The sequence below is a fragment of the Salmonella sp. A1325 genome (assembly GCF_056991255.1).
Window position 1 is genome coordinate 57,672 of record NZ_JAMLWO010000002.1, and the last position, 47,996, is coordinate 105,667.

General features: G+C 51.7%; 45 protein-coding genes (1 of these 45 only partly in view). 30 read left to right on the plus strand and 15 right to left on the minus strand.

Annotated features, from left to right (window positions below; genetic code table 11):
- Positions 1-491, plus strand: the 3' end of a protein-coding gene (locus tag NAZ64_RS04185; protein ID WP_220569683.1) for an alpha/beta hydrolase-fold protein. The gene continues 754 nt to the left of window position 1, outside the view; 491 of the gene's 1,245 nt are visible here — the last part of the coding sequence; the start codon falls outside the window, past its left edge; the stop codon is at positions 489-491.
- Between the two features lie 31 nt (positions 492-522).
- Positions 523-1,452, plus strand: a complete 930-nt coding sequence (locus tag NAZ64_RS04190) for an alpha/beta hydrolase (protein WP_183057825.1) — start codon at positions 523-525, stop codon at positions 1,450-1,452.
- 41 nt (positions 1,453-1,493) lie between these two features.
- On the opposite strand, the gene NAZ64_RS04195 is transcribed toward NAZ64_RS04190, so the two are convergent.
- Both NAZ64_RS04195 and pipB2 read right to left on the minus strand, forming a co-directional pair.
- The gene (locus NAZ64_RS04195) at positions 1,494-3,668 is read right to left on the minus strand and encodes a TonB-dependent siderophore receptor (protein ID WP_302476602.1); all 2,175 of its coding nucleotides are present in this window, start codon (positions 3,666-3,668) and stop codon (positions 1,494-1,496) included.
- 1,085 nt (positions 3,669-4,753) lie between these two features.
- Complete coding sequence (pipB2, locus tag NAZ64_RS04200; RefSeq protein WP_220569681.1) at positions 4,754-5,806, minus strand: type III secretion system effector PipB2; 1,053 nt, start codon at positions 5,804-5,806, stop codon at positions 4,754-4,756.
- Positions 5,807-6,323: 517 nt separating this feature from the next.
- On the opposite strand from pipB2, the gene NAZ64_RS04205 reads away from it, so the two are divergent.
- Together NAZ64_RS04205 and NAZ64_RS04210 are read left to right on the plus strand one after the other, a co-directional pair.
- Positions 6,324-7,253 (plus strand): VirK family antimicrobial peptide resistance protein, encoded by a 930-nt coding sequence (locus tag NAZ64_RS04205; RefSeq protein ID WP_023206563.1) that lies wholly within the window; start codon positions 6,324-6,326, stop codon positions 7,251-7,253.
- A 293-nt stretch (positions 7,254-7,546) separates the two neighbouring features.
- Complete coding sequence (locus NAZ64_RS04210) at positions 7,547-8,443, plus strand: antimicrobial resistance protein Mig-14 (protein ID WP_076935558.1); 897 nt, start codon at positions 7,547-7,549, stop codon at positions 8,441-8,443.
- A 714-nt stretch (positions 8,444-9,157) separates the two neighbouring features.
- Here NAZ64_RS04210 and NAZ64_RS04215 read toward each other — a convergent pair.
- From NAZ64_RS04215 to tctD, 3 genes are all read right to left on the minus strand, one after another.
- The gene (locus NAZ64_RS04215; protein ID WP_001059351.1) at positions 9,158-10,171 is read right to left on the minus strand and encodes a HoxN/HupN/NixA family nickel/cobalt transporter; all 1,014 of its coding nucleotides are present in this window, start codon (positions 10,169-10,171) and stop codon (positions 9,158-9,160) included.
- Positions 10,172-10,303: 132 nt separating this feature from the next.
- Positions 10,304-11,719: a sensor histidine kinase gene (locus NAZ64_RS04220; RefSeq protein ID WP_000872338.1), complete on the minus strand. Its 1,416-nt coding sequence runs from the start codon at positions 11,717-11,719 to the stop codon at positions 10,304-10,306.
- Complete coding sequence (gene tctD, locus NAZ64_RS04225) at positions 11,706-12,380, minus strand: transcriptional regulator TctD (RefSeq protein ID WP_001237934.1); 675 nt, start codon at positions 12,378-12,380, stop codon at positions 11,706-11,708. The genes NAZ64_RS04220 and tctD overlap by 14 nt, the downstream gene beginning before the upstream one ends.
- Before the next feature lie 154 nt (positions 12,381-12,534).
- Between tctD and NAZ64_RS04230 the strand changes: the two genes are divergently transcribed.
- From NAZ64_RS04230 to csiR, 9 genes are all read left to right on the plus strand, one after another.
- A complete protein-coding gene (locus NAZ64_RS04230) occupies positions 12,535-13,512 on the plus strand; it encodes a Bug family tripartite tricarboxylate transporter substrate binding protein (protein WP_000744413.1) in 978 nt (325 codons plus the stop codon).
- An 11-nt stretch (positions 13,513-13,523) separates the two neighbouring features.
- Positions 13,524-13,958: a tripartite tricarboxylate transporter TctB family protein gene (locus NAZ64_RS04235; protein WP_001574835.1), complete on the plus strand. Its 435-nt coding sequence runs from the start codon at positions 13,524-13,526 to the stop codon at positions 13,956-13,958.
- Positions 13,959-13,968: 10 nt separating this feature from the next.
- Positions 13,969-15,483 carry a tripartite tricarboxylate transporter permease gene (locus NAZ64_RS04240; protein WP_000382034.1) on the plus strand — a complete coding sequence of 505 codons (1,515 nt, stop codon included), beginning with the start codon at positions 13,969-13,971 and terminating at the stop codon, positions 15,481-15,483.
- 302 nt (positions 15,484-15,785) lie between these two features.
- Complete coding sequence (gene glaH / locus NAZ64_RS04245) at positions 15,786-16,763, plus strand: glutarate dioxygenase GlaH (protein WP_000993100.1); 978 nt, start codon at positions 15,786-15,788, stop codon at positions 16,761-16,763.
- 25 nt (positions 16,764-16,788) lie between these two features.
- Positions 16,789-18,057, plus strand: a complete 1,269-nt coding sequence (lhgO, locus tag NAZ64_RS04250; protein WP_023212485.1) for an L-2-hydroxyglutarate oxidase — start codon at positions 16,789-16,791, stop codon at positions 18,055-18,057.
- Positions 18,058-18,078: 21 nt separating this feature from the next.
- Positions 18,079-19,527, plus strand: a complete 1,449-nt coding sequence (gabD, locus tag NAZ64_RS04255) for an NADP-dependent succinate-semialdehyde dehydrogenase (protein ID WP_001176532.1) — start codon at positions 18,079-18,081, stop codon at positions 19,525-19,527.
- A gap of 14 nt (positions 19,528-19,541) precedes the next feature.
- Positions 19,542-20,825: a 4-aminobutyrate--2-oxoglutarate transaminase gene (gene gabT / locus NAZ64_RS04260; protein ID WP_001650446.1), complete on the plus strand. Its 1,284-nt coding sequence runs from the start codon at positions 19,542-19,544 to the stop codon at positions 20,823-20,825.
- Between the two features lie 133 nt (positions 20,826-20,958).
- Positions 20,959-22,359 (plus strand): GABA permease, encoded by a 1,401-nt coding sequence (gene gabP, locus NAZ64_RS04265; protein WP_020899122.1) that lies wholly within the window; start codon positions 20,959-20,961, stop codon positions 22,357-22,359.
- Between the two features lie 41 nt (positions 22,360-22,400).
- On the plus strand, positions 22,401-23,078 hold the full coding sequence (csiR, locus tag NAZ64_RS04270; protein WP_000126152.1) for a DNA-binding transcriptional regulator CsiR: 678 nt from the start codon (positions 22,401-22,403) through the stop codon (positions 23,076-23,078).
- A gap of 21 nt (positions 23,079-23,099) precedes the next feature.
- On the opposite strand, the gene lysM is transcribed toward csiR, so the two are convergent.
- Positions 23,100-23,549 (minus strand): peptidoglycan-binding protein LysM, encoded by a 450-nt coding sequence (gene lysM, locus NAZ64_RS04275; protein ID WP_000522406.1) that lies wholly within the window; start codon positions 23,547-23,549, stop codon positions 23,100-23,102.
- 99 nt (positions 23,550-23,648) lie between these two features.
- A complete protein-coding gene (locus NAZ64_RS04280) occupies positions 23,649-23,807 on the minus strand; it encodes a YqaE/Pmp3 family membrane protein (protein WP_000508175.1) in 159 nt (52 codons plus the stop codon).
- Between the two features lie 182 nt (positions 23,808-23,989).
- Here NAZ64_RS04280 and NAZ64_RS04285 point away from each other — a divergent pair, with 182 nt between their 5' ends.
- The 3 genes from NAZ64_RS04285 to NAZ64_RS04295 all read left to right on the plus strand — a co-directional run bounded on the left by NAZ64_RS04285 (position 23,990) and on the right by NAZ64_RS04295 (position 25,139).
- Positions 23,990-24,289 (plus strand): ArsR/SmtB family transcription factor, encoded by a 300-nt coding sequence (locus tag NAZ64_RS04285; RefSeq protein ID WP_001749413.1) that lies wholly within the window; start codon positions 23,990-23,992, stop codon positions 24,287-24,289.
- Between the two features lie 9 nt (positions 24,290-24,298).
- The gene (locus NAZ64_RS04290) at positions 24,299-24,826 is read left to right on the plus strand and encodes a rhodanese family protein (RefSeq protein ID WP_024155004.1); all 528 of its coding nucleotides are present in this window, start codon (positions 24,299-24,301) and stop codon (positions 24,824-24,826) included.
- 133 nt (positions 24,827-24,959) lie between these two features.
- A complete protein-coding gene (locus tag NAZ64_RS04295) occupies positions 24,960-25,139 on the plus strand; it encodes a YodC family protein (RefSeq protein ID WP_316970094.1) in 180 nt (59 codons plus the stop codon).
- 89 nt (positions 25,140-25,228) lie between these two features.
- Here NAZ64_RS04295 and stpA read toward each other — a convergent pair whose 3' ends face one another.
- A complete protein-coding gene (gene stpA, locus NAZ64_RS04300) occupies positions 25,229-25,630 on the minus strand; it encodes a DNA-binding protein StpA (RefSeq protein ID WP_001051100.1) in 402 nt (133 codons plus the stop codon).
- A gap of 899 nt (positions 25,631-26,529) precedes the next feature.
- On the opposite strand from stpA, the gene alaE reads away from it, so the two are divergent.
- Positions 26,530-26,979, plus strand: a complete 450-nt coding sequence (gene alaE, locus NAZ64_RS04305) for an L-alanine exporter AlaE (RefSeq protein WP_483640875.1) — start codon at positions 26,530-26,532, stop codon at positions 26,977-26,979.
- A 34-nt stretch (positions 26,980-27,013) separates the two neighbouring features.
- On the opposite strand, the gene NAZ64_RS04310 is transcribed toward alaE, so the two are convergent.
- A complete protein-coding gene (locus NAZ64_RS04310) occupies positions 27,014-27,364 on the minus strand; it encodes a DUF2002 family protein (RefSeq protein WP_220569680.1) in 351 nt (116 codons plus the stop codon).
- A gap of 161 nt (positions 27,365-27,525) precedes the next feature.
- Between NAZ64_RS04310 and NAZ64_RS04315 the strand changes: the two genes are divergently transcribed.
- A complete protein-coding gene (locus NAZ64_RS04315; RefSeq protein ID WP_001650455.1) occupies positions 27,526-27,852 on the plus strand; it encodes an ElaB/YgaM/YqjD family protein in 327 nt (108 codons plus the stop codon).
- 83 nt (positions 27,853-27,935) lie between these two features.
- On the opposite strand, the gene pdxR is transcribed toward NAZ64_RS04315, so the two are convergent.
- Entirely contained in the window at positions 27,936-29,270 is a 1,335-nt protein-coding gene (gene pdxR, locus NAZ64_RS04320; RefSeq protein WP_001138466.1) for a MocR-like pyridoxine biosynthesis transcription factor PdxR, read from the minus strand.
- Positions 29,271-29,358: 88 nt separating this feature from the next.
- On the opposite strand from pdxR, the gene NAZ64_RS04325 reads away from it, so the two are divergent.
- The 12 genes from NAZ64_RS04325 to emrB all read left to right on the plus strand — a co-directional run bounded on the left by NAZ64_RS04325 (position 29,359) and on the right by emrB (position 42,710).
- Positions 29,359-29,790 (plus strand): carboxymuconolactone decarboxylase family protein, encoded by a 432-nt coding sequence (locus NAZ64_RS04325; RefSeq protein WP_000209807.1) that lies wholly within the window; start codon positions 29,359-29,361, stop codon positions 29,788-29,790.
- A gap of 271 nt (positions 29,791-30,061) precedes the next feature.
- Positions 30,062-30,307, plus strand: coding sequence for a glutaredoxin-like protein NrdH (gene nrdH / locus NAZ64_RS04330; protein ID WP_000028870.1), 246 nt, complete (start codon positions 30,062-30,064; stop codon positions 30,305-30,307).
- Positions 30,304-30,714 (plus strand): class Ib ribonucleoside-diphosphate reductase assembly flavoprotein NrdI, encoded by a 411-nt coding sequence (gene nrdI / locus NAZ64_RS04335; protein WP_483640876.1) that lies wholly within the window; start codon positions 30,304-30,306, stop codon positions 30,712-30,714. The genes nrdH and nrdI overlap by 4 nt, the downstream gene beginning before the upstream one ends.
- Positions 30,687-32,831, plus strand: a complete 2,145-nt coding sequence (gene nrdE, locus NAZ64_RS04340) for a class 1b ribonucleoside-diphosphate reductase subunit alpha (RefSeq protein ID WP_183057822.1) — start codon at positions 30,687-30,689, stop codon at positions 32,829-32,831. Before nrdI ends, nrdE begins: the two co-directional genes overlap by 28 nt.
- 10 nt (positions 32,832-32,841) lie before the next feature.
- Positions 32,842-33,801 carry a class 1b ribonucleoside-diphosphate reductase subunit beta gene (gene nrdF, locus NAZ64_RS04345; RefSeq protein ID WP_483640877.1) on the plus strand — a complete coding sequence of 320 codons (960 nt, stop codon included), beginning with the start codon at positions 32,842-32,844 and terminating at the stop codon, positions 33,799-33,801.
- Between the two features lie 354 nt (positions 33,802-34,155).
- Positions 34,156-35,358 (plus strand): glycine betaine/L-proline ABC transporter ATP-binding protein ProV, encoded by a 1,203-nt coding sequence (gene proV, locus NAZ64_RS04350; RefSeq protein ID WP_000985529.1) that lies wholly within the window; start codon positions 34,156-34,158, stop codon positions 35,356-35,358.
- Positions 35,351-36,415, plus strand: coding sequence for a glycine betaine/L-proline ABC transporter permease ProW (proW, locus tag NAZ64_RS04355; RefSeq protein WP_220569679.1), 1,065 nt, complete (start codon positions 35,351-35,353; stop codon positions 36,413-36,415). Before proV ends, proW begins: the two co-directional genes overlap by 8 nt.
- 69 nt (positions 36,416-36,484) lie before the next feature.
- The gene (gene proX / locus NAZ64_RS04360) at positions 36,485-37,480 is read left to right on the plus strand and encodes a glycine betaine/L-proline ABC transporter substrate-binding protein ProX (protein WP_001216618.1); all 996 of its coding nucleotides are present in this window, start codon (positions 36,485-36,487) and stop codon (positions 37,478-37,480) included.
- Positions 37,481-37,644: 164 nt separating this feature from the next.
- A complete protein-coding gene (locus NAZ64_RS04365; protein ID WP_000165772.1) occupies positions 37,645-38,829 on the plus strand; it encodes an MFS transporter in 1,185 nt (394 codons plus the stop codon).
- Between the two features lie 496 nt (positions 38,830-39,325).
- On the plus strand, positions 39,326-39,856 hold the full coding sequence (gene mprA / locus NAZ64_RS04370) for a transcriptional repressor MprA (protein ID WP_000378431.1): 531 nt from the start codon (positions 39,326-39,328) through the stop codon (positions 39,854-39,856).
- 126 nt (positions 39,857-39,982) lie between these two features.
- A complete protein-coding gene (emrA, locus tag NAZ64_RS04375; RefSeq protein WP_017441159.1) occupies positions 39,983-41,155 on the plus strand; it encodes a multidrug efflux MFS transporter periplasmic adaptor subunit EmrA in 1,173 nt (390 codons plus the stop codon).
- A 16-nt stretch (positions 41,156-41,171) separates the two neighbouring features.
- The gene (gene emrB / locus NAZ64_RS04380) at positions 41,172-42,710 is read left to right on the plus strand and encodes a multidrug efflux MFS transporter permease subunit EmrB (RefSeq protein ID WP_001187297.1); all 1,539 of its coding nucleotides are present in this window, start codon (positions 41,172-41,174) and stop codon (positions 42,708-42,710) included.
- A gap of 48 nt (positions 42,711-42,758) precedes the next feature.
- Here the strand turns inward: emrB and NAZ64_RS04385 are convergent, their stop codons facing one another.
- The 5 genes from NAZ64_RS04385 to yqaB all read right to left on the minus strand — a co-directional run bounded on the left by NAZ64_RS04385 (position 42,759) and on the right by yqaB (position 47,761).
- Positions 42,759-44,129: a carbohydrate porin gene (locus NAZ64_RS04385; RefSeq protein WP_483640878.1), complete on the minus strand. Its 1,371-nt coding sequence runs from the start codon at positions 44,127-44,129 to the stop codon at positions 42,759-42,761.
- A 345-nt stretch (positions 44,130-44,474) separates the two neighbouring features.
- Positions 44,475-44,990 carry an S-ribosylhomocysteine lyase gene (gene luxS / locus NAZ64_RS04390; protein WP_001130194.1) on the minus strand — a complete coding sequence of 172 codons (516 nt, stop codon included), beginning with the start codon at positions 44,988-44,990 and terminating at the stop codon, positions 44,475-44,477.
- Between the two features lie 149 nt (positions 44,991-45,139).
- Entirely contained in the window at positions 45,140-46,696 is a 1,557-nt protein-coding gene (gene gshA, locus NAZ64_RS04395) for a glutamate--cysteine ligase (protein ID WP_000611821.1), read from the minus strand.
- 76 nt (positions 46,697-46,772) lie between these two features.
- The gene (locus NAZ64_RS04400; RefSeq protein WP_001279499.1) at positions 46,773-47,198 is read right to left on the minus strand and encodes a YqaA family protein; all 426 of its coding nucleotides are present in this window, start codon (positions 47,196-47,198) and stop codon (positions 46,773-46,775) included.
- On the minus strand, positions 47,195-47,761 hold the full coding sequence (yqaB, locus tag NAZ64_RS04405) for a fructose-1-phosphate/6-phosphogluconate phosphatase (RefSeq protein WP_000271296.1): 567 nt from the start codon (positions 47,759-47,761) through the stop codon (positions 47,195-47,197). The genes NAZ64_RS04400 and yqaB overlap by 4 nt, the downstream gene beginning before the upstream one ends.
- Positions 47,762-47,996: the final 235 nt, after the last annotated feature.

Sequence of the window (47,996 nt, forward strand, 5' to 3'; positions counted from 1 at the left end):
AACGCGTCGCAATCCTCGGCGGTCGCCGCGAGCTGGTGCTCGACATTGCCGAACGCCTGCTGCCAACCCTTCGCGCCAAATACCCGGAACGGCGGTGGGCGGACCGTACACAAACGGTGCTGGCAGGGCAAAGCCTCGGCGGCGTGACCGCGCTGATGGCGGCCCGCCACGCGCCAGAGAGCTTCGGCCTGGTGCTGAGCCACTCCCCCTCAATGTGGTGGACGCCGGACAACCGCAATCGCCCGCCCCATTTCAGCGCAGAAGAGCGCTCATGGGTCAGCGAACATGTGTTATCCGCGCCCTCGCCAGCCGTACGTACGCATCTGTGCGTGGGATCGCTGGAAGGTTCGACGGTCCCGCAGGTCAAACAGTTGCATGAAAAATTGCGCGCCGCCGGCGTTGAAAGCCATTGCAGCGTGTACACCGGCGGTCACGATTATGCCTGGTGGCGCGGCGCGCTGATTGACGGATTACGTCTACTACCCCGATAAAACTTCACCTGCCAAAAAGGAATCACATCCGATGTATGGTCGCCAGTACCACAACAAGTGCTATCGCATGGCGCTATTTTTAGTGAGTTTTTGTTCTAGCGCGCTGAGTTATGCGCAGCCGGATATGCAGCCATTAGGACCGAATATCGCTGATAAAGGTTCGGGATATTACCATTTTAGGGTCAATGACTTTCAATCTGCCGATGGCGCAAGACATTACCGGGTATGGACCGCTATTCCCAATAAAGCCGCCCCGCCGTCGGGTTATCCTGTTTTATATATGCTGGACGGCAACGCAGTGATGGACAGACTGCCGGAGACGCTGCTCAAACAGCTGGCAGACCACTCGCCGCCGGTGATTGTGGCGATTGGCTATCAGACTAACCTGCCGTTTGATCTTAACGGCAGAGCTTATGACTATACGCCGGCGCCGGGAATCGAAGGCAGTGAAAATAACCCGCGTTTTCATCGTAAAACCGGCGGCGGGCCAGCGTTCCGCCAGCTACTGGAGAGACATATCGCGCCGCAGGTGGAACAAGGAATAACCATCAACTCCGAACGGCGCGGGGTATGGGGACATTCTTATGGCGGCCTGTTCGTTTTAGACTCCTGGCTGTCGTCATCCTTCTTTCATATCTATTACAGCGCCAGCCCGTCACTCAGTAGGGATAACTTTGTCCTGTTGAATCGCCTTACGACAGTGAAGCCGTCGCTGTTCTGCCATAAAAAACTCATCATAATGGAAGGTTCAGCGTCGAATGGGGATAGCAGGCAACGCCAGATGGCCGAGCTCCTGCAAAAAGTTCAGGAGACCGTGAGAACGCTTGAGAACAACGGCGTTAACGCGGCCCTGCAGCATTACCCGGGCCTGGGCCACGGGCCCATGTTTAACGCCTCTTTTCGCAGTGCATTGCTGGATATCAGTCGCGAACCGGCAAGCCAAAAACCACGCTGCCATTAACCCGCCGCCAGAATATGCCCGCCAGCGGCGGGCATAATCCATCAAAACGAGGCCGTCACACCGGCATAATAAGCCCGCCCCGGTTCGTTATAGGTATTTGCCCCTTCGGCGGAGCGATAGATCTGTTTATCGAAGATATTGCTGATACCGACATTAAGACGCAGGTTCTTATTGATATCGTAGTTAACGTTAGCGCCGACCAGTGAGTAAGCCCCCAGCGCTTTCCCGGACAATCCTTTGGTCTCTTCACTACGCGACTCCGCATGTGTTCGCGGTTTTTGCTTGCCGTATAACGTCCAGTTGACGTTAGCGGAGAGCGCGCTGGTGATAGTCCAGTCGAGGAAGGTATTCACCGTATATTTCGGGATTATCGATAAGGGATTGCCGGTATCTTTTTGCTCAGAAGCAATCATATAAGTCGCATTGGTATTCCAGTTCAGACGGTCCGGCATCAGCGGAACAGTCATGCTGGCTTCAATACCTTCAATCAGCGCTTTACCGCCGTTCTGCCATTGCAATACATAAGCGCCAGATGCGCTTCTGCCAATAATTTTATCACCTGCGACAATCTTATTCTGATAATCGTTACGGAAATACGTGACGCTTGCGTGGTAATCGTCTACGGTAAATTCCAGCCCAATCTCTTTATTGATGCTAATTTCAGGATCGAGGTTCTTATTACCGACCAGGTAACAGCCGCCCGACGTAATATCTTTTGGACAACCGTTGCCTTTCGAATAGAGTAAATACCCCTCACTGGTTTGATACAAGTTCGGTGCCTTAAAGGCCCGGGCAATACCGGCTTTCACCTTGACGTATTCACCTAACTCCTGGGAAAGGTTAAGACTGGGACTAAAATTACTCCCGGATTCGCTCAAATAGTCAAAACGCAGCCCCGGAATAATATTGGTACCGGCCATGGGTTCGATATTATCTTCAACGTACAGCGCACTGATTTCCGATTTATTTTTGCTGCTACGGTTAGCCGCCGAACCGGGAATCCCGGCGATATTGCTATCCTTAACCGTCAGACTGGTAGAGGAAGGATCGTTCAGCTCATCGCGGTTCCACTCCGCGCCGACGGTGAGCGTTTGCTCAAATAGCCATATCACCGGGACATTCACCTCGCCGCTGGTGCGATACGAGGTCAGGCGGTTAGTGGTGAACGTCTGGTCGTTGGTAATACGCCCCTCGCCGCCGCCGGAGAGCCCCTCATTCATACGGGTGTTATCGGTTTTTTCATAGTAGAACCCCAGGCGGCTTTGCCCCCAGTCCCAGATGCCGTTATGAGTTAGACCGTAATTCTGCCGGTACAGGCGATTGGTCTCCCGCCCGGACTGCGCGAGACTTTTGGTAACCGCGTTTGAAGTACTGTTTTGCGTATCGCCGGCATAGATATTCCCCTGCCGACTGTATCCCGCTTCAAAATCAAGGATTTGCTGCGGGGTCATTTTCCATGAGAAGACGCTATTAATATCTTTATTGGTGACCCCCTCCCGTCCGGCGGCATTTTTGGTACCGGCGGAGGAGTTAATATCCCAGCTATCGGCATCGGTTCTGTTGAGATTACCGTACAGGCGCATCGTCAACGTATCACCAGCCAACGGGCCGCTAAGGCTAAAGTTACCCCGCCGGGTGTCACCCTCTTTGCTGCTTTCCGGCTGGTTGGTATAGAGCGACAGCGAACCATGCCAGTCGTTAGTGGGGCGTTTGGTGATGATATTCACCACCCCGCCTGCGGCACCGGAGCCATAGCGAGCGGCGGCGGGCCCACGGATCACTTCAATACGTTCTACCATCTCCGGCGGTACCCAGTTTGTATCGCCACGGGTGTCGCGTTCTCCGCGCCAGCTATAGCGAACCGAATTTCGCGACGTCACCGGCACGCCGTCAATCAGCACTAAGGTATTTTCCGGCCCCATACCACGAATATCAATTTGTCGGTTATTTCCGCGCGTCCCCGAGGCGCTATTGCCGGTAAGATTAACCCCAGGCATCTTACGAATAATATCGGCAAGATCGTTAACGGGAGGATTCTTCTGAATATCGTCACGAGTAATAATCGAAACGCCCGGCTGTTGCTTTAATACTTGCTCGGCGGTGGATTCAACCACCATCGTTTCGCCGTTGTCGTCAGTAGATTCTGCTGCTGATAATGGACTATTAACCCCTGTAGAAACCACGGTTATTAACCAGAGGAACTTCTTAACTCTCATACCCATTCCCTAAATAATGTCTAAAGTAGCGCTGTTGCCCTCAAGCTCACATCCTTGCCAGGTTACGGCTATATAGTAATTATTATCATATGCTAATGATAATAATTATCATTCAATTAAGAAAAAGGCAATCTTTCGACCGCAAAAATCTGGTAATAAGAAAACGGAAACGGGATTTTGCAATATGACTCTCTGTCCGGGCTCCGCTTTGCCAGTAAATCCGGGAAGGGGGGCAGAATGCGCCTACTGAACGGAGGTTTTACAAAACAGGAGTAGAGAAATAAAACTATTTTTCAAAGCGTTAATGACAAGAAACACCCAGGTAAGATGGTATAGTGCGGCTCAGAGTCCACCGGCGCTTCCCTGCCGACGGCGAACCGTTCTTACAGTTTGCCAGCGACTTTCCGTCTGGGTAATGGTGGGATCGGATACGATTGTAGTCATTCGATATTTGATGATGAAAGTGATGTTGGTGCCAAAATACAAAGCGCCTGGTAATATTTATCAGGCGCTTTGCAGACTGAAAACCGTCAGACATCGGTTTCTCGTTCTCCATGATCTACCGGGAAAAATGGCAACCCACAGTTAGTGGGTTTTACTGTCGTGTCTTGAGAAGTACCTTCTTGTATTCCCAAGTCGTCCAGGAGACGCCGCAACCAATAAAGTTCAATCGCCTGTATTTTTCTCTGTCGTCTGTCTTCCCTTTCAGAAGGCGGGCGAATATCAGACTCATGAGTACATGTAACACAATAACCTTTTAACTCTATCCACTTAGGCTTAGGGGGGCCCTTAGGCTCGGGAGGCGTTGGACTGGCAACGCACGAACAGGCACTTATACATCCAGGCATAGCGTTTTCCTTTTCAAACAATTCGCTTTAGTTGGAAGTTCTACTTGAGAAAATAGAAATGGTTATTCAGATATTTTTACCGTCGCATGCTCCTGTAATAATAAAAGATACTGTAAATAATTTACTCTCAGCTACTATTCAGAAAAGAAACTGGTTTGTGACTCTTGCAATTATCTCCCGCTTGACGCAGATAGTTACTCTTACATTTCTTTTATTTCAGATTTACGTCAAAAAGGGCTAAATATTTTCACTATAAAATTCGTTAAAGAGTGTTTGTGTACTTGTAGACATTCTGGCGTCTTCAGTACGCAAATCGGTTAGTGTACAATCTTTAAAACAGGTATTGTTTAAATTGGCCTCAGCCAAATCAGCCTCGCCCAGGTTCGTAGAAATGAAACTAGCCTTTTGCAGGTTTGCCCGAGTTAAGATAGCGCCTTCCATAATAGCAGCCATTATAGTAGCACCCTGTAATGTCGCACCGCTCATATCAGCACGTATAAGGGTTGCGCCTGAAAGATTAGTGTGATCCATATTTGCACCGGAGCAATTACATTCTATCATGCTACAGCCTAACAGACTCGCGTGTTGTAAATTGGCGCCAGTAAGATTAGCGTGATCGAGGGTTGCGCCACACATAATACTATCTTCCAGACAGGCGTTCTTGAAATTACTGTCGCCTAATGATGCTCCCGATAGATTTGCGCCCTTAAAATTTGCACCTTCACAATCCGCCATAAACAGCACTGCCCCCTCTAAATTTGCGCCGCTTAAGTCTGCGTCACATAAATTTTCTGCCGTCAGATTTGCTCCGGTAAGGACAGCGCCTTTAAGATTCATGCCTCCCTGGGCAGTTAATATTACGGAATCCTGAGGGAGAGAAAATTCGCATCTGAATAGTAAAGCTCGACATATTTTTTCAAAAGAGGCAAGCGGAATTTCTCTTGTCTCAGAATTGTCGCCTTTACTGACTCGTACAATAACTTGTCCAGCTTCGTTATTCTCACCAGGAAGATTAAATTCGACACGAAACCCGCCCATATCCTCCAGTATGATGTTTTCTGGCAACGGAGCACCTCTGTCAGACATTGAACTTTTCAATGTATCAGCCATAGTGTCTATCAATTCCTGATATTGTGCTTCATTTTTCCGACGCACCCCACCACAGGTAAAAAAGTTAATGATATGTTCCAGAATAGTTTTGGGAGAGGTGGCTTGCCGCATAGCAGCAGAAGTCCCCGCGCCAAAAGCAGATGTAGCCATACCGGCCAGACTACCGAGTGAACGCTGCATATATTTTCTCCCAGAGAGAGCAACACAGTACATGATAAAATTTATCATATAGATTTGCATTTAGAGATAAGGTGAATACCCCCTTTGCGTCTGGTTACATAATCACGCATCACGACGCGTTGCTGTCTGACTTACACAATACCAGCCAAATAAATATATTGGCTTATACTCGTCATACTTCAAGTTGCATGTGCTGCGGCTGCGTTCCCTCACCCCAGTCACTTACTTTAGTAAGCTCCTGGGGATTCGCTCGCTTGCCGCCTTCCTGCAACTCGAATTATTTAGAGTATAAACATTATTTAAAATAATAAACACGGCATTCGTTTTAATACTACGTTCAGGACTCATCCCACTCATTAGCAGAAAATCTATTAAAAAGCGTGTTCAGGCGTTTTATTGCTGCCATTGATAAACTGTTTAACAACGTCGTCTGTACAGGCCTTCTTCGTTGCCTTTACGTTTAACTCAATCAGGCTACCGTCTCGGTTATAAGTCTATCGAGTAGTAGGGACGTAGTATGACGATGCAGCAAAGTGATATGGAAAGATATAATCCATTATTAATGTTAAAAGAAGTCATGGCGCAGACGCCTTATCGCCATAAACGCTGGGGAGAGCGTAAGTTTCGCTATAAATTTGTATTACGTTGCCTTATTAACCCTGTAACGACAATTAAATACTTCAATGAATTATGCCATCTGTCTCAGCCCAGAACGCTGATTATTCATCGTCCACTGTTGCCGGCAAAAATCCAGCGGCCCTATTTGTATACCGGACTTAGCATACGTTGCCGGGCAAGGGCTATTCTGGAACACTACCAGTTCGTTCAGTCCTTTCCGGAAAGTAAAATTAAAAAGATCCTTCTGTCCGAGGAACAAATCTTACTCGCTCACCTGGAAGGAAAAAACGGTGCTCTGGTAGATATCTACTGCGGTCCCTGTGGCTATGACAGAGAAGGTGAACTGACATTAACGCTGTGCTTCAATGATACGCCGTTGGCACGTTTATCATTTTCCTTTATACGCCATGAAGGGAAGCAAATAGCGCTGGTTGCCGGGTTACAAGGGCCCAGTAAACATGTCGGCCCACAAGTCATACGTAACGCCACCAAAGATTGTTACGGTCTCTTTCCTAAACGGATGCTGTATGAAGCATTTGCGACATTGATGCTGGCCTGTAATGTCGACGAGATTTATGCGGTAAGTGAAAACAACCATGTTTATCGTCAACTCAGGTACTTATTCCAGAAGAAAAAAACTTTTGTAGCCAGCTATAGTGAATTCTGGGAGTCGCTAAACGGCGTTAAGAAAGGTGCCTTATATCATCTGCCATCACAGGTGATGCGTAAAGCGCCTGAAAGTATCCCCAGCAAAAAACGCGCAGAGTATCGGAAGCGCTATCATATTCTGGATACAATAATACAAGAGGTTAACAGCCTCTCCCGGTAGAACTATTTCATACGCGGATGTGCAGATCCTGCTACCGTTCAGCGGATCTCTTTGAAATCTGTATCGCTACTGAATGGTTAAATACGGAATGGCTTGCGAGTGAAAAGCGCGGCATTAAACCGTCGCTTTCACTCATGCTATGCTCAACATCTTAATCTTATTCCCTTCACCATAACGTCATCGATTAGCATGTTAACCATTAAATACAAGCTAAACATTTTTCACATTTTTATTTGGTTGAGCGAAAAAATAATACAAAATAGAATTTTCAGTAAGCTAAGTCAGGAGTTTTGGTGAAAATACAAGAAGTTAAGCGTATATTAACCCGCTGGCAACCGTCTTCCTTTACCCTATACCGGGAGGTGTTTACGCAATACGGCGGTAGTATCAATATGCACCCAGATATTGTTGATTATTTTATGAAGCGCCATAACTGGCATTTTAAATTCTTCCACTATAAAGAAGATGATAAGATTAAAGGCGCCTACTTTATCTGTAATGATCAGAATATTGGCATCCTGACGCGCAGAACCTTCCCGCTATCTTCAGATGAGATACTTATTCCGATGGCACCAGATTTACGCTGCTTCTTGCCCGATCGTACTAACCGACTTTCGGCGTTGCATCAGCCACAAATACGCAATGCCATATGGAAACTCACCAGAAAGAAACAAAATTGTCTGGTCAAAGAAACGTTCTCTTCTAAGTTTGAAAAAAGACGCCGTAATGAATATCAGCAATTTCTTAAAAAAGGCGGGAGTGTAAAAAGCGTTGCTGATTGTTCTTCTGATGAACTGACTCATATTTTTATCGAGTTATTTCAGTCTCGTTTCGGCAATACGTTATCCTGCTATCCCGCTGATAACCTTGCCAACTTTTTTAGTCAACTGCATCACCTTCTGTTTGGGCATATTCTTTATATTGAAGGGATACCCTGTGCATTTGATATCGTGCTGAAATCTGAAAGCCAGATGAACGTCTACTTTGACGTATCTAATGGTGCAATTAAAAATGAGTTCAGGCCACTCAGTCCCGGCAGCATATTAATGTGGCTAAATATTAACCGTGCCAGACATTACTGCCAGGAAAGACAAAAAAAATTACTTTTTTCCATCGGCATACTAAGGCCTGAATGGGAATATAAGCGCATGTGGTCTACCCCCTATTTTACCGGAAAATCGATTTGCTAAAAAGAAAGCCTGGACGTAAATATGTTTTTTACGTCCAGATTTTTCATAAGTCCTGATGAACTGATAAAAAACGAAAGTTTAATCATAATTTGAAAAATAAGTTAACCACCATATAATCATAATGACAATTACTCGAAATTCACTTACACTATACTCGGTTTTACGGAATTGATTAACACGGTATGTTACAGATAACGTGCTAAAAAGCGTGCAGCGGTTATACATTTTCATATGTATGTGTCATTAACCTGGCGTCAGGCACAGATGATGGTGACAACCACCATTTTATCTCTTCTGGCCTGGCATATCGTCGGTAGATTAAAGGTGCAGCCTTGCTTTATGGCATTACAAAAATGCGGGTGAGGTCTATGCTCAATGTATACGTAACAACGCTCTTGTGCATAAACAATACGTTATTGCCAACAGCACTGAACGGGTACAGTGGTTCCTGCTGACAACAGGCTTAAAGATCGCCTTAACACGGGATACCTGATAACTGGATTATATTATGACACATGCAGACTGGCTGATTCTTGGGTATACAACTGTTATTATTATTTTTGGTATTGTATGTTATATCGGATTGCTTAAATTGATAACGAAAGGCAAGCATGAAAAATAACGCACTTACCGAGAAGGATATACTCTCAGGAGATAAAATGCTTCGGCAATGATGTGATACCACTGCCGAAATGCTATTTTTACAGAAATCAATCAGGTATTGAGTGTGATTTTATCATAGCCGCGCCAGCGATAATTCAACAACGAGAGCAGCCAGAATAGCACAAAAGCGCCCACTACCCAGAAGCCCACATTCCCCATATGATCGTTAAGCGTGCTTACGGTCTGCCAAAATGTTCCGCTTAACTGTAACGCATCATCAATCAACCCCAGCGCCTCAAGCCCGCCAATCGCCAGCGCGACAATGACAGATGCGGCGGTAATGGTCATATTATAATAAAGCTTACGTAATGGATGCGAGAAAGCCCAACCGTAAGCACCGACCATGACAAAGTTATCCAGGGAATCCACCAGCGCCATCCCGGCGGTAAACAGCACAGGAAAAATCATCATCGACCAGAGAGATAGCCCCTGGTTGGCTGCTGAAGCGGAAATGCCCAGCAACCCAACCTCGGTTGCGGTATCAAATCCCAGACCAAACAGAAAACCGACAAAATACATATGCCAACTGGAAGTGACCAAACGAAACGTACGCTGAAATATACGCGTCATCAGCCCGCCAGGTATCGCCTCGTCATGCGCCCTCACTGACTCGCCGCGGGTAACCGAGCGAAATTGCCGCCAGACGTTGAACAAAATAAACAGGTTAAGCAGGGCCATCGCCAGCAGAAAAAAAGCGGAAACAGCCGTACCGATCAACGAACCATATTGATGCAAAACATCAATACGATCGCGAAATGCCATCGACGTCACAACAATCGCCAGACATGCCAGAACGACAATGGTCGAATGACCCAATGAAAAAAACGCCCCCACGCCTAAAGGCGTTTTACCCTGCTGCATCAGTTTACGGGTGACGGTATCGATGGCTGCGATATGATCGGCATCAACCGCATGACGCAGCCCAAAGCTATACGCCAGTATGGCTGCGCTTAGCATGACGGCATGGTGATGAAAAACACAGAACGCCCAAATCCAGGCCAGGATGTTAACCCCGACAAGAAAGACGGTTAATGCTATTCCCCGTCGTTTAGTATGATTATTCATGCCCCTGCACCCACTATATTTTTAATTAACGCTACGGTTTGTAGGGGGAATGTATGATCATTTGATTAAAACGTCACACCTCAAGATGCGACTTTTTGTAAACGTGCTTTACCGCTGACACATTTGTGCGCATTACTGCGGAACAAGGCTTAAAAAGCGTATCCGAACGTATAGCCCTCCCAACGCTTCGCTACGGGAAAAATGGGGATGAGTACGGTGCAGGCGTGCGATATCATTGACCAAAGCCAGACCAATGCCCGCCCCGGCCACATTTCCTACGTTATCGAGCCGGTGGAACGGCTGTAGCGCCAGATGGATGTGTTCATCATCAATGCCGGGGCCGCTATCTTCGACAACCAGCGTCACGGCATCGCCATCCCGTTCAAGCCGCGCGGTGACGATGCCTTGCTCAGGCGTGTATTTCAGCGCATTATCCAGCAAGTTTCCGCACAGCTCGCTAAGCAGTACCTCATCCCCCTCGATCCACATCGCTTCCTGTTCGCCTTCGTAGCCCAGGTCGATATGTTTACTGCGCGCCTGCGCCAGGCGGGTAAAGCAGCCGCTCTGTACGATATCGTACAGATTCACCGGGGAAAAACGCCGCTCGCCCTGCTCTTTATGCTTTACCGCAGAAAGTTGCAACAATCTTTCCGTGAGCTGAATGGTGCTATCCAGCGTTACGCTCATCGCCTGCAGACTTTCGTACCAGTGATGAGGGTGCTGGCTGGCTAACGCCACCGCCGCCTGCGTTTTTAACACCGCCAGCGGCGTTTTTAACTGGTGAGAAGCATCGGCGCTAAAGCGTTCCTGCCGGGAAAGGATGCCGCGGAGCCTGTCAATGTAGCGATTAAACGCCACGATTAACAAGCGTGTTTCCGACCACGGCAGCAGTTCCGGCAGCGGCGTTAACAGACCCGGTTCGCGGCGTACCATTAATGACGAAAGTTGACGCATAGGGCGCAGGATCCGGCGTAATAACCAGCCAACCAGCACCAGGGTCAGCAACACCAGCAGCCCCTGTGAGATCCAGGAAGAGAACAGCAGTTGGCCCGCCAGATAACGACGGGACTGCAGCGTCTCTGCGACATAAATCTCCGCCATGCCGATAATGCCGCCTTCGTTGACCGGCTGTAGCAAACGCGCCACGCGGATCGCCTCGCCGCGATACTCGGTATGATAGAACCACGCCAGCGCCGGATAAAGCCGGGTACGAGGCGTAGCGGGCGGCATGGCGGGCAGATCGTCATAACCGGAAATAACCTTTCCGGAAGGGTCGACGACTTTGTAATAGAGTCGATCATTCATATTAAGCTCGAAGCTATCCAGCACTACCCAGGGCACGTTAACTTCCAGATGGTTATTGCGCACCACCAGCCGTTCCGATACCGTTCGCGCCGAGGAGAGCAACGTACGATCATAAGCCTGAGTGGCGGCCTGTAGCGCATTGACATAGCTGTTAAACGCCGACAGCCCCCATAGCAGAATCAGCGGCAACCCCAGGAACAGCAAGAGTTGCAGGTACAACGATTGCGGCTTAACCCACTTCATCGCCGCGCTCCAGCACATAACCCAGGCCGCGCAGCGTCGTAATTCGTACATCGCTTCCCTGGAGTTTTTTACGCAGTCGATGAATATAAAGTTCGATGCTTTCAGGGCTTACCTCATCGTTCAGGCTGAACACCTGTTCAAAAAGCTGCTGACGCGAGACCGGCCGCGTTCGTCTGTACATCAATACGGTTAAGAGCGCCTGCTCACGCGGCGTCAGCGCTAACGGCTGTCCCTGTAACAGAAAATACCCTTCATCATGAAAGATCAATTCCCCCAGTTGCTGAACTTCATGAACCTGCCCAGCGCTGCGTCGGAGCAAGGCCCGTAAACGGGCATCCAGCTCCTCCAGTTCAAAGGGTTTCGGCAGATAGTCATCGGCGCCGACGTTGAGACCTTTTACGCGATCCGCCACCGCGCTGCGCGCCGTGAGCAGCAAAACGGGCAAGGTCTGACCGCGTTTACGCAGCCGTTGCACCACCTCCAGTCCATCCATTCCCGGCATATTGATATCCAGCACCGCCAGCGCGTACATTTCACTGTGCAGAAGATGGTCAGCCGCCAGGCCGTCAAATACGCAGTCCACGGCAAAGCCGTTTTGCACCAGCGCTTTCTCCAGCCAGTGAGCCAGCTCACGGTTATCTTCCGCCAATAAGAGACGCATATCACATCCTGTAAAGTTTCTGCCGCATTGAAAGGGAATTGAAAGGTTATTGTTTTAACAATCACGCAACCGAACTGCTACATGTCGGCTCACATAATCACAAAAATCTTCTTCCGAACCTGAAAAATCCGGACGTCCGGCGTGAGGATAAAAAATGAAAAAACAATTACTTCGTACCCTTACTGCAAGCATTTTATTAATGAGTACCTCTGTTCTGGCGCAGGAGGCGCCGTCGCGAACGGAATGTATCGCGCCAGCCAAACCTGGCGGCGGTTTCGACCTTACCTGTAAGCTGATTCAGGTGAGTTTGCTGGAGACTGGCGCTATCGAGAAACCCATGCGGGTAACGTATATGCCCGGCGGCGTCGGCGCTGTGGCCTATAACGCGATAGTCGCCCAACGCCCTGGCGAACCCGGGACTGTGGTCGCCTTTTCCGGCGGTTCGCTGCTCAACCTGTCGCAGGGGAAATTTGGTCGCTACGGCGTGGATGATGTGCGCTGGCTGGCAAGCGTGGGCACTGATTACGGCATGATCGCCGTGCGTGCGGATTCCCCGTGGAAAACGCTGAAAGATCTGATGACGGCGATGGAAAAAGATCCCAACAGCGTGGTCATTGGCGCTGGCGCCTCTATTGGCAGCCAGGACTGGATGAAGTCGGCGTTGCTGGCGCAAAAGGCGAACGTCGACCCGCACAAGATGCGCTACGTTGCCTTTGAGGGCGGCGGCGAGCCGGTGACGGCATTAATGGGCAACCATGTTCAGGTTGTCTCCGGCGATCTCAGTGAAATGGTGCCTTATCTGGGCGGCGACAAAATCCGCGTGCTTGCCGTCTTTTCAGAAAATCGTCTGCCGGGCCAGCTTGCCAATATCCCTACCGCTAAAGAACAGGGCTACGACCTGGTGTGGCCGATTATTCGCGGCTTCTACGTCGGGCCCAAAGTCAGCGATGCCGATTACCAGTGGTGGGTGGATACCTTCAAGAAGCTCCAGCAAACCGACGAGTTTAAAAAACAGCGCGATCTGCGCGGCCTGTTTGAGTTCGACATGACCGGCCAGCAGCTCGATGACTACGTGAAAAAACAGGTTACTGATTACCGTGAACAGGCGAAAGCCTTCGGACTCGCGAAATAATCGCGGAGGCAATGATGAGCGATCGTATCTTTGCGGGTATCTGGCTGTTGCTCTGTATCGCCGGGCTATTCATCGCCTGGCAGATCCAAAGCGAATACAGCTATGAACCCGTCGGCCCCCGCCCTTTTCCGCTGGGGATTATCGGCCTGATGGCGCTCTGCGCGCTGGCGCTGTTATTGCGCCATCCCGACACGGTTAGCTGGCCGCGCCGCCATGTGCTGCAAAAGCTAATTACCATGATCATCATCCTGTTGATGTATGCCTGGGGATTCGAATGGCTGGGTTTTCCCATCGCCACCGCGCTTCTCACCATGGTTATCGGGATGCTGTTCGGCGCCACGATTCCGGCGGCGGGTATCTCCGGCGCGGTATTAGGCATTCTGCTGTGGTATGCCTTTGACCGGCTGCTTGATGTCACCTTACCTCTCGGCGCCTGGCTGAGTTAACGGAGCAACGATGGATACCTGGATATATCTTTCTCAGGGCTTTGCGGTGGCGATGACGCCGGAAAACTTGGTTATCGCGTTGATTGGCTGCTTCGTGGGCACGATCGTCGGTCTGCTGCCGGGTCTGGGACCGATCAACGGCGTGGCAATCTTACTGCCGCTGGCCTTTGCGTTGCATCTGCCTGCTGAGTCGGCGCTAATTCTGCTGGCGACGGTGTACATTGGGTGTGAGTATGGCGGCAGGATCTCCTCCATATTGCTCAACGTCCCCGGCGATGCGGCGGCGATCATGACGGCGCTGGACGGTTACCCGATGGCGCAGCAAGGGAAAGGCGGCGTAGCGCTGTCGATTTCCGCAGTCAGCTCATTTTTCGGTTCATTAATCGCTATCGGCGGCATCATTCTGTTCGCCCCTTTACTGGCGCAATGGTCGCTGGCCTTTGGTCCGGCGGAATATTTCGCCTTAATGGTTTTTGCCATCGCCTGTCTTGGCAGCATGATGGCGCAAAACCCGCTTAAATCATTTCTGGCAGCGCTGATCGGTCTTGGCCTTGCGACCGTCGGCGTGGACGCCAACACCGGGGTTTATCGCTTTACCTTTGACAGCGTTCATCTTTCCGACGGCGTACAGTTTATCGTCGTGGTGATCGGCCTGTTCTCGGTATCAGAAATACTTTTAATGCTGGAACATACCAGCAGCGGGCAAACAATGGTCCGCAAAACGGGTCGAATGTTGTTCAACCTGAAAGAAGGCGCGCAGTGTATCGGCACCACCCTGCGTTCTTCGGTAATCGGCTTTTTTGTCGGCGTATTGCCCGGCGCCGGGGCGACCATCGCCAGCGCCATTACCTATATGACCGAGAAAAAACTCAGCGGCAACAGCGATAGCTTCGGCAAAGGGGATATTCGCGGCGTCGCGGCGCCGGAGGCGGCAAACAACGCCTCTGCCTGCGGCTCCTTCATCCCGATGCTGACGCTGGGCGTTCCCGGTTCCGGCACTACGGCAGTGATGATGGGGGCGCTGACGCTGTACAACATCACGCCAGGCCCGGCGATGTTCACCGAACAGCCGGATATCGTCTGGGGACTCATCGCTGCGCTGCTGATTGCGAACGTGATGCTGCTGATCATGAATATCCCGTTGATCGGTCTGTTCACCCGTATGCTCACCATTCCGCTGTGGTTCCTGGTACCCGCCATCGCTGCCGTATCGGCGGTAGGGGTGTATGCGGTACACAGCACCACCTTCGATCTGGTGCTGATGGTCGCGCTCGGCGTGTTAGGGTACATTTTACGTAAAATGCACTTCCCCATGTCGCCGCTGATCCTGGGATTCGTATTGGGGGAAATGCTGGAGCAGAATCTGCGTCGCGCACTCTCCATCAGTAACGGCAATATGGCGATTTTGTGGCAAAGCGGCGTTGCCAAAGCCCTGCTGATCATGGCGATCATGGTCATTGTCGTACCGCCAGTGTTACGTCTGATCCGTAAACACAGCCGTAAACCGCAGGTTGACGCCGGTTAATTGACTGCTGAAATACGTTGTACTTGTCCGGCCTACGCGCTTATGTGCCAGGCCGGGCAACCCCGCCAGCATCACTTTCCCCATAACTTGCTCATTTTACACCCCTTCTTGCCGTTGTCAGGCTCGTGGCGCCGTTAACCTCACCCTTCGCATTGTTAAATATTTGTTGTTTTTGATCACAATAATTAAACAAAAGCGGTTATTTCATACGCGTTCCTGGAAAATGTCGATATTTTTAATTTATGGCTACGAAATGAGCATCGCCATGTCTCCCTGACCATCTACCGAGAGGAATGATTCTGATGAATGCACTGACTGCCGTAAAAGCGAACACAGATGATTTAGCCCAACGCCATACTGGTTTCACCCTTGCCCCTTCGGCGCAGTCGCCGCGCCTGCTGGCGTTAACGTTTACGGCGGATACCACAAGACAATTTCTCCATCAGGTTGCGCAGTGGCCGGTGCAGGCGCTGGAATACAAATCTTTCTTACGTTTTAAAATCGGCAAGATCCTCGACGATCTGTGCGGCAATCAGCTACAACCGCTGTTGATCAAAACGCTCCTCAACCGTGCACAAGGCGCGCTGTTGATCAGCGCCGAAGGGATCGATGATGTCGCACAGGCAGAAGAGATGGTCAAACTGGCGACGGCGGTGGCGCATCTTATTGGTCGCTCCAACTACGATGCGATGAGCGGCCAGTATTACGCGCGTTTCGTGGTCAAAAACGTCGACAACTCCGACAGTTATCTGCGCCAGCCCCACCGCGTAATGGAACTGCACAATGACGGCACCTATGTTGAGGAGGTGACCGACTACGTGCTGATGATGAAAATCGACGAACAAAATATGGAAGGCGGTAATTCGCTGCTGCTGCACCTTGATGACTGGGAACATCTGGAGTCGTTTTTTACCCATCCGCTGGCGCGTCGCGTCATGCGCTGGGCGGCGCCGCCAAGCAAAAATGTTAGCCATGACGTCTGGCACCCGGTGTTTGATGTCGACCAACAAGGCCGCCCGGTCATGCGTTATATCGACCAGTTCGTCCAGCCAAAAGACTTTGAAGAAGGCGTCTGGCTCAGCGAGCTTTCAGACGCGCTGGAAACCAGTCAAAACATCCTCTCCGTACCGGTACCGGTCGGCAAATTCCTGTTGATTAACAATCTGTTCTGGCTACATGGACGCGATCGTTTTACGCCGCATCCTGACTTGCGTCGCGAACTGATGCGCCAGCGCGGTTACTTCGCCTACGCCGCCAGCCATTATCAAACTCACCAATAAGCGCCACGGCGAAGGAATTACGCGGATGTATGATTTTGTGATTATCGGCGGCGGCATTATCGGCATGTCGACCGCCATGCAACTTATTGATGTCTACCCAGATGCGCGCATCGCATTGCTGGAAAAAGAGTCCGCGCCAGCCTGCCACCAGACCGGGCATAACAGCGGCGTGATCCATGCCGGGGTGTACTACACGCCCGGCAGCCTCAAAGCGCGGTTTTGTCTGGCAGGCAATCAGGCGACTAAAACCTTTTGCGATCAAAACAACATCCGCTACGACACCTGCGGCAAAATGTTGGTCGCCACCTCGGAGCTGGAAATGGCGCGGATGCGCGCGCTATGGGAGCGGACGGCGGCCAACGGCTTAGAGCGCGAGTGGTTAAGCGCGGCGGAGCTGCGTGAACGCGAACCCAATATCATTGGCCTGGGCGGGATTTTTGTCCCTTCCAGCGGGATTGTCAGCTATCGCGATGTCGCGACGGCCATGGCGAACCGCTTTCAGGCCAAAGGCGGCGAGATCATCTACCATGCCGAGGTCAGCGCGCTAACAGAACATGCCGCTGGCGTTGTCATTCGCACCTCGCAAGGTCGGGAAATCGAAACCGCTACGCTTATCGGCTGTGCAGGACTGATGGCGGATCGGCTGGTCAAAATGCTGGGCGTGGAGCCCGGTTTTATTATCTGCCCTTTCCGCGGCGAGTACTTTCGTCTGGCCCCGCGGCACAACCGGATCGTTAACCATTTGATCTACCCGATCCCCGATCCGGCAATGCCGTTTCTCGGCGTCCATCTTACCCGCATGATTGACGGCAGCGTTACGGTCGGGCCGAATGCGGTGCTGGCGCTTAAACGCGAAGGCTACCGTAAGCGCGACGTTTCCTTCACCGACACTCTGGAGATTTTCCGCTCCGCCGGTATTCGTCGCGTACTGCAAAATCATCTGCTTTCCGGACTGGGCGAGATGAAAAACTCGCTGTGCAAAAGCGGCTATTTGCGGCGAGTACAAAAGTATTGCCCCAGCCTGACTGTCAACGATCTCCAGCCCTGGCCGGCAGGCGTGCGGGCGCAGGCGGTTTCGCCGGACGGCAAACTGATTGATGATTTTCTGTTTGTCACGACGCCGCGTTCCATTCACACCTGTAACGCCCCCTCCCCGGCGGCGACATCAGCGATACCTATCGGCGCGCATATCGTCAGCAAAGTTCAGGCGCTACGCGAAAGCCAGAGCAACCCCGGACGTACGCTGCGTGCGGCACGCAGCGTGGACGCACTACACGCCGCATTTACCCGTTAACCCTTCAGACAGGAAGCAATTATGCAACTTAACGACTCTACCCTGTTCCGCCAGCAGGCCTTTATCGATGGCGACTGGCGCGACGCGCGCGGCGGCGATGTCATCCCCGTTAGCAACCCCGCCAACGGGAAACCGCTTGGCAATGTGCCCAAAATGGGGGCGGAAGAGACGCGCGACGCCATCAACGCCGCCAATCGCGCCCTGCCCGCCTGGCGCGCGCTCACCGCCAAAGAGCGAGCCAATATCCTGCGTCGCTGGTTCAATCTGATGATGGAACATCAGGACGATTTGGCGCGTCTGATGACGCTGGAACAGGGTAAACCGCTGGCGGAAGCGAAAGGCGAAATTAGCTACGCCGCCTCGTTTATTGAATGGTTCGCCGAAGAGGGGAAGCGTATCTATGGAGACACGATTCCAGGTCATCAGGCCGATAAACGGCTGCTGGTGATTAAACAGCCCATCGGCGTCACCGCCGCGATTACCCCGTGGAACTTTCCCTCGGCAATGATCACCCGTAAAGCCGGCCCCGCGCTGGCCGCAGGCTGCACAATGGTACTCAAACCCGCCAGCCAGACGCCGTTTTCCGCGCTGGCGCTGGCGGAACTGGCCCGGCGCGCCGGAATTCCCGCAGGCGTATTTAACGTCGTTACCGGTTCGGCAGGCGATATCGGCGGCGAGCTGACCAGCAACCCGCTGGTACGCAAACTGTCGTTTACCGGCTCGACGGAGATTGGCCGCCAGCTAATGGAACAATGCGCCAAAGACATTAAAAAAGTGTCGCTGGAGTTGGGCGGCAATGCGCCGTTTATCGTCTTTGACGATGCCGATCTGGATAAAGCCGTCGAAGGCGCGCTGGCTTCGAAGTTTCGCAACGCCGGGCAGACCTGTGTCTGCGCCAATAGATTGTATGTTCAGGACGGCGTTTACGATCGTTTTGCGGAAAAACTCAACCAGGCGGTAAATAAGCTCGCGGTCGGCGACGGCCTGCAAGCCGACGTCGCTATCGGGCCGCTGATTGATGAAAAAGCCGTGGCGAAAGTCCAGGAGCATATCGCCGACGCGCTGGAAAAAGGCGCCCGCGTCATTACGGGCGGTGAAGCGCACAAATTGGGCGGCAACTTCTTTCAACCGACCATTCTGGCGGATGTTCCTGATAACGCGAAAGTCGCCAAAGAAGAGACATTCGGGCCGCTCGCGCCTCTGTTCCGCTTCAGCGACGAGGCGGATGTCATCAGGCAGGCTAACGATACCGAGTTCGGCCTGGCAGCCTATTTTTATGCACGCGATTTAAGCCGCGTTTTCCGCGTCGGCGAAGCGCTGGAATACGGCATCGTCGGTATTAATACCGGCATTATCTCCAACGAAGTCGCGCCTTTCGGCGGTATTAAGGCCTCCGGATTAGGCCGTGAAGGTTCCAAATACGGCATCGAAGATTATTTAGAAATCAAATATATGTGCATCGGCCTTTAACAGGAGAGTCGCTAATGAATACCAATAACGCTTTAATGCAGCGCCGTCATAACGCCGTTCCTCGCGGCGTGGGCCAGATTCACCCGATTTTCGCCGAGCGGGCGGAAAATTGTCGGGTCTGGGATGTCGAAGGCCGTGAGTATCTCGATTTCGCGGGCGGCATTGCCGTCCTGAACACCGGTCATTTACATCCGGGCATTGTTTCAGCGGTGGAAGCGCAGCTGAAGAAATTGTCGCATACCTGTTTTCAGGTGCTGGCCTATGAACCGTACCTGGCGTTGTGCGAACGCATGAACCAGAAGGTACCGGGCGATTTCGCCAAAAAAACGTTGCTGGTCACGACCGGTTCAGAAGCGGTTGAAAACGCGGTGAAAATAGCCCGCGCGGCGACAAAACGCAGCGGCGCTATCGCGTTTAGCGGCGCTTACCACGGTCGTACCCACTACACGCTCTCTCTGACCGGGAAAGTACACCCGTACTCTGCTGGTATGGGATTGATGCCAGGCCATGTCTACCGCGCGCTTTATCCTTGCCCGCTACACAACATCAGCGACGACGACGCGATCGCCAGCATTGAACGCATCTTTAAAAATGATGCCGCGCCGGAAGATATCGCCGCCATTATTATTGAGCCGGTACAGGGCGAAGGCGGATTTTACGCCGCCTCTCCCGCGTTTATGCAGCGACTGCGCGCGCTATGCGACCAACACGGCATTATGTTGATTGCCGACGAAGTGCAAAGCGGCGCGGGCCGGACCGGTACGCTGTTCGCCATGGAACAGATGGGCGTTGCGGCAGATATTACCACGTTTGCGAAATCGATCGCCGGCGGCTTTCCGCTGGCAGGCGTTACCGGTCGGGCAGACGTGATGGACGCTATCGCGCCGGGCGGTCTGGGCGGCACCTATGCCGGAAACCCGATTGCCTGCGCCGCCGCGCTGGCGGTACTGGACATTTTCGAGCAGGAAAATCTACTGCAAAAGGCGAATACGCTTGGCAACACGCTGCGCGATGGCCTGATGGAGATAGCGGAAACGCACCGTGAGATTGGCGACGTGCGCGGACTGGGCGCCATGATCGCCATTGAGTTGTTCGAAAATGGCGACCCCGGCAAACCGAACGCGGCTCTGACCGCCGACATTGTGGCCCGCGCCCGCGAGAAAGGGTTAATTCTGCTCTCCTGCGGTCCTTACTACAACATCTTGCGCATCCTCGTTCCACTCACTATTGAGGCCTCGCAGATTCGGCAAGGCCTGGAGATTATCGCCCAGTGCTTTGATGAGGCGAAACAAGCGTAATGTCCAATAAGCAGCGTCGGATGGCGACGTAACTGTCTTATTCGGCCTACAAAAACCGTTTCGATTGTAGGCCGAATAATTAAGCCAGGCGCCATCCGGTAAACGAGCGCAATAACAATAAAGAGGTTTTAGGATGGGGCAATTGTCAGAATCACATGCATTAGGGGGCGGGCTGAAATCACGCCACGTCACCATGTTATCGATCGCTGGCGTCATCGGCGCCAGCCTGTTTGTCGGTTCCAGCGTGGCGATTGCGGAGGCCGGCCCTGCGGTACTGCTGGCCTATCTGTTCGCAGGACTTTTAGTCGTCATGATTATGCGAATGCTGGCTGAAATGGCCGTCGCCACGCCAGATACCGGTTCTTTTTCCACCTATGCGGATAAAGCGATCGGCCCCTGGGCCGGGTATACCATCGGCTGGTTATACTGGTGGTTTTGGGTGCTGGTTATTCCGCTGGAGGCCAATATTGCCGCCATTATTCTGAATTCATGGATACCAGGTATTCCGGTGTGGCTATTTTCATTAGTGATTACGCTTGCCTTAACCGGAAGCAATTTATTGAGCGTCAAAAATTACGGCGAATTCGAATTCTGGCTGGCGCTATGTAAAGTAATTGCCATTCTGGCGTTTATCGCGCTGGGCGCGGCGGCGATTAGTGGTTTTTATCCGTATGCCGAGGTAAGCGGTATCTCCCGGCTATGGGATCACGGCGGTTTTATGCCTAACGGCTTCGGCGCGGTGTTAAGCGCCATGTTGATCACCATGTTCTCTTTTATGGGCGCGGAAATCGTCACTATTGCTGCCGCGGAATCCGATACGCCGGATAAACATATCGTACGCGCCACCAATTCTGTTATCTGGCGAATTTCCATCTTTTACTTGTGTTCCATTTTTGTGGTGGTGGCGCTGATCCCGTGGAATATGCCGGGCCTGAAAAGCGTAGGTTCGTACCGCTCGGTACTGGAGCTGCTTCATATTCCGCACGCAAAATTCATTATGGACTGCGTGATTTTGTTGTCGGTGACCAGTTGTCTGAACTCCGCATTATATACCGCCTCCCGGATGCTCTATTCCCTTAGCCGCCGCGGCGATGCGCCTGCGATAATGGGAAAAACTAACCGTAGCAAAACGCCCTGGGTGGCGGTTCTCCTCTCTACCGGCGCGGCCTTTTTAACCGTTATCGTCAATTATTATGCCCCGGCAAAAGTGTTTAAATTTCTTATCGACAGTTCCGGCGCCATCGCGCTGCTGGTCTATCTGGTGATTGCGATTTCGCAATTGCGGATGCGTAAAATTCTGCTGGCGCAGGGCGGAGAAATTAAGCTGAAAATGTGGCTTTATCCGTGGCTCACCTGGCTGGTTATCGGCTTTATCTGCTTTGTCCTGGTGGTGATGCTGTTTCGACCGGCACAGCAACTAGAAGTCATTTCGACCGGGCTGTTAGGGCTGGGCATAATAGGTACTGTCCCCATTATGTCTCGCTGGAAAAAACTGATAAGGTGGCAAAAAGCCCCCCTGCAAAACCTACGTTAGTTATTCCCGGCGTCAGCCGGGAAGCTTCTCAGGAGTAAAAGATGACCGCCCTTTCCCAACCGACGGCCATAGATGGCTATCGCTGGCTTAAAAATGACATTATTCGCGGCACTTATCAGCCGGATGAGAAACTGCGGATGAGTTTATTAACCGCCCGCTATGCGCTTGGCGTAGGGCCGCTGCGCGAGGCGCTGTCACAACTGGTGGCGGAACGGCTGGTCACCGTGGTGAATCAAAAAGGCTATCGCGTGGCGTCCATGTCAGAGGCGGAACTCCTCGATATTTTTGACGCGCGCGCCAATATGGAAGCGATGCTGGTACGCCTGGCGATTGAACGCGGCGATGATGCGTGGGAGGCGGAGATCCTGGCGCGAGCGCATATGCTCAGCAAACTGGAAGCCAGCGATGCCAGTGAACATATGCTCGATGAATGGGATCAGCGCCACCAGGCGTTCCATTCCGCCATTGTCGCCGGGTGCGGCTCCCACTATCTGCTACAGATGCGCGAACGCTTATTTGACCTGGCGGCCCGCTACCGCTTTATTTGGTTACGTGAAACCGTTCTGTCCGTCGAGATGCTGGAAGATAAACATATCCAGCATCACACGCTAACCGAAGCGATACTGGCGCGCGAGGCGGCACGCGCCAGCGAATTAATGCGTCAGCATTTGCTGACGCCGATTCCCATTATTCGCCAGGCGATGGCAGGGAAAATGTAGCCTGGCGCGACCTGATAGCCATTATTCTTCAGGAATACGCAACACTTGTCCCGGATATATTTTTTCCGGGCTTTTCAGCATCGGTTTATTTGCCTCGAAGATTTTATTATACAGATTGGCGTTACCATACACTTGCTTTGAAATAGCGCTCAGGGTGTCGCCTGATTTTACGGTATAAAACTGACTTTCAGCCGCCGGCGTCGTGGTTTTAACCTGATCGTCAACGCTGCTAATCCCGGCGATATTCCCCACGGCAACCAGAATTTTTTCTTTTGCCTCCTGACTCAGCCCATCACCCGTCACTGTCGCTTTTCCATCAGCTATTTGCACATTCACTTTGTCAGCGTCGGGTATTCCCGTTTTATTTAAATGTTCCTGGACTTTTTTCGCCTGATCGTCCTTATCATGATTAGCGGTTACCGCGTCCCAGAGTTTTTCACCTGCATCTTTTACAAAATTGAAAAGTCCCATATTCACCTCGCTTGTCAAAAATACACACAAAGAAAAGTGTAGCAGAGGGAATGAGGTTATCCTGATAAGCGGCGCTTATGCGCCGCCGGTGGCCGGTAATTAATGACGCATCTGAACCCAAAATGCGTGGATAAGCCCCGGAATATATCCGAGTAATGTCAGCAGGATATTAAGGATAAATGCCCAACCGAACCCTTTTCCTAAAAGTACGCCGAGCGGAGGCAAAATAATCGTAAATACAATTCTCCAGAAACCCATATACACTCCATACAAGCAAAATTAGTCATTGTTTAAAAAGAGATTTTATCTCTAAGCATAGTCAGTTTACCTGAGCCTGCCAGTCACGCGCCGCGCTTTTACCCTCCTTTACGCTCTTTACGCTGGCATTAGGTTGACGTTTATTTTAGAATTAACTAAATTTAGAAAATTCTTAAATAACTATGACAGAGCTTGAACAACTTCAGTCCAGCGCAGAACAGGCGGCGGCCCTGCTCAAAGCGATGAGCCACCCAAAAAGATTACTGATTTTATGTATGCTTTGCGGTTCGCCAAAAACCAGCGCAGGCGAACTGGCGCGCATTACCGGGCTAAGCCCCTCCGCGACGTCGCAACATCTGGCGCGGATGCGGGAAGAAGGACTGATTGATAGTCAACGCGATGCCCAGCGCATTCACTATTTCATTAAAAATGAGGCGGTTAATACGATTATCGCCACGTTAAAGAATCTCTATTGTCCATAAGGAGGCACGATGTCCATTGGGATAGTTTCCCCCCGTGAGGCGCAAGCGCTGATAGCGCAAGGCGCGAAACTGATTGATGTGCGCGACGCCGACGAATATCTGCGCGAGCATATTCCACATGCGCAACTGGCGCCGCTTTCCCGGCTTGAACAGGGCGATTTGCCCGCCAACCTGCGAGCGGAACAGATTATTTTTCACTGTCAGTCCGGTAAACGAACCAGCAGCAATGCAGCAAAACTACAGGCCATTGCCGCCCCTGCTCAGGTCAGTTTACTGGAAGGCGGTATCGACGGATGGAAAGCGGCAGGATTGCCCGTCACAGAAGACAAATCGCAACCGTTGCCGCTGATGCGTCAGGTGCAAATCGCCGCCGGCGGGTTGACGTTGCTTGGGGTGATTCTGGGCTATACGATCCACAGCGTTTTTTTCCTCATTAGCGGGTTTGTCGGCGTCGGGTTAATGCTGGCAGGTATGACCGGCTTCTGCGGAATGGCGCGACTACTGGAAAAAATGCCCTGGAATAGCCGTACTCATTAAGCGGTACCTTCACCGCGCGTCGGTAAGTGTGTAGTAGACTGAATCAGAGTTTATGGCTTTCGTTTAGCTGTGCTTTAGCTAGTTTATAATAGAGTGAATCCGTGTTTATAACTTCATTCTACAGGAGGATGTTATGTTCGCACCCGGTGATATAGTACAGCCCCGAATGGGGGGGCCGAAACTGAAAGTGATTGAAGTCAACGAGGATCATATTGTCGCGGTACAGGCCAGCAATGAGCAGGGCGAAAAATTGATCCTCAAAGCGGAAGATGTCACCCCCTATTGCGAAGAGGGCGATTTTGGCGTGTGCTGATTTATCAGAATGAGCATGGCGCAACGTTCCCGGAGTCCTGGTTAATAGAGACAGGAAACGAAGCGCCATCCGTTAAAGGTTATCCGTGATTAGATTAAGAAATCATCCAGAGATTTCCCCGCCGCCAGCGCCTGGGCAATCGGTTTAGGCGTACGACCTTGTCCGGTCCAGGTTTTTTCTTCGCCATTGAAATCAGTAAAACGATATTTTGCCGGACGCGGCTGGCGCTTTTTAGCAGAACGCGGCATTGCTGAATCCATGGCAAATAACTCTTCCGGGTTAATACCGTCTGCTTTCATCAGCTCCAGAAAGGCATTAATTTTCTCCTGCTTCTCGGCAAGCTGGCGTTGCTGCAATTCTTCTTCTTCGCGTCTTTCTTTAGTGACAACCCTGAATTTTTCGAGCATTTCTTCAAGAACGTCAATGGAGAATTCGCGAGCCATAGCACGCAGCGTGCGGATATTATTTAAGTTCTGTAACATCAAATTCATATCAATAAAAACCTTTTAACGCAGAAAACAAAAAACTATTACAGGCGGTATTGTATGCGATTATTGATTATATTTCCAGATCCTAAAGTTCATACAGATATACTCAGTATAACTCGATTAATTATATTAATCTGTTAACCAGAAGGTTATATTCATTACCCCCTGTGTGTTTCAGGTTATTCTGCCTACGGTATATCTGTAGGTTTCCCGTTCAGCTGTTTATACCCTTCATACTTCAAGTTGCTTATGTGTTGGCTACGGATTACCCGGCCCATCCATGGGCCTCGCCCTGACGGGCCGTCGCACGCGACGTTCAAATCTGCTCCCGGCAGATTTGTCGCTCACCCCAGTCACATCGTTATCTATGCTCCTGGGGACTCACTCCCTTGCCGCCTTTAAGCAACTCGACATCCATAGCGTATATAGCGTATTGCGTATCTCAGTAACCACGGTGACCCTCACGGTGGCTGACCTTATACAGAAGTGAATATTTCAGCACAATAATAGATTAACCATTCAAAAATCATCATCAGAGCTTTATGCTAAAAATCAGCCTGCAATAGCTATAATTATGCTGAGAAAAGTAGAGCGCGTGCCGTTAGCCGAGAATACATCGCATCTGACAACATTTGGAATGTGGCTGAAAATCGCCAGAAAAACAATGCATTATAATGCATTGATTTAAAAGTAATTAATAACTAACAACAACGAAAATCTCGCCGCGAGCAAAAAACACACAACCACAGAGTATTTTATCGACAAAAAGTCTATAAATAAAAATATTGCACTAGTTGATAGTTATTATATAGGGATATACTCTATGCAAAGACAAAAGTGCTTTATGATTTCACTACCAACCATCACCTCATTCTGATTGATACGCTACAAGGAGCATTAACATGTTCTCTCCACAGTCACGCTTGCGTCATGCCGTAGCAGACACGTTTGCGATGGTTGTTTACTGTTCTGTTGTGAACATGTTGATCGAGATATTCCTCTCCGGAATGAGCTTTGAGCAGTCGCTTTCTTCCAGGCTGGTGGCGATACCTGTCAACATTTTTATTGCATGGCCATACGGCGTTTACCGCGATCTGATTATGCGCGTCGCGCGTAAGGCAAGCCCGGCGGGATGGGCCAAAAACCTGGCGGATGTATTGGCTTATGTCACCTTTCAGTCACCCGTTTATATTATCATCTTGCTGACCGTCGGTGCCGGCTGGCATCAGATAGTGGCCGCCGTGAGTTCAAACATTGTTGTTTCAATGTTAATGGGCGCGGTTTATGGCTACTTCCTGGATTATTGTCGCCGCCTGTTTAAAGTGAGCAGCTATCATCAGGCTAAGGCGTAAGTTAGCGTCGCGACTGGCATTGCCAGTCGCGCTTTTAGTCGCTTTTTTCGTCGACAAAAAGCCCGTTCAGATAACGTTCTAACGCTATTCGGGAGCTAAAGCCGTGGGGAATACCGTAATGTTCGTGGGTCTCGCCGCCTAAATAGAGCGGAAAATTTTGGTAATGATCGCAGGTTTTAATATCCGAAGCCGGGTCAGCCAGTGATGAGCTACGGTCTTTTAATCTGGGGTGAATGATCAGCGCGGTACGCCCCATACGCGCCTCGCGGTTAACATAAACATAATTCTCGCCGCGTCGATAACCATACGTCTTATTCGTCACCACATCGACGGTAAACCCTGCCTTTTCCAGTACCCGCGCCACCTCGTCAGGTCGTAAATACATATTTTATCCTCATTCTCTTTTACTGCGGGCTTACCTTACCCGATAGCGCGTTATCAACGCTTTCAGAAAAGTCCAGAAACGCATGATATCGCCATAACAAGCCTCAGCAGGTAAAAATATGAACTACACTGAAAGCTACATCGAAATCAATGGAGGATCATATGCTTAACAAACCGAACCGAAACGACGTCGATGATGGTGTTCAGGATATTCAGAATGATGTCAATCGATTAGCCGACAGTTTGGAAGATGTCCTTAAATCCTGGGGAAGCGATGCGAAAGACGAAGCCGAGGCTGCGCGACGTAAAGCACAGGCGTTGCTGAAAGAGACCCGGGCGCGGATGCATGGACGTACTCGCGTAAAACAAGCCGCCTGTGATGCGATGGGGTGCGCGGATACGTTTGTGCGTGAAAAACCCTGGTGTAGCGTAGGAACCGCCGCAGCGGTGGGGATTTTTATCGGGGCGCTGCTTAGCCTGCGTCGCTAACGACGTGCCCTGCCGGATGGTGACATACTTTATTGGGCCTGCATCATTGCCGCAGGCCCAGGTCCCGCCATTCGGCGAAACGGTTACTGTATCGCCTGCCGAAGCTGCCATGCGACCTGTTTCGCCATGCCAGCGGAAGTAATATTGGTAAACGACAGTAAAATGCCCCCCTTTCCTGACGAAACCACTCGCCAACGGCTTAGCGCCTGTACCGCCAGTCCGGCCTGATTCGCTTTCGCTACCTGCGCTTTATCATCGCCTTCAACCTCAATAACCAATTGAATACCGCCTTTCTGTAATGTCACGACAAATCCCTGTTCTGCCAGCGCCTCTTCAATCCATAACCGTCGCTGAGCATAATGTTGACGCATCTTTTTCAGATGCCGCCAGAAATGGCCATCACGGATAAAATCAGCCAGCGTGTGCTGCCATAACAACGGTACGCTACAGGGCATCAGCGACGCCTGCTGGCGGAAATGCTCAATCTGCTTTATCGGCACCACCAGCCAGGCGGTACGTAATGCCGGAAAGAGCGACTTACTGAACGTTCCGGCGTAAATCACTCGCTGCGGGGCATCCAGACTCTTGAGCGGCGGAAGCGGTTTACCGTGATAACGAAATTCGCTGTCGTAGTCATCTTCAATAATCCAGGCCTGCACATTCGCCGCCCATGCCAGAAGTTGCCGTCGGCGAGTTAACGACAGCGCCACCCCCAAAGGACTTTGATGGGCGGGCGTCACCAATGCAAAGCGCCCCTGCGGGCAGTCCCGCATCCCCGCCGCGACATTCAGCCCATCGGCATCGACCGGAATCGGCGCCAGCGTAATCCCCTCCTGCGTTATCACCGGGCGAATTAACGGAAAACCGGGATCTTCCACCCACATGCTGTCTCCCGGCACAGACAATGTACGCAGGATTAGCCGCATAGAATCCGCATATCCGGAGGTAATAAATACCTGTTCCGGCAGGCATTCAATGCTACGCGAAACCCGCAGGTAATCGACTATCGCCTGGCGCAAAATCGCCTCGCCGCAGACGTCGCCTAATGCCAGATCGAAGCGCGTCTGCGTGCGCAACCGACGCCCCATCACTCGCGCCCACTTCTCGCGTGGAAAGAGATCCAGCGCCGGTAACCCCATCTGAAAGGGTTTCGGTTCCGGACTTTCTCCGGCAAAAACAGCGGGTATCGGCGGCGCCGTCTCAAACCGTAGAGCGTTGCTCACAAACGTGCCTGCCTGGCCACGTCGCTCCAGCCAGCCCTGCGCCACCAGCTCGCCATAGGCATTTTCCACCGTGGCGCGAGAAACGCCCAGTTCCTGCGCCCACGTCCGGCTGGAAGGCAAACGCGTTCCGGGCGCGAGTTCTCCTTGCTCAATGGCCGTTTTTAACTGACGAGCGATGTGCTGATAGCGCGGCATATGGTCTGCTTTTTCTGTAAAAATATGGCTCTCTTTTACAGACCATTATAGTGCTACAGTGCTCGTCATCAACACGAGGAGAAACATGATGACGACGTTACGCCAACCCTATTATGAACTGAGCCCGGAGGTTTACAGCGCTCTGGTGCAGGCGAAAAACGCGCTGGAAAAGAGCACGCTTGACCTCACTCTGATGGAGCTGATTTACCTGCGTGTTTCGCAAATAAATGGTTGTGCATTTTGCCTGGAGATGCACAGCAAAGCGCTGCGTAAGGCTGGCGTAAATCAAGCTAAATTAGATGCGCTGGCAGGATGGCGGGTAAGCCACCATTTCAGCGAGCAAGAGTGCGCGGCGTTAGCCTGGGCGGAATCGGTGACGCACATTGCTGAAACCCACGCCGAAGATAATGTTTACCTGCCGCTGCTCGATCATTTCAGCGCGCGTGAAATCAGCGATCTGACCTTCGCCATCGGTTTAATGAACTGCTTTAACCGTCTGGCGATTGGTATGCGAATGTGACGCATTGTTGCCGGATGGCGCGGATGTCAGCCAACTCTGTTATGCGTGAACCTGCAGGCCGGATCGGGCATTCACGCCGCCATCCGGCAAAAATTAGCCATGCCGCCCCTACCCCGCTGCGTTCATCAGCGACGTTAAAATCAATCGAAAATTCCCATATCTTGTATGGTTGAATCTTAATTCAACTACATCTAGTATTTCCTGTATCAACACACGACAATCCGACGCGTTTCATCGCGCCGTTTTCTCATTTTAAATGGAAATACGAATCATGAGCATTACTATTTACACTCGCAATAACTGTGTTCAGTGCCACGCCACAAAGCGGGCGATGGAAAGCCGTGGATTTGAATTTGAGATGGTGAACGTCGATCTGGTGCCGGATGCAGCGGATACGCTCCGGGCGCAAGGATTTCGTCAATTACCGGTGGTGATGGCGGGCGATTTGAGCTGGTCTGGCTTCCGCCCGGACATGATTAACCGTCTGCACCCGACACCCCACGCGGCAAACGCATGAGCGCGCTCGTCTACTTCTCCAGCAGCTCTGAAAATACGCACCGTTTTATGCAGCGTCTGGGGCTGCCTGCCACGCGTATTCCGCTCAATGAACGGGAGCGAATTCAGGTAGACGCACCGTACATTCTGGTTGTGCCGTCATACGGCGGCGGCGGGATGGCCGGTGCGGTGCCGCGACAGGTGATCCGCTTTTTAAATGATGAACACAACCGGGCGCGCATTCGCGGCGTCATTGCCTCCGGTAACCGCAATTTCGGCGATGCCTGGGGATGCGCTGGCGATGTGATAGCACAAAAATGCGGCGTTCCCTGGCTGTACCGCTTTGAGCTCATGGGCACACAACGCGACATCGATAACGTCCGAAGAGGAGTAAATGAATTTTGGCAACAACTACCCCGGAGCGCGTAATGCAGGAAACCATGGATTACCACGCCCTGAACGCGATGCTGAATCTTTATGATAAAGCAGGCCATATTCAGTTCGACAAGGACCAGCAGGCGATCGACGCCTTCTTTGCCGCCCACGTCCGCCCGCATTCCGTGACGTTTGCCAGCCAGCATGAACGTCTGGAGACGCTGGTTCGGGAAGGGTATTACGATGACGCCGTCCTCGCGCGTTACGACCGCGCCTTCGTCCTTCGCCTGTTCGAGCACGCCCATGCCAGCGGCTTTCGCTTCCAGACGTTTCTTGGCGCCTGGAAGTTCTATACCAGTTACACGCTGAAAACCTTCGACGGCAAACGTTATCTGGAACACTTTGAAGATCGGATGACAATGGTGGCGTTGACGCTGGCGCAGGGTGACGAAACGCTGGCCACCCAACTGACCAATGAAATGCTTTCTGGTCGCTTTCAGCCCGCCACCCCGACTTTTTTAAATTGCGGTAAACAGCAGCGTGGGGAACTGGTCTCCTGCTTCCTGCTCCGTATCGAAGACAATATGGAGTCGATCGGGCGGGCGGTGAATTCGGCGCTACAACTCTCCAAACGCGGCGGCGGCGTCGCGTTTTTACTCTCCAATCTGCGCGAGGCGGGCGCGCCGATCAAACGCATTGAGAATCAGTCTTCCGGCGTGATCCCGGTGATGAAAATGCTGGAAGACGCGTTTTCGTATGCCAACCAGCTTGGCGCGCGCCAGGGGGCCGGCGCGGTTTATCTCCATGCGCACCATCCGGATATTCTGCGTTTTCTGGATACCAAACGGGAAAATGCTGACGAAAAAATCCGGATCAAAACGCTCTCTCTCGGCGTGGTGATCCCGGATATCACCTTCCGGCTGGCGAAAGAAAACGCGCAAATGGCGCTCTTTTCGCCCTATGACGTACAACGACGCTACGGCAAACCGTTTGGCGATATCGCCATTAGCGAACGGTACGATGAATTAATTGCCGATCCGCACGTGCGTAAAACCTATATTAACGCCCGTGACTTTTTTCAAACACTGGCGGAGATTCAGTTCGAATCCGGGTATCCCTACATCATGTTTGAAGATACGGTAAACCGCGCGAATCCCATTGCTGGGCGCATTAATATGAGTAATCTGTGCTCGGAAATTTTACAGGTCAATAGCGCCTCCCGTTACGACGATAACCTTGACTATACCCACATCGGGCATGACATCTCCTGCAATCTCGGCTCGCTGAATATCGCTCACGTCATGGATTCACCGGACATTGGCCGTACCGTAGAAACCGCTATTCGCGGCCTGACGGCGGTGTCGGACATGAGCCATATACGCAGCGTGCCCTCAATAGCCGCCGGTAATGCCGCCTCTCATGCCATCGGTCTGGGCCAGATGAATCTGCATGGCTATCTGGCGAGAGAAGGCATTGCCTACGGTTCGCCGGAGGCGTTGGATTTCACCAATCTCTATTTTTACACCATTACCTGGCATGCCGTGCATACTTCAATGCGGCTGGCCCGCGAACGCGGCAAAACCTTCGCCGGATTTGCACAGTCGCGCTATGCCAGCGGCGACTATTTTACGCAGTATTTACAGGACGACTGGCAACCGAAAACAGCGAAAGTCAGGGCGCTATTTGCCCGCAGCGGCATTACGCTGCCCACACGAGAAATGTGGCTAAAGCTGCGCGACGATGTGATGCGCTATGGCATCTATAACCAAAATTTGCAGGCGGTGCCGCCGACCGGTTCGATTTCTTACATTAATCATGCGACTTCCAGCATTCATCCGATTGTGGCCAAAATTGAGATTCGCAAAGAGGGCAAAACCGGGCGTGTGTATTACCCCGCGCCGTTTATGACCAATGAAAATTTGGACATGTATCAGGATGCTTACGATATCGGTCCGAAAAAAATTATTGATACCTATGCCGAGGCCACGCGCCACGTCGATCAAGGGCTGTCGCTCACCCTGTTTTTCCCCGATACCGCCACGACCCGCGATATCAACAAAGCGCAGATCTATGCCTGGCGAAAAGGTATTAAGTCACTGTATTACATCCGGCTTCGCCAGTTGGCGCTGGAAGGTACTGAAATTGAAGGCTGCGTATCCTGCGCGCTATAAGGAAAGCCATATGAAATTATCTCGTATTAGCGCCATCAACTGGAACAAGATCCAGGACGACAAAGATCTGGAGGTGTGGAACCGGCTGACCAGTAACTTCTGGCTGCCGGAAAAAGTGCCGTTATCGAATGATATTCCGGCCTGGCAGACGCTAAGCGCCGCCGAACAGCAGCTCACCATTCGCATGTTTACGGGTCTTACGCTGCTCGACACTATCCAGAACATCGCAGGCGCGCCGTCGTTAATGGCAGATGCCATCACGCCGCATGAAGAGGCAGTACTGTCGAACATCAGCTTTATGGAAGCGGTACACGCCCGCTCTTACAGTTCTATTTTTTCCACGCTGTGCCAGACAAAAGAGGTTGATGCCGCCTACGCCTGGAGCGAAGAAAACCCGCCGCTACAGCGTAAGGCGCAGATTATTTTGGCTCATTACGTCAGCGATGAACCGCTAAAGAAAAAGATTGCCAGCGTCTTTTTAGAGTCTTTTCTGTTCTATTCCGGCTTCTGGCTGCCGATGTATTTCTCCAGCCGCGGTAAGCTCACGAACACTGCCGACCTGATTCGTTTAATCATTCGCGATGAAGCGGTTCACGGTTATTATATTGGCTATAAGTATCAGATAGCGCTACAAAAACTATCGGCAATCGAGCGTGAAGAGTTAAAGCTTTTCGCGCTGGATTTGTTGATGGAACTGTACGACAACGAAATCTGCTACACAGAAGCGTTATATGCGGAAACCGGCTGGGTTAACGACGTCAAAGCCTTCTTGTGCTACAACGCCAATAAAGCCTTAATGAACCTGGGTTATGAGGCGTTATTTCCGCCGGAGATGGCAGACGTGAATCCCGCAATCCTTGCCGCGCTCTCGCCGAATGCCGACGAAAACCATGATTTCTTTTCCGGCTCAGGTTCATCTTATGTGATGGGGAAAACAGTCGAAACCGAAGACGAAGACTGGAATTTTTAACCTTACGGGCATGGGAAATAACGTTACATTTTCCATGCCTTTATTTCAAGCAATACCAGGTTAAATCGCGCAAATATTACAACATGTCCTACACTCAATACGAGTGAGATTATTCACCTGGATTCACCCAATTCAGGTGGATTTTTGCTGGTTGTCCCAAAAAATATCTCTCTCTCCTCATTCGCGTTCAGCCCTTATATCATGGGAAATCACAGCCGATAGCACCTCGCAATATTCATGCCAGAAGCAAATTCAGGGTTGTCTCAGATTCTGAGTATGTTAGGGTAGAAAAAGGTAACTATTTCTATCAGGTAACATATCGACATAAGTAAATAACAGGAATCATTCTATTGCATGGCAATTAAATTAGAAGTAAAGAATCTGTATAAAATATTTGGAGAACATCCGCAGCGTGCCTTCAAATATATTGAAAAGGGACTATCGAAAGAGCAAATACTGGAAAAAACGGGGCTATCGCTTGGCGTTAAAGACGCCAGTCTGGCCATTGAAGAAGGCGAGATATTTGTCATCATGGGATTATCCGGCTCGGGTAAATCCACAATGGTACGCCTTCTCAATCGCCTGATTGAACCCACCCGCGGACAGGTACTGATTGACGGCGTTGATATTGCCAAAATATCAGACGCTGAGCTTCGCGAGGTGCGCAGGAAAAAGATTGCGATGGTCTTCCAGTCATTTGCGCTCATGCCGCATATGACCGTGCTGGATAATACGGCATTCGGTATGGAATTAGCGGGCATCGCGGCGCAAGAGCGTCGCGAAAAAGCGCTGGACGCCTTGCGTCAGGTAGGGCTTGAGAATTACGCTCACGCCTATCCGGATGAACTTTCCGGTGGGATGCGTCAGCGTGTTGGACTTGCCCGCGCGCTGGCAATCAACCCTGATATCTTATTAATGGATGAAGCGTTTTCCGCCCTCGATCCATTAATTCGTACCGAAATGCAGGATGAGCTGGTGAAATTACAGGCGAAACATCAGCGCACCATTGTCTTTATTTCCCACGATCTTGATGAGGCTATGCGTATTGGCGACAGGATTGCCATTATGCAAAATGGCGAGGTCGTACAGGTTGGTACGCCGGATGAGATCCTGAATAATCCGGCAAATGATTATGTCCGCACGTTCTTCCGTGGCGTGGATATTAGTCAGGTCTTTAGCGCCAAAGATATTGCCCGTCGCAGTCCGGTCGGCTTAATTCGTAAAACGCCAGGTTTCGGTCCCCGTTCGGCACTGAAATTATTACAGGATGAAGACCGTGAATATGGTTACGTCATTGAGCGTGGCAATAAATTCGTGGGCGTCGTGTCCATCGACTCATTAAAAGCGGCATTAAGCCAGGCGCAAGGGATTGAAGCGGCGCTTATCGACGACCCTTTAGTCGTTGATGCGCAAACCCCACTCAGCGAGTTGCTCTCTCACGTCGGTCAGGCGCCCTGCGCGGTGCCGGTTGTCGATGAAGAACACCAGTATGTTGGCATTATTTCAAAACGTATGTTGCTACAGGCTTTAGATCGCGAGGGGGGTAACAATGGCTGATCAAACGAATCCGTGGGATACCGCACAGGTGGCCGATACTACGACGCAAACGGCTGATGCCTGGGGAACACCGGCAGGCGTAGCCACGGACGGCGGCAATACCGACTGGTTGAACAGCGCGCCCGCGCCAGCCCCTGAACACTTTTCTCTTCTGGACCCGTTCCATAAGACGCTGATCCCGCTGGATAGCTGGGTCACAGAGGGAATCGACTGGGTCGTCACCCATTTCCGTCCCCTTTTTCAGGGGATTCGTGTGCCGGTGGATTACATCCTTAACGGCTTTCAGCAACTGCTGCTGGGAATGCCCGCCCCTGTGGCGATTATTCTCTTTGCGCTGATTGCCTGGCAGGTTTCCGGCGTGGGCATGGGGATCGCAACGCTGATATCGCTGATCGCTATCGGCGCGATCGGCGCCTGGTCGCAGGCGATGATTACCCTGGCGCTGGTGCTGACCGCCCTGTTGTTCTGCGTCGTGATCGGATTACCGATGGGAATCTGGCTGGCGCGCAGCCCGCGTGCGGCCAAAATAGTTCGTCCGCTGCTGGATGCGATGCAGACCACGCCCGCGTTTGTCTATCTGGTGCCGATTGTCATGTTATTCGGCATCGGTAACGTGCCGGGCGTGGTGGTGACGATTATTTTTGCTCTACCGCCGATTATACGCCTGACGATCCTGGGCATTAACCAGGTGCCTGCCGACTTAATTGAAGCGTCGCGCTCGTTCGGCGCCAGCCCGCGCCAAATGTTGTTCAAAGTGCAGCTACCGCTGGCGATGCCCACCATTATGGCAGGTGTTAATCAGACGCTGATGCTGGCTCTCTCGATGGTCGTCATCGCCTCGATGATTGCGGTCGGTGGGCTTGGCCAGATGGTACTACGCGGCATTGGTCGTCTTGATATGGGGCTGGCAACCGTGGGCGGCGTCGGCATTGTGATTCTCGCCATTATTCTGGACCGTCTGACGCAGGCCGTCGGGCGCGACTCGCGTAGCCGCGGTAACCGTCGCTGGTATACCACCGGTCCTGTTGGGCTAATCACCCGCCCTTTCGTTAAGTAACTCTCCTGACGCCCGGTGACGCTGCGCTTACCGGGCTTACAACTCCCTACCATAATTAAAGGAACAACGATGCGACATACTGTGATATTTGCCTCAGCGTTTGCCACCCTTGTCACCGCCAGCGCTTTCGCTGCCGACCTGCCTGGCAAAGGCATTACCGTCCAACCTATCCAAAGCACGATTTCTGAAGAGTCCTTCCAGACGTTACTGGTCAGCCGGGCGCTGGAAAAGTTGGGTTATACCGTAAATAAGCCGAGTGAAGTCGATTACAACGTAGGCTATACCTCCATCGCCTCTGGCGATGCGACGTTTACCGCCGTGAACTGGCAGCCGCTGCATGATGATATGTATGCCGCAGCAGGCGGAGACAACAAGTTTTACCGCGAGGGTGTCTTCGTCTCCGGCGCTGCGCAGGGCTATCTGATCGATAAAAAAACCGCCGAGCAGTACAACATCACCAATATCGCTCAGCTAAAAGATCCGAAAATCGCCAAAATCTTCGACACCAATGGCGACGGAAAAGCGGACATGATGGGCTGCTCGCCGGGCTGGGGCTGCGAAGCCGTGATCAATCACCAGAATAAAGCGTTTGATCTGCAAAAAACCGTTGAGGTCAGCCACGGTAACTATGCGGCGATGATGGCTGATACCATTACCCGTTTTAAAGAAGGCAAGCCGGTGCTGTATTACACCTGGACCCCGTACTGGGTGAGCGACGTAATGAAGCCGGGTAAAGATGTCGTCTGGCTACAGGTGCCGTTCTCCTCCCTGCCGGGCGAACAGAAAAATATTGATACTAAACTGCCGAACGGCGCGAACTATGGGTTCCCGGTTAATACCATGCATATTGTCGCCAATAAGGCATGGGCGGAGAAAAACCCGGCGGCGGCGAAACTGTTCGCCATCATGAAGCTGCCGCTGGCGGATATCAACGCGCAGAACGCCATGATGCATGCCGGTAAATCGTCTGAAGCCGATGTTCAGGGCCATGTGGACGGCTGGATCAACGCCCACCAGCAGCAGTTTGACGGCTGGGTGAAAGAAGCGCTGGCCGCGCAGAAATAAGATCGTTTTTTATGCCGGATAAGGCGCAGTTCATGCGCTGCTATCCGGCCAACGCAATCTCTCCTCAAAGCGCACGATTCATCACGTCACCGTTCCCCTTTATTCATCAACATCCGCTATGATTGTTTTCCCAGGAAATAATTATCTGAATCACGATTACCATCATGACGAAACCCACTCATGGGCTTAGCCCGGCGCTGATCGTTTTAATGTCTGTGGCCACGGGTCTGGCGGTCGCCAGCAACTACTACGCCCAGCCGCTGCTTGATACCATCGCGCATCACTTTTCGCTTTCCGCCAGCTCCGCAGGGTTTATCGTTACCGCCGCGCAGTTGGGCTATGCCGCTGGCCTATTGTTTCTGGTGCCGCTTGGCGACATGTTTGAACGCCGAACGCTGATTGTCTCCATGACGTTGCTGGCGGCTGGCGGAATGCTAATCACCGCCAGCAGTCAGTCGCTTAGCATGATGATACTCGGAACGGCCTTAACCGGACTGTTCTCCGTGGTGGCGCAGATTCTGGTTCCGCTGGCCGCCACGCTTGCGACGCCCGCCACCCGCGGTAAAGTGGTCGGCACCATTATGAGCGGCCTGTTGCTGGGGATCCTGCTGGCGCGAACGGTCGCCGGACTGCTGGCAAACCTCGGCGGTTGGCGCACCGTATTTTGGGTAGCGTCGGCGCTGATGGCGCTGATGGCCGTCGCGTTGTGGCGCGGACTGCCAAAGCTCAAATCCGACACCCATCTTAACTACCCGCAACTGTTGGGTTCTGTATTCAGCCTGTTTATTCACGATAAGCTGCTACGTACCCGCGCAATGCTGGGCTGCCTGACCTTTGCTAATTTCAGCATCCTCTGGACGTCAATGGCCTTTTTGCTCGCCGCGCCGCCGTTTAGCTATTCCGAGGGGATGATTGGCCTGTTTGGCCTGGCGGGGGCCGCCGGCGCTTTAGGCGCGCGTCCGGCTGGCGGATTTGCCGATAAAGGTAAATCTCACCTCACCACCACGTTCGGCTTACTGCTGCTGTTACTCTCCTGGCTGGCTATCTGGCTTGGGCACACCTCGGTACTGGCGCTGATTATTGGCATTCTGGTACTGGACCTCACCGTTCAGGGGGTACATATCACCAATCAGACGGTCATCTATCGTTTGCATCCGGATGCGCGTAACCGGCTCACCGCCGGCTATATGACCAGCTACTTTATCGGTGGCGCTGCAGGGTCGCTGATTTCCGCCTCCGCCTGGCAACATGCCGGCTGGGCCGGCGTTTGTCTGGCGGGTGTCACGGTAGCCTTACTTAATTTACTGGTCTGGTGGCGAGGTTTTCACCGACAGGAAGCCGTAAATTAAGCGGATAGTGAGCGTTTACCTTTGTTTAAGCTCCTTAGGGTGTTAAGGAGCTCCCCAGTCTGTTAAGGTTATGCTATTCATTTATCATGGTTATTTTTATACCGGTGAAGAATAATATAATTCTATGGAAAGCCCTGCATCCCCATCTGCTCCCAGGCCAATAGCGCCCGTTCAAGGATTCGAAGGTCGTTCACCGATAGCTATCCGTGATATTCCGGTGGCTTTTGCATCGGGTTGTAAGGCCGTTTACCCGGCTTTCGCCCCTCCCGCTTATCGTTCTCTCCTGATTTTTTCATGCAGGCACTCACGCTTTTCTCGTCATTCCTGGATTTGCCGCAGGCGGCGCTTTACCGGGCCCAATGTTCCCGCTGGCGTCTCAGTCTGCGTATCATTGGTTGCTTTATAGCCTGAAAGAATGATTTTGTATTAATAATACATTTACTTTATTTGTCACTGTCGTTACTATATCGGCTGAAATTAATGAGGTCATGCCCAAATGGATAGTTCGTTTACGCCCATTGAACAAATGCTAAAATTTCGCGCCAGCCGTCACGAAGACTTTCCTTACCAGGAAATTCTTTTGACTCGTCTTTGTATGCACATGCAAGGCAAGCTCCTGGAAAACCGCAATAAAATGCTGAAGGCTCAAGGGATTAACGAGACGTTGTTTATGGCGTTGATTACGCTGGAGTCTCAGGAAAACCACAGTATTCAGCCGTCTGAATTAAGCTGCGCGCTGGGTTCATCTCGCACCAATGCGACACGCATTGCAGATGAGCTGGAAAAACGCGGCTGGATTGAGCGTCGTGAGAGCGATAACGACCGCCGTTGCCTGCATCTGCAATTAACGGAGAAAGGCCAGGCATTTTTGCAAGAAGTGCTTCCACCTCAGCATCATTGTCTGCATCAACTCTGGTCATCACTTAGCACAGCCGAAAAAGATCAACTTGAGCACATCACTCGTAAACTCCTGACGCGTCTTGATCAAATGGAGCAGGAAGGCACTGTTCTTGAGGCGCTGCGCTAAAGCGCCGACCCGCTCAAAAATCCAGATTAATAACAGGAAAGCGGACAGGCCGGCACGCATTACTGCTGGCCTTTCTGACAACAGGTCGGCTCAGCCGATGTGAATAATAAGATCGTGGAGAACAACATGAGCGCAAATGCGGAGATCCAAACCCCGCAGCAACCGGCTAAGAAGAAAGGCAAACGCAAAACAGCGCTGCTACTTCTTACCTTGCTCTTTGTTATTATTGCCGTGGCATATGGAATTTATTGGTTTTTAGTATTGCGTCATATTGAAGAGACAGATGATGCTTACGTGGCAGGGAACCAGGTTCAAATCATGGCGCAGGTGTCAGGTAGCGTGACGAAAGTCTGGGCTGATAACACCGACTTTGTAAAAGAGGGCGATGTTCTGGTCACGCTCGATCAGACTGACGCCAAACAAGCGTTTGAAAAAGCTAAAACGGCGCTGGCCTCCAGCGTGCGTCAGACGCACCAGTTGATGATTAACAGCAAGCAGTTGCAGGCGAATATCGACGTGCAAAAAACCGCCCTGGCGCAAGCGCAAAGCGACCTTAACCGTCGTGTGCCGCTGGGTAACGCCAATCTTATTGGCCGTGAAGAGCTGCAACACGCCCGCGATGCCGTCGCCAGCGCGCAGGCACAGCTGGATGTCGCCATTCAACAGTACAATGCCAACCAGGCAATGATACTCAACAGTAAACTGGAAGATCAGCCCGCGGTTCAACAAGCGGCGACCGAAGTGCGTAACGCCTGGCTGGCGCTGGAGCGTACCCGCATCGTCAGCCCAATGACCGGTTATGTCTCCCGCCGCGCCGTCCAGCCTGGCGCGCAAATCAGCCCCACCACGCCGCTGATGGCCGTGGTGCCTGCAACCGATCTGTGGGTGGACGCTAACTTTAAAGAGACCCAATTAGCGAATATGCGCATTGGGCAGCCAGTGACGATTATTACTGACATTTATGGCGACGACGTAAAATACACCGGTAAAGTCGTCGGTCTGGATATGGGGACAGGCAGCGCCTTCTCCCTGCTGCCCGCGCAAAATGCGACGGGTAACTGGATTAAAGTGGTTCAACGTCTGCCGGTACGCGTCGAACTGGACGCCCGCCAGTTAGAACAACATCCGCTGCGTATTGGTTTATCGACGCTGGTCACCGTGGATACCGCTAATCGCGACGGTCAGGTACTGGCCAGCCAGGTACGAACGACGCCGGTTGCCGAAAGTAACGCACGCGAAATTAATCTCGCGCCGGTCAATAAACTGATCGACGACATCGTACAGGCTAACGCGGGTTAATCCTGAGGTGCGTGTGATGCAACAGCAAAAACCGCTGGAGGGCGCGCAGCTCGTCATCATGACGATCGCGCTGTCGCTGGCGACATTCATGCAGGTGCTGGACTCCACCATTGCCAACGTGGCGATTCCGACCATCGCCGGGAACCTGGGTTCTTCCCTAAGCCAGGGGACATGGGTTATCACCTCTTTCGGGGTGGCGAACGCTATCTCGATTCCCTTAACCGGCTGGCTGGCGAAACGTTTTGGCGAAGTCAAACTGTTCATGTGGTCGACGGTCGCCTTTGCCGCGGCCTCCTGGGCCTGTGGCGTATCCAGCAGCCTGAATATGCTGATCTTCTTCCGCGTGGTGCAGGGCGTGGTCGCCGGGCCGCTGATTCCGCTCTCGCAAAGCCTGTTGCTGAATAACTATCCGCCTGCAAAGCGCTCCATTGCGCTGGCGCTCTGGTCAATGACCGTCATTGTCGCGCCGATTTGCGGCCCGATTCTGGGGGGCTACATCAGTGATAATTACCACTGGGGATGGATTTTCTTCATCAACGTGCCGATTGGCATCGCCGTCGTCCTGATGACGTTACACACGCTGCGCGGACGTGAAACGCATACCGAACGGCGACGTATTGACGCCGTCGGTCTGGCGCTACTGGTGATTGGCATCGGCAGCCTGCAAATTATGCTCGACCGCGGTAAAGAGCTGGACTGGTTCTCCTCGCAGGAAATTATCATTCTGACCGTGGTCGCCGTCATCGCCATCAGTTTCCTGATCGTCTGGGAACTGACCGACGATCACCCTATCGTCGATCTTTCTCTTTTTAAATCGCGTAACTTCACTATTGGCTGCTTGTGCATCAGCCTTGCCTATATGCTCTATTTCGGCGCCATTGTTCTACTGCCGCAGCTTTTGCAAGAGGTGTACGGCTATACCGCAACGTGGGCAGGTCTGGCGTCGGCGCCAGTCGGCATTATTCCGGTAATTTTGTCGCCGATTATCGGACGCTTCGCGCATAAACTGGATATGCGCAGGCTGGTCACGTTCAGCTTCATTATGTACGCCGTCTGTTTTTACTGGCGCGCCTGGACGTTCGAACCGGGTATGGATTTCGGCGCTTCCGCATGGCCGCAGTTTATTCAGGGATTTGCCGTCGCCTGCTTCTTTATGCCGCTGACCACCATTACGCTCTCCGGGCTACCGCCCGAACGGCTGGCGGCGGCATCAAGCCTGTCGAACTTCACGCGAACGCTGGCGGGCTCCATCGGCACCTCGATTACCACCACTATGTGGACCGATCGTGAGTCGCTACACCATGCTCAGCTCACGGAGTCGATTACGGCGTATAATCCAAACGCTCAGGCTATGTACGATAAACTGGAAGGCTTAGGGATGACGCACCAACAGGCGTCAGGCTGGATAGCCCAGCAAATCACGAATCAGGGGCTGATTATTTCCGCCAACGAAATCTTCTGGATGTCGGCGGGGATCTTCCTGGTGCTGCTCGGCCTGGTGTGGTTCGCCAAACCGCCCTTCGGTGCGGGCGGCGGCGGTGGCGGCGCGCACTAACTATCTGATAAAAGGGATCTGCGGATCCCTTTTTTAGTAGACCAACAATCAGAAGAAATATTTGAATCTCAGACGCCCGCCGTAACGCGCATCTTCACTGTTATCGCCATTATTCGGATTGGCCTCTACCCATGAAGCATAGGCACCGAGGTAGATGTTAAAGTTTTTCATATCCATCACGTTGGGGAATAAATATGAGGCATGAATAGTGTGAATGTCATAATTGCCGGGATCGGTGATCCAGCAATCGTCCTCACAAACGGCATCGATATTGGTAGCATTGAAGGCTTCGATTTTGTTATGCGCATAGATATAACCCAGTTCAAATCGATGCCACAGCGCATTCACTCCAGCGGTAAAATCTGTCTCATCGGTCGCATCCATATAGGCGGTATTCAGGTTAATCACTGCGCCATCTTCCGGGTCAGTTTTTTGACCATTCCAGGTCATGGTAAAACCATAGCCCGTACGATCTGACTGATCGATCCACTTCCCATTCTCATAATAGCCATAGGCGTTGTTAACGACGTTACTTTCCATCGCTATCGCCGTTGAAAAACGCCCGTTTTGCCAGGCGATAACCGGACGGACGTAAGCCACATTTTTATCGTTGGTTAAATCCATTCCATGGTACTGCTTCTCGGTATATAACGTACTGCCATTTTCCAGCAATGTGTTAACTTCGAAATACCAGTTGTCGATGGTTTTACTCAGCAGGAAGTTACCCCCACTGTCGCTACGTCCCCGTCCTTCTTTCATCATATAGATATAGCCGTAACCGTCACTGTAAAGATCGTTCGCTGTATTCCCCGAATATTCAATAAATGTATCCTGATTCAGCGGGAACATATCGTAGGCTTCAAAACGACCAACCTTAATTTTCCAGTCATTCTCACGACCAAAGAAGAAAACGGCATCATCAAGGTTCATTTTTCCGGTCAGGTCCGCCAGAGGCTGTACAGAGAATCCGGCAAAATTACCATTGTCCAGCCGCTGGTAGCCATCAAAGCCCAGCAACAGGCGCCCGTTAATATCCCAGCATTCATTGGTTCCTGATGCCCAATCTTTATTTGCTGACGTTCTCATCGAGGTCAGGCTACCGGAACGGCTTGCCGCATCCATATTAAATTCGACATCGCCATAGAACTTAATATCGCTGAATCCGGATAAGGTCAGCTTCGGCGGCGTTTTACCTGCTGCAATGGGCTCGGCAGACTGGACATTCACCGTCGGCGTAGCGGCGACCTGCTGCTGTTTCAACGAGCGAATTTGCGCCTCGGCATCGGATGCCCGTTTTTCAGCATTAACAACACGTTGTTCCAGTTCAGCCAGACGCTGCTCAATAGTGATATTATTCGCTGCCCAAAGGTTATGAGAAAAGCAAGCACCGATCATCAGCGCCAAATATTTAGCCTTCATTTTTTATCCCTTAAGTTTGATGTATACCAGATAAGATTTGCTAAAAACCCCATCGACCGGCTATTAGTAGAGTCTTGTTATTACCTGGATATCTGGCGCATTCCATTATGTTTTTCTATTAATTATTTATGATTTTTAGTTTATGTGATCAATACACTCTGGCATCGTGAGTTATCCGCCTTTTCTGTTTGCCAGATCACATTTTATTATTTAACAGGCCAGGCATTACTTAATTTAAAATGTATTCTCGCCGCAAATATAATAAACGTAAATTATATTAAGCAATAAAAAACCCCGGCCATAAACCGGGGTTAATTTAAATACTGGAAACGCTTACCAATAAGACTAAATATGCAGTTCCTGCAGCTTTTCTTTCGGCAGCGCCAGCTCTTTATTGCTGTTCACGCGCACATCACGCTCCAGAATATGACGGGCAATGTCCTGCGCTTCACTGAGCGAGTGCATCTGATACGTACCGCACTGGTAAACGTTCAGCTCCGGGATCTGGTTTTGATCCTGCACTTTCAGCACATCCGCCATCGCCGCTTTCCAGGCGTCGGCAACACGCTGCTCGTCCGGCGTGCCAATCAGGCTCATGTAAAAGCCGGTGCGGCAGCCCATCGGCGAGATATCGATAATCTCAACGCCGTTACCGTTGAGGTGGTCGCGCATAAAGCCAGCAAACAGATGCTCAAGCGTATGAATCCCTTTTTCCGGCATCACTTCTTTGTTCGGAATGCAAAAACGCAGATCAAACACGGTGATTGCGTCGCCATGCGGGGTGTTCATCGTTTTTGCAACCCGGACCGCCGGCGCTTGCATCCGGGTATGATCGACTGCGAAGCTATCTAATAATGGCATTTAGTCACCTCCGATAATTTTTTAAAAATAAACTGAACTCTTTGTTCCGGGGCGAGTCTGAGTATATGAAAGACGCGCATTTGTTATCATCATCCCTGTTTTCAGCGATGAAATTTTGGCCACTCCGTGAGTGGCCTTTTTCTTTTGGGTCAGGCGTGTTTCGCAAGCCACGCGGCAAACGGCTCGGTATCCGCCGCCTCAATCTCCTGCTGACGACGTACTGAAGCGTCACGTTCAGCAATAAACTCTTCTTCCTGTAAAATCTCCAGCGGCTCTTCGCGTAACAGATTACGGTAAGCCTCACCGAACGCTTTCCCGGTGCCGCCAATGCCTTCATCAATCATAGACCGTAGGATCCGGGCGGAGAATGTCAGTTCAGGATTATCAAAGCAGGCGACCAACTCGTCACACACCTTTTGATACTCCTCTCCCCCGTGGATACTGTCCAGCGTTTGCGCCACGCGTTTCAGATCGCGGAAGAGATCTTTTCCTACTTTGGGCAGCGGGAATTGCGCAGTTTCACAGCCAATGCCTAACGTCAGGCCCGGCTTACGCCCTTCCAGAATAACGCGATTCCAGTTAGTACGCGTACATAACAGCTCATCGCTACTCATTTCCGGCGCATCGGCCAATACGCACCAGACCATAAACAGATCGAGGAAGCGCACCTGTTGCTCGTCTACGCCGATCGGTGAGAACGGGTTAATATCGAGAGAACGAACTTCAATATACTCAATACCACCACGCAGAAGCGCGTCAGAAGGCGATTCGCCGCTGCGCGTCACGCGCTTGGGACGAATGGGCGCGTACAGCTCATTTTCAATTTGCAGAACGTTGCTGTTAATCTGTAGCCGCTTACCGTCTTTTTCCACACCAATCCGCGCGTACTCCTCGGAAGGGGTTTTAATCGCCCGCTTCAGACCTGCCACATACTCATGCAAATCGTTAAACGTAATTCCGAGATTGCTTTGCGACTTATTGGTATAGCCCAAATCACTCAAACGCAGCGACGTCGCATACGGCAGGTAGTACATACCGCAGTCCGTTTTTTCAAACGGTAATGTGGTTGGCTTCCCTTGCAGGAAAGAGGAACAAATGGCCGGAGACGCGCCAAACAGATAGGGGATGACCCAGCCAAAACGGTAATAGTTGCGAATCAGACGAAAATAGCCGGCAGAAATTTTTTCTTTTGCCGCTTCGCCTTCCGTAACGCCGCATTTCGCCTGCCAGAACGCCATCGGTAATGAAAAATTGTAATGTACGCCGGAGATGGTTTGCATCAAAGCGCCATAACGATTTTTCAGCCCTTCGCGATAGAGCGTTTTAAAGCGCCCGGTATTGGATGTGCCGTACTGCGCCAGCTCTATGTCCTGCCCTTCCGCAATATAGCAGGGCATACTTAATGGCCACATCCGCTCATCGCCCAGTTTCCTGGCCGTATACCGATGGAGATCGCGCATAAAAGTGAGCATATGCTGGATATCGCCATCGACTGGCGTAATAAACTCCAGTAGGGCTTCCGCAAAATCCGTGGTAATCCATTTATGGGTCAGCGCTGAACCTAACGCTTCAGGATGACCTGTTGTCGCCAGCGTGCCATCAGCATTGACACGCAGCGTTTCGCGCTCTAACCCGCGCTGTATCCCCTTTAACGCCTGAGGATGTTTTTCCAGCCAGGCCAGAGCCTGTGATACGTCCGGGATCAAATTGACCTCCCGCCTGTCCAAATCGTTTTAATAAGCATAACTGTAATGGCGGCCATACATGCCAAACCTACAATTATTACCACCACATCATGCCCTGAACCGTCGCCGCTGCGAGCGCAACATAGCGCAGCGCCTTACCAAGACACAAAAAAAAGATCGTCCGCCCCCACGGGATGCGCATCCATCCCGCTAACAGGCACAACAAATCACCGATGACCGGCATCCAGCTTAATAATAGTGTGGCTGCGCCATAACGCTTTAGCCAGCCAGTCGCTTTTTCCTGCCAGCGCGACGTTTTGCGCAGCGGAAAGAAACGCCCAAGAATAACGTTAGTTACCCCTCCAAGGCTATTACCCATTGTTGCTGTTAAGACTAAGACCCAAGGATGACTGACGCCGGAGACCAGCATAGCAACCAAAACCACCTCAGAATTACCGGGTAACAGCGTCGCGCTGAGAAAACTACTGGCAAACAGAGACAGGAGCGACAGTCCGTCACTCACAATAGTCGAACATCCACGGCATCCATTCCCGCCGCCCGCGCCGCCTGTAAACCAAAATCGGCATCTTCAAATACCACGCACTGCGTCGGCATGACGCCCATCCGCTGGGCGCACAATAGGAAGGTGTCAGGCGCAGGTTTGTGATGCTGTACGTGATCTGCCGCCACAACCGCATCAAAATAACGACGCAGCCCCAGATGCGCTAACAAGGCTTCCGCGATAGCGCTTTCGCTACCGGTACCGACCGACATGGGGCGCCGCCCATGCCACGCTTTAACCACCTCAACCAGCGGCAGTGGTTCTACGCAGTCCAGCAGGATGCTTTTTACCGCGTCGGTTTTCTCACGCGCCAGTGACAGGGGATCAAGATCGGCATGGTTAAGCTCAATGATTGACTGGGCGATAAGCCAGGTTGGCGAACCGTTAAGCGCGACCATTGCCTGTTCATCAAAACGAAGACCATAGCGCCCCAAAACCTCACGCCACGCTTTGCGATGCGTGGGTTCGGTATCCAGGAGAGTACCGTCCATATCAAAAATCAAACCAGCATAACGTGCGTACATCGTGTTCTCGCAAACCGAATAACCAGACAGTACTTTATCGCAATTGGTTGATTTTGTCGCTAATAGAGATGAAGAGGTGTGTTCAGGATAAGGGGAAAAGCGATTGCAGGGCAGTGACGTATCCGGGAGGTTATTCGCCTTATGGGCCGTTGCTGACGCAACGTTATCCTTCTGATGCCAGCGGTGATTACCGCTATCTTATCTGCATCTTCATCGCTGAAAGTACGGAGAATAT

Coding starts and splice junctions, on each gene's coding strand:
- NAZ64_RS04190 (WP_183057825.1), top strand. CDS start 523: ATGTATGGTCGCCAGTACCACAACAAGTGCTATCGCATGGCGCTATTT.
- NAZ64_RS04195 (WP_302476602.1), bottom strand. CDS start 3,668: ATGAGAGTTAAGAAGTTCCTCTGGTTAATAACCGTGGTTTCTACAGGG.
- pipB2 (WP_220569681.1), bottom strand. CDS start 5,806: ATGCAGCGTTCACTCGGTAGTCTGGCCGGTATGGCTACATCTGCTTTT.
- NAZ64_RS04205 (WP_023206563.1), top strand. CDS start 6,324: ATGACGATGCAGCAAAGTGATATGGAAAGATATAATCCATTATTAATG.
- NAZ64_RS04215 (WP_001059351.1), bottom strand. CDS start 10,171: ATGAATAATCATACTAAACGACGGGGAATAGCATTAACCGTCTTTCTT.
- NAZ64_RS04220 (WP_000872338.1), bottom strand. CDS start 11,719: ATGAAGTGGGTTAAGCCGCAATCGTTGTACCTGCAACTCTTGCTGTTC.
- tctD (WP_001237934.1), bottom strand. CDS start 12,380: ATGCGTCTCTTATTGGCGGAAGATAACCGTGAGCTGGCTCACTGGCTG.
- NAZ64_RS04230 (WP_000744413.1), top strand. CDS start 12,535: ATGAAAAAACAATTACTTCGTACCCTTACTGCAAGCATTTTATTAATG.
- NAZ64_RS04235 (WP_001574835.1), top strand. CDS start 13,524: ATGATGAGCGATCGTATCTTTGCGGGTATCTGGCTGTTGCTCTGTATC.
- NAZ64_RS04240 (WP_000382034.1), top strand. CDS start 13,969: ATGGATACCTGGATATATCTTTCTCAGGGCTTTGCGGTGGCGATGACG.
- glaH (WP_000993100.1), top strand. CDS start 15,786: ATGAATGCACTGACTGCCGTAAAAGCGAACACAGATGATTTAGCCCAA.
- lhgO (WP_023212485.1), top strand. CDS start 16,789: ATGTATGATTTTGTGATTATCGGCGGCGGCATTATCGGCATGTCGACC.
- gabD (WP_001176532.1), top strand. CDS start 18,079: ATGCAACTTAACGACTCTACCCTGTTCCGCCAGCAGGCCTTTATCGAT.
- gabT (WP_001650446.1), top strand. CDS start 19,542: ATGAATACCAATAACGCTTTAATGCAGCGCCGTCATAACGCCGTTCCT.
- gabP (WP_020899122.1), top strand. CDS start 20,959: ATGGGGCAATTGTCAGAATCACATGCATTAGGGGGCGGGCTGAAATCA.
- csiR (WP_000126152.1), top strand. CDS start 22,401: ATGACCGCCCTTTCCCAACCGACGGCCATAGATGGCTATCGCTGGCTT.
- lysM (WP_000522406.1), bottom strand. CDS start 23,549: ATGGGACTTTTCAATTTTGTAAAAGATGCAGGTGAAAAACTCTGGGAC.
- NAZ64_RS04280 (WP_000508175.1), bottom strand. CDS start 23,807: ATGGGTTTCTGGAGAATTGTATTTACGATTATTTTGCCTCCGCTCGGC.
- NAZ64_RS04285 (WP_001749413.1), top strand. CDS start 23,990: ATGACAGAGCTTGAACAACTTCAGTCCAGCGCAGAACAGGCGGCGGCC.
- NAZ64_RS04290 (WP_024155004.1), top strand. CDS start 24,299: ATGTCCATTGGGATAGTTTCCCCCCGTGAGGCGCAAGCGCTGATAGCG.
- NAZ64_RS04295 (WP_316970094.1), top strand. CDS start 24,960: ATGTTCGCACCCGGTGATATAGTACAGCCCCGAATGGGGGGGCCGAAA.
- stpA (WP_001051100.1), bottom strand. CDS start 25,630: ATGAATTTGATGTTACAGAACTTAAATAATATCCGCACGCTGCGTGCT.
- alaE (WP_483640875.1), top strand. CDS start 26,530: ATGTTCTCTCCACAGTCACGCTTGCGTCATGCCGTAGCAGACACGTTT.
- NAZ64_RS04310 (WP_220569680.1), bottom strand. CDS start 27,364: ATGTATTTACGACCTGACGAGGTGGCGCGGGTACTGGAAAAGGCAGGG.
- NAZ64_RS04315 (WP_001650455.1), top strand. CDS start 27,526: ATGCTTAACAAACCGAACCGAAACGACGTCGATGATGGTGTTCAGGAT.
- pdxR (WP_001138466.1), bottom strand. CDS start 29,270: ATGCCGCGCTATCAGCACATCGCTCGTCAGTTAAAAACGGCCATTGAG.
- NAZ64_RS04325 (WP_000209807.1), top strand. CDS start 29,359: ATGACGACGTTACGCCAACCCTATTATGAACTGAGCCCGGAGGTTTAC.
- nrdH (WP_000028870.1), top strand. CDS start 30,062: ATGAGCATTACTATTTACACTCGCAATAACTGTGTTCAGTGCCACGCC.
- nrdI (WP_483640876.1), top strand. CDS start 30,304: ATGAGCGCGCTCGTCTACTTCTCCAGCAGCTCTGAAAATACGCACCGT.
- nrdF (WP_483640877.1), top strand. CDS start 32,842: ATGAAATTATCTCGTATTAGCGCCATCAACTGGAACAAGATCCAGGAC.
- proV (WP_000985529.1), top strand. CDS start 34,156: ATGGCAATTAAATTAGAAGTAAAGAATCTGTATAAAATATTTGGAGAA.
- proW (WP_220569679.1), top strand. CDS start 35,351: ATGGCTGATCAAACGAATCCGTGGGATACCGCACAGGTGGCCGATACT.
- proX (WP_001216618.1), top strand. CDS start 36,485: ATGCGACATACTGTGATATTTGCCTCAGCGTTTGCCACCCTTGTCACC.
- NAZ64_RS04365 (WP_000165772.1), top strand. CDS start 37,645: ATGACGAAACCCACTCATGGGCTTAGCCCGGCGCTGATCGTTTTAATG.
- mprA (WP_000378431.1), top strand. CDS start 39,326: ATGGATAGTTCGTTTACGCCCATTGAACAAATGCTAAAATTTCGCGCC.
- emrA (WP_017441159.1), top strand. CDS start 39,983: ATGAGCGCAAATGCGGAGATCCAAACCCCGCAGCAACCGGCTAAGAAG.
- emrB (WP_001187297.1), top strand. CDS start 41,172: ATGCAACAGCAAAAACCGCTGGAGGGCGCGCAGCTCGTCATCATGACG.
- NAZ64_RS04385 (WP_483640878.1), bottom strand. CDS start 44,129: ATGAAGGCTAAATATTTGGCGCTGATGATCGGTGCTTGCTTTTCTCAT.
- luxS (WP_001130194.1), bottom strand. CDS start 44,990: ATGCCATTATTAGATAGCTTCGCAGTCGATCATACCCGGATGCAAGCG.
- yqaB (WP_000271296.1), bottom strand. CDS start 47,761: ATGTACGCACGTTATGCTGGTTTGATTTTTGATATGGACGGTACTCTC.